Here is a 57289-nt window from a genome sequence, read left to right on the forward strand (position 1 = left end):
TCGTATCTGGTCATGTATGCGCTCAGCGCCATCCCCGGCATGCTGGTGATGGCGATCGCGATGACGGTCGCCGCCCTGCGCCCGGATCGCGATCCCCAACTGATCCAGTGGCTCTACGACTTCGCGTTCCTGTCGTTCAGCGGAACCATGGGCGTGTTCATGATCGGCTCACTGGTGTGGCTGGTGGCGATCCTGCTCGACAAGAACCGGGTGTTTCCGAAGTGGTTCGGCTATCTCGGCCTGTGCAATGCGCTGACGGAGGTTGTCGTCGCGCCCGCCTGGATCTTTCAGCGTGGCGTCCTCGCCTGGAACGGCGCGATCGCGTGGTGGATCAACATGGTGGTCTTCGTCGTCTACACCGCCGCGTTCATCGTGCTGCTGCGCAAGATGATCGAGCGTGAGGATTTCGGCACGGGCCCGCTGCCGGAGGCAGTGCGATGACGAACCCCGCTACGACACGGTCGGTGCCCGGACAGCCGGACATGTGGGTGTTCGTCCTGTTCGAATCACTGCTATTCACCGGATATTTCGGGGTGTACCTGGTGTCCCGCGCGCTGAATCACGAGCTCTTCCTGCAGTCGCAGGCCGACCTGGATCTGCGCTTTGGGGTCTTCAACACCGTCGCCTTGCTGTTGAGCTCATGGGCGATCGCACGTTGCGTACAGGCCTCGCGAGCCGGTGATTTCCGGTCCGCCTTGACCAACGCGCATCTGACGATCTTCTTCGGCCTGCTGTTCCTGACGTCCAAGGTGACGGAGTGGATCAAGGAGATCGCCCTGGGGAACACGTTCACCAGCGACGAGTTCTTCCAGCACTACTACTTCCTGACGTCGATCCACTGCATCCACGTGCTGATCGGCTTCATCGTGCTGGGCGTCGTCGTGTACCAGTTGTGCAGCCCGGCCCGGCGCTCGCAGCAGTTGGTCGAAACGGGCGCAACCTATTGGCACACCGTTGATTTCCTCTGGGTCCTGATTTTCGCGTTGCTCTACGTCGTGAGGTGAGCTGTGAGTGTCCTGGCCGGTAAAAGGCTGCTGATCGTCTGGTTGATCCTGACGGCGATGACGCTCGTCTACGTATGGATGGACGAGGCGGTCGATGAGAACGGGACGCTGCGGGCCAGCACCGTCGTCACCGTCAGCGCCATCGTCATCGCTTTGATCAAGGTGCGGATCATTTTCCGGGAGTTCATGGAAGTACGCCATGCCCCCGTAGTGCTGTGCCGTCTCACCGACGCGTGGGTGGTGCTCATCGGCGTGGGCTTGTTGGGCAGTTACTTCGTCGGCTCCGCTGTCGCCGGCTAAGCCCATGCTCGCGAGGAGGGCGCCCTAGTCGATTGCGTCGAGCGCGGCGGGGGTGTCGAGGTCGACGTACGCGGTCGCATACCGTTTGGCCAGTGCGACAGCGATATCCGGGCGCTGCCACGCTTCACCCGCACTTGCGGTGGCCAGCCACAGCGCGAGGCCGTGCGCCACGGAGGCGCGGTAGCGCAGAAGCACCTCGTCGGCCGACGGCCGCTCGTCCGCCGGCAGCCCAAGGGCATCTCTGTAGACCTCTAGCAGTTCGCGCTCATGGCTGCGTCGATCGGCGACGGTGAGCGCGCCCAGCAGGAAATAGCCGAGGTCAAGTGACCAGTTGCCGCGACGCGCCACCTGCCAATCGAGGAACCCGACTTCGTCATTGGGTAGCACGTAGGTGTTGCCGATGTGCGGGTCGCCGTGCAGCAGCGTTTGCGGGGACTTCGTCAACGTGCGGATGTAGCGCGCCCACAAGCCGTTGAACAGCGATTCGCCTGTCAGCGACGTGATCTCGGGCGTCGCGGCATCGCCGATGGCCGCATATGCCATCTCCAACGGTGCGGCTTCCATTCCGGGCCACGGAACGAATGCCTCCAGCCACGCCAGCGCCGGATCGTCACCGCTGCGCTGCCCCCAGAACCGGCCGTGCATGCGCGCCAGTCCCTGCACCGCGTTTGCGGCCTGCTCGACGGTCAGCGGTCGGGTGGCATCGCGCGGGTCGGCACCGCGCGCCGTCAGATCCTCCATCACCAGGATGAAATCCTCGGCCGGCTCGTCGATCACGGCGGCGTACACCATCGGATGCTCGAGGGGCAGCTCCACGCCGGAGTTGAACAGCCGTGGTTCGTGAAACGGCCCGCTGGTCAACCGGATCAGGTCCCGGTGTGCCGGGTCAACGCCCTTGACGAATACGGTCGCCGGACCGGGGCCCGACGAATAGGTCAACCCCAACCGGGCGCGCCGGTTCGTCCCGTCGTCACGAAGCTGCACCGTCACAGCGTCGACCACCGCGTCGGGATGGTGCCGCGACAGCGCCGCCGTCATCCATTCCGGTGCCAGGCCGTCCCACTCGTTCGGGACCGATAGCTCGAACGTCGTCATCCGTGCACATCCTCTGCTGATTTACCTGCGGCCGCCGCTCCTGCGCGGAAGCCGAATACCATTGCGGGACCAAGAGTTCCACCGGCACCGCCGTAGGCCTTGCCCGTCACGCCGGCCATGGCGTTGCCCGCCGCGAACAATCCCGGAATGACCGAACCCGACACGTGCAGCACCCGGCCGTCGCAGTCGGTGCGCGGCCCGCCCTTGGTGCCCATCGCGCCCACGGTCACCGGCACCGCGTAGTACGGCGGAGTGTCGATGGGACCCAGCGTCTTGCCGGCCTGGGTGGGCGCATTCGCGTCGCCCCAATAGCCGTCATAGGCGCTCGAGCCCCGGCCGAAGTCCGGGTCCTGCTCGTCGGCGACGTTGCGGTTCCACTCGTCGAGCGTGCGCGCCAGGCCGTCGGCATCGATGCCGGTCTTGGCGCCTAACTCGGGCACATCGCGTGACGGCGAGAACCACTCCGGCACAGGGTCACCCGGTGCCACGCCCAGGAACCCGTAGCGCTTGAGGTGGATCGCGTCGAACACGATCCACGCCGGGTCGTTCAGATAGCCGTGGCGTGGGTCGAGATGGTGAAACGGGCCCGCCATCGAGTTGTATTCGCCGGCCTCGTTGAGGAACCGCTTGCCGGCCCGGTTGACGATGATGCTTCGAGGGCGGGTGCGTTCGAGCCGAACGCTACGGCTGCGTGGCTTGCCTCCGAAGGTGTCGCCGGGGATTTGCACGATCGGCACCCACCACGCCTCGCCCATGTTGGCCAGGTCGGCGCCGTGCGCCATCGCCATGCGCAGCCCGTCGCCGGTGTTGTTCGGCGGCGACACCGGACCGTGCATCGGGCCCCGCAGGAACGCCTCGACCAATTTCGGATCCCACTCGAAACCCCCGGTCGCCAGCACCACCCCGCCGCGGGCGTGCACGCGAAACTCCTTGCCTCCCTGGTCGATCCGCACGCCGACGATCCGGCCGGAAGAGGCGATCAATTCGACCGCCCGCGCGTTTGTATGCGGCGTCACGCCCGCGTCCAGCAGGCTCTTGAGCAGCCCGGCGACCAGCGCGGTGCCGGCCACGCAGTAGTCCCCGTCCTCGTCGACGGCGGCGTGAATACGCGCCCGGGTCTCCGCGTCGATGCCGACGTTGCTGAAGTCGGCGGGGAACGACGTGATCTTGCCCCGCCATTCACCCAACCGGGACAGGTCGAAGGGTTTGGCGTTCAGTGATGGCCCCTGGTCGGCCGTCCGCCCGGCAGCTCGGGCTTGTAATCCGGGAATCCCTCGGCGATTTCGAAGCGCAGCTCGCTGTGGGCCTCGACAAAGTCCAGCATCTGCGGGCCGGTGCGCACGAACGTCTCGACGAGCTCGCGGTCCATCGCGCCGAGGGACTGCGCCTCGAGGTACTTCAGCGCATCGGCCTCGGTCAGTTCCCCGTCCGGTGAGCGGTTGTGCGCCGGAATCCACACGATGCCACCGGATACCGCTGTCGTGCCGCCGACGGTCGCTGCTTTCTCGTATATCTCGACGGACGCGCCGTTGACCGCGGCGGTCAGTGCGGCGGTCAGGCCGGCGCCGCCACTGCCCAGCACGACGACATCGACCTCGCGATCGCAATCGGTCACGCCAGTCGCCTCTCGCTAGGTGCGCCGAAACTGAGCTTGTGTTTGAAAAACTGCCGAAATGTCGCACACAAGCTCAGTTTCGACGACGGGAATCTCATCTCCCCACTCCTTTCAGCCGAGAATCGTGGCCAATTCCTTGGCGGCCTTGATGACTGCGTCCTTGCCGCCCATCACGACGTCCTCGCGGTGGGAGATCAGGTTGATGCACGTGGGCGGCGACGGTGGCCGCCGCCGCACCGGCACGGCCAACCCGTAGGTGTTCGGCTCGACCTCGCCGTGCGTGATGACCCAGCCGCGCTCGCGCGTCAGCGGGACCAGATCGCGCTCACCCGGCCGCGGCGGCATGCTCGCCAACAGCGCGATCCCCGCCGCGCCGCGATCCAGCGGATAGCGGCTGCCCTCATGGAAGGACAGCTGATAGAAGACGTGGGTCGGCACGATCACCGCGATCGCCACCTGCTGATCACCCTCGGCGACGAGCAGCGAGACCGTGGTGCCGAGTTCGTCGGCCAGAGCCCGCAGGGTCGGCACGCTCAGTTGGCGCACGTTGTTGTCGAAGGATGCGCCGAGCACCGCCAGGCCGGCGGCCGATCGATAACGTCCGTCCTCGCCCTTGGCGACAAACCGGAACTGGGCCAGCGTGCTGAGCAGGCGGTAGGCAATCGTCCGGTGCACCCCGATGTCATCGGCGACCTGCTGGACCGTGAGTCCCGTTGGTGACGCGGCGACCAATTGCAGCGCAGCCAAACCCCTCGCGAGGGTCTGCGAGCCCGGCGCGCCGTTCGGGGCACCTTTGGCCCTCGCCTCGCTCGCCGGTTCAGACACGACGCCCCCTTCTTGACAGACACACTTAGGAGAGTGATGCTCTGACTATAGTGCACATGGATGTGCGATAAATGAGCAAAGTGCTTACAAAATACGAGAATTCGATTCTCCCCGGCAAGAGAGGTGACGAGTGTCGGATTTTGAGAGCGTGTGGAGCGACCTTCAGGGCGTCCCGTTCTCACAGGGCTACCTCGACGCCGCGGGAGTGCGGACGCGCTACCTGCACGCCGGCGATGCGGCGAAGCCGACCTTGGTCTTCCTGCACGGGTCGGGCGGCCATGCCGAGGCGTACGTCCGCAATCTGGAGGCACACGGCGAGCACTTCTCGACGTGGTCGATCGACATGTTGGGCCACGGCTACACCGACAAGCCGGGCCATCCGTTGGAGGTGCGCCACTACGTCGACCATCTGATGGCCTTCCTGGATGCCATCGGCGCCGAAAAGGCGCACATCAGCGGCGAGTCGCTGGGTGGCTGGGTGGCGGCCCGCGCGGCCATCGACCATCCCGACCGGGTTGATCGTCTGGTGCTCAACACCGCCGGTGGCTCGCAGGCCGATCCGGAGGTGATGAAACGCATCGTCACGCTGTCGATGGCCGCCGCGGAGAACCCGAGCTGGGAGACCGTCCAGGCGCGCATCAAATGGCTGATGGCGGACAAGTCCAAGGATTACGACGACATCGTCGCGAGCCGGCAACGGGTGTACCGTCAGCCGGGTTTCGCCTCGGCGATGAAAGACATTATGGCGCTGCAGGATCCGGAGATTCGCGCGCGCAACCTGCTCGGGCCGGCCGAGTACGGCAGCATCACCGCCCCGACCCTGGTGGTCTGGACCAGCGATGACCCGACCGCCGACGTCGACGAAGGCCGTCGCATCGCGTCGATGATCCCCGGTGCCCGGTTCGAGGTGATGCCCGGCTGCGGTCACTGGCCGCAGTACGAAGACGCCAAGACGTTCAACCGCCTGCACCTCGATTTCCTACTAGGGCGCTGAGCCGTGGCAACCGAGGTCGATGTCGTCATCGTCGGGGCGGGCCCCGTCGGATTGACGTTGGCGAACATCCTGGGCCTGCAGGGTGTTCAGACCATGGTCGTGGAAGAACGCGACACCCTCATCGACTACCCGCGCGGTGTCGGCCTCGACGACGAGGCGTTGCGCACCTTCCAGTCGATCGGCCTGGTCGACCGCATCCTGCCGCACACCGTGCCGAACCAGATCTTGCGGTTCTTCGACGCGAAACGCCGTCTGCTCGCCGAGATGGCGCCGCCCGACGCACGGTTCGGCTGGCCCAAACGCAACGGCTTCGTCCAACCCATGGTCGACGCCGAATTGTTCGGCGGGCTCGATCGATTCGACCACGTCGAAGTGCGGTTCGGTCATCGCATGGAGACCTGCGTCGAAACCGACGACGGGGTCACCGTCGAATTCGCGGACGGCGCCGAGACCGTGACGGCCCGCTATGTGGTCGGCTGCGACGGCGGCCGCAGCGCCACCCGCCGGCTGATGGGTGTGTCATTCGACGGCACCACCTCCTCGACGCGCTGGCTCGTCGTGGACGTCGCGAACGACCCACTGGGACACCCCAACAGCGAAGTCGGCGCGGATCCCAAACGGCCCTATGTGTCGATCTCGATCGCCCACGGGATTCGGCGCTTCGAGTTCATGATTCACGCCGACGAGTCCGACGAGCAGGCCGAGGACCCCGCATTCGTCAGACGCATGCTGGCGCAACGGGTTCCGCACCCGGAGCGCGTCGACATCATCCGGCACCGGGTCTACACACACCATTCGCGCATCGCCGGTTCCTTCCGCAAGGGTCGGCTGATGCTGGCGGGCGACGCCGCGCATCTGATGCCGGTGTGGCAGGGCCAGGGCTACAACAGCGGTATCCGGGATGCGGCCAATCTCGGCTGGAAGCTGGCCGCGGTCGTGACCGGCCAGGCGGACGACAAACTGCTCGACACCTACGACGTCGAGCGGCGCAAGCATGCCCGCGCGATGATCGACCTCTCGACGTTGGTGGGACGGGTGATCTCGCCGACGAACCGGCGCGTTGCGGCCTTGCGCGACCGCGTCATTCACGCCGCGTCGGTGGTGCCCACGCTCAAGCGCTACATCCTGGAGATGCGGTTCAAACCGATGCCGCGATACCACGAGGGCGCCGTGTATCACAGAGAACCGCCCACCGACACCTCACCGGCCGGCACACTGTTCATCCAGCCCCGCGTCGACACGCGGGAAGCGCAGAACGTCATGCTCGACGACATCCTCGGACCGGGTTTCGCCGTGCTGTGCTGGAGCAACAATCTGCGTGCAGTGCTGGGCGAGGAGGCCTTCGATCGCTGGAAAGCATTGGGGGCCAGGTTCGTCGAAGCCCGGCCGATGACCCAGCTGCAGTGGACGGGACACGATGATGCCGACGTCATGATCGTCGGCGATCGCACCGGCGCGCTCAAATCATGGTTCGACGCCCACCGGGAATCCGTGTTGCTCCTGCGGCCCGATCGCTGCATTGCGGGCGCCTGCATCGCGCAGCTCGCGTCCGAGGTGAGCGCGTCACTGTTCGACGTCCTCTGTCTAGTCCAGAGAGGAGGATCGAGTTCTGATGACGAATCTGGCCCTGTGCTGCATGTCGCACAGCCCGCTTCTGAACCTTCCGGGACCGTCGCAGGATCTTCTTGACGACATCGAGTCGGCACTGGCCGAGGCGCGAGAGTTTGTGTCCGACTTCGATCCCGAGTTGGTTGTCATCTTCTCGCCCGACCACTACAACGGGTTCTTCTACCGGCTGATGCCGCCGTTCTGCATCGGCACCGCCGCCGCCGGCGTCGGCGACTTCGGCACCCAGTCGGGCCCGCTCGACGTGCCCGCCGACCTCGCCACCGACCTCGCCACCGCGGTACTGGACGCCGACGTCGACGTCGCCTTCTCGGCAAGCATGGAGGTGGACCACGGCACCGTCCAGCCGCTGCAGAAACTGTTCGGCGACGCGGCTTCCCGTCCGGTGATCCCGATCTTCATCAATTCCGTTGCGACACCGTTGGCGCCGTTGCGCCGGGTGCGCGCGCTCGGTACCGCCGTCGGACAATACCTGTCCACGCTCGACAAGCGGGTTCTGGTGATCGGCTCCGGTGGCCTGTCGCATGATCCGCCGGTGCCGACCCTGGCGACGGCCCCGCCCGCGGCGTTGGAACGAATTGTGCACGCGCGCCCCATGACACCCGAGCAGCGCCAGGCCCGCCAGGCCGCCGTGATCCAGGCCGCGCAGGAGTTCGCCCGAGGGGAAGGCAAACTGCAGCCGCTCAACCCCGAGTGGGATCACCGCTTCCTGCAGATCGTCGACGGCGGACACCTCGAGGACGTCGACGGTTGGGCCACGTCGTGGATCGCACATGAAGCGGGCAACAGCGCGCACGAAATCCGCACCTGGGTAGCCGCTTTCGCCGCACTGGCCGCGGCGGGGCCCTATAAGACCACGGTGCGCTACTACAAGGCGGCGCCCGAGCTCATTGCCGGATTCGCGATCAGAACGGCGGTGCCCAGCACATGACGGATGCGTTCGACCACACCGTGGACGTCTTGGTCGTCGGTTCCGGCGGCGGCGGAATGACGGCGGCGCTGACCGCACACGCGTCGGGACTGGACACGCTCGTCGTCGAGAAGTCGGCGCACTTCGGCGGCTCCACCGCGCTTTCCGGCGGCGGCATCTGGGTGCCCGGCGCACCCGCCCAACGCAAGGAAGGCTACGCACCCGATCCGGACGGCGTGTTCGAGTACCTCAAGCAGATCACCAACGGCGACGTCAGCGACGCGCGGCTGCGGCAGTACGTCGACAAGTCGCCCGAGATGATGGAATTCCTCGAAAAGCTCAGCAGCTGGTTCGAATTCGTCTGGAAGCCCGGCTATGCCGACTATTACCCCGAGCTGCCCGGCGGCTCGGAGCTGGGCAGCACCATCAACGTGCCGGCCATCGACCTGCGCAAGCTCGGCGATGAGGAGCAGAACCTGCTGCAGCCGTTGGCGTTGGCCCCCAAGGGAATCTGGTTCGCTCCCAAGGACCTGCGGCTGTTCTATCAAGTCCGGCAGAACTGGCGCGGCAAGGCTGTGCTGGTCAAATTGATCTGGCGGATGTTCCGCGCGCGGGTGTTCGGGGACCGGATGGCGGCCATCGGGCAGTCGCTGGCCGCGCGGATGCGGCTGGCGATGAAGGAGCACGACATCCCGCTGTGGCTCGACTCGCCGATGACGGAGCTGATCACCGACGCCGACGGAACGGTGATCGGTGCGGCGATTGAACGCAACGGCCAACCGCAACGCATCGCGGCCCGCCGCGGTGTCATCCTGGCCGCGGGCGGATTCGACCATGATATGGCCTGGCGACGGCAGTACCAGCCCGTCCTCGAAAACGACTGGAGTTTCGGCAATCCCGCCAACATGGGCGACGGCATCCGTGCCGGTGAAAAGGTCGGTGGCGCCACCGAACTGCTCGACGAGGCGTGGTGGTTCCCCGCCATCTGCTGGCCCGACGGGCGGCTTCAGTTCATGCTCAACGAGCGCATGATGCCGTCGCAGTTCGTGGTCAACGCAGAGGGCAAGCGTTTCATCAACGAAGCGGCGCCCTACATGGACTTCGCGCACGCGATGATCGAGGGCCAGAAGACCGGGGTCACCCATATCCCGTGCTGGCTCATCACCGACATCCGCTCGTTCCACCGCTATGTGGTGGCCGGACACCTGCCGATCCCCAAGGTTCCGTTCGCGTCGGTCCCCACCGGCTGGAAGGTGCCCGCCGCGTGGCTGGAATCGGGTGTGGTCAAAGAAGCCAACAGCTGGGAGGAGCTCGCGACCAAGCTCGACGTTCCGCCCGCACAACTGCGTGCCACGGCGGAGCGCTTCAACGAGCTGGCACGCAAAGGCCACGACGACGACTTCAACAGGGGTGACAGCGCATACGACAACTACTACGGCGACCCGACCCTGCCCAACCCCAATCTGTACCCGCTGGGCAAGCCGCCGTACTACGCGTTCCAGATCATCCTCGGCGACCTCGGTACGTCGGGCGGGCTGCGCACCGACGAGTACGCGCGGGTGCTGCGCGACGACGGCAGCGCGGTGAAAGGCCTTTATGCCGTGGGTAATACGTCGGCGGCGGTAATGGGCCGAAGCTACGCCGGCGCCGGTGCCACCATCGGCCCTGCCATGACGTTCGGCTACGTCGCGGCCAAGCACATCGCGGACGGGTCCGAGCCCAGCATTTCGAACAATTCGACGGTCAGTTCCAATCGGAGGTAACTATTCATGAAGATCTCGCTGTTCTACGAATTCCCGCTGCCGCGGCCGTGGAGTGAAGACGACGAGCGCCAGCTGTTCCAGGACGGTCTGGACGAGGTGGAGCTCGCCGACAAGGCCGGCTTCTCGACGGTGTGGCTGACCGAGCATCATTTCCTTGAGGAGTACTGCCACTCCACCGCGCCGGAGATCTTCTTATCCGCGGCGAGCCAGCGCACCAAGAACATTCGGCTCGGGTTCGGGATCATGCACCTGCCTCCAGTGGTCAATCACCCAGCTCGCGTCGCCGAGCGCATCGCCACCCTGGATCTCATTTCGAACGGTCGCGTCGAATTCGGCACCGGGGAATCATCGTCCGTCGGCGAGCTCGGCGGTTTCGGCGTAGACCCCGCAGACAAGCGCGCCATGTGGGAAGAGGCGCTGGAGGTTTCGATCCGCTGTATGACCGAAGAGCCGTTCACCGGCTTCAAGGGCCAGCACGTCGAGATGCCGCCGCGCAACGTCGTTCCCAAACCGCTGCAGAAGCCGCACCCGCCGGTGTGGGTGGCGTGTACCCGGCCGGCATCGGTGTCGATGGCGGCACAGAAGGGCCTGGGCGCGTTGAGCTTTGCCTACACCGGTCCCGGCCCGCTGGCCGAACGGGTGAACGGCTACTACAAGGAATTCGAAGAGAACGGCGTGCCCGTCACTCCGAAGATGAACCCGAACATCCTCGCCATCGGCGGCGATCTGTCGATGATGGTGGCGCCCACCGACGAGCAGGCCATCGAGCGGCTCGGGATGGGCGGCGGATTCTTCGCATTCGGCATCATGCACTACTACATGACCGGCATGCACACACCCGGGCGCACCGGTGTCTGGGAGCGACATCTCGAGGAGATCAAGAAGGATCCGAGCATTGTCTACGGCCCCGGCCGCGGGCCGATCGGCAGCCCGGCCACGGTACGGGAATTCCTGCGGGGCTACGAGGAAAGCGGTGTGGACGAACTGATCCTGCTACTCACCCCGCGCAGTCACGAAGCCACGATGGAGTCGATCGAGTTGATGGGCAAGGAGGTTCTGCCCGAATTCATCGAGCGCGACGAGATAGCGGTCGCCGAGAAGGCCAAGCGGTTGGAGCCGGTCATCGAGAAGGTCGAAGCTCGCCGGCCGCCGTCGAATGCGCCGGTGTTCGACGAGACCTACGCGTTCGGCGGTCTGCCTACCGGCCGGGAGAACTACACCGCCAACGAAGTGTCGCTGGCGATGGAGGAGATGAACGCGGGCATCGAGGAGGCAGCAAAGAAGCTCAAGTCGGGCGAAGGGTGGACGAGCCGGAATCCTGCCGCAGACAAGCGATGAGCCAACTCTGGCGTTACGACGGTCGGCGCGTGGTCGTCACGGGCTGCTCGTCGGGCATCGGTGAGCAGGTCGCCCGCCAGGCCGTAGAACTCGGTGCGGAGGTGCTCGGGCTCGACATCCGGCCGCCGGCGGTGAACGTCGATGAGTTCGTCGCACTGGATCTCTCGGATCCGGCATCGATCGACGCCGCCGCACGCTCGATCACCGGTCAGATCGACGCCCTGTTCAACGTCGCGGGCGTGTCGTCGGGCATCGGCGATCCGCTGCGGGTGGTCACCATCAACTTCCTGGGCACCCGGCAGTTCACCGAGGCGCTGGTGCCGGCGATGCCGCCCGGTTCGGCGATCGCCAACGTATCGTCGTTGGCGGCCTCGGCCTATCGGGAAAACGCCGCCGTCACCGCGGGATTGCTGGAAACTACGACGATGGACGAGGGCATCGAGTGGTGCCGGCGCAACCCGAAAGCGGTCGCTGACGGCGGCGGTTACCGGCTGTCCAAGGAAGCGATCATCCTCTACGGGATGGTCAACGTCTCGGCGCTGGGCGCCAAGGGAATCCGCATCAACTGCACCGCACCCGGGGTGACCGACACCCCGATCCTGGACCAGCTGCGACAGGCGTACGGTCAGGAGTTCCTCGACTCATTCCGCACGCCGTTGGGCCGCGCCGCCGAACCCGATGAACAGGCCAGCGTGTTGATCTTCCTCAACAGCCGGGCCGCCAGTTACATCACCGGCCAGGTGATCTGGGTGGACGGCGGCACGATCGGCGACACCGATCTGGCCGCAGCGTTGCCGCGACGATGAACAGAAGAGGCGAATCATGGCCAGTATGAGCGACTTCCGGCGGGTTGCCGACGACGTTCGCAACTGGGGCCGCTGGGGCGAGGCCGATGAACTCGGCACTCTGAATTTCATCACCACCGAAAAGGTCGCCGAGGCGGCCAGTTTGGTCAAACACGGCAAAGTGTTTCCGCTCGGTGTGGATTTCGGTTCGTCGGGGCCGCAGGGCGCGTTTCACTTCCGGCAGAACCCGATGCACGTGATGACGATCGACGGCGGTGACGCTTCGACGCTGCTCGAGTACGGGCCCACGTGGTTGAAGAACCCAGCGGCCGCCCAGCTGAGCGAATACTTCGAAAACGGCCCGATGCGCTTCAACGACGACGTGATCATCATGCCGTTGCAGGCCGCCACCCAATGGGACGCCCTGTCGCACGTGTACTACGAGGATTATCTGTACAACGGGTTTCCCGCCGCTTCGGTGACGAGCATGGGCGCGTTTCACTGCGGCATCGACAAGGTGGACAGCAAAGGCATCACGTCGCGCGGTGTGCTGCTGGACATCGTGCGCCTGCGCGGCGTGGTGACCTTCTGTGCGCTCGGCGACCCGATCACCCCGGCGGAACTTGACGAAGCCGCCCGCTCACAGGGCGTGACCATCCGGCGCGGAGACATCGTGCTCGTCCGGACAGGCTGGTGGGCACGATTTTTGGAGACCGGCAACGGGGGCGAGCCCGGCGCCGGCCTGGACTGGACCTGCGCGTCGTGGCTGCACGATCACGAGGTCGCCGCCGTGGCCGCCGACAACCTGATGGTCGAGGACCCGGTGTCCGGAGTCGAGGGAGCCTTCCTGCCCATGCACATGCTCTGCCTTCGGGATATGGGCCTGATGCTCGGCGAGTACTGGGACCTCACGGAGCTGGCGGCGGACTGCGCCGCCGACGGCGTCTACGAATTTCAGCTCATCGCACCGCCGTTGCGGGTGACCGGCGCGGTGGGATCACCGGTGAATCCGATTGCAATCAAGTAGGTATAGATGACAGTGAGTACAGCGACCGGTGGACGTCCGCTCGTCGTCGGCCTCGGCGGAACATTGCGCGCCAACTCGTCGACCGAACGCGCACTGCGGTACTGCCTGGCAGCGGTGGAACGACAGGGCGGACGCACGCGGATGTTCGCGGGCGAAGACCTCGACCTGCCGATGTACGCGCCGCACCAATTGGAACGCACGCCAAAGGCTCTCGAGTTGGTCGGTGCGCTGCGCGAGGCCGATGCGGTGGTCGTCGGCTCGCCGGGATACCACGGTGCGATATCCGGACTGGTCAAGAACGCCCTCGACTACATCGAGGATCTGCGCGAGGATCCGCGGGTGTACCTGGACAACACACCCTGGGGCTGCATCAGCTGCGCCTACGGGTGGCAGGCGGCAGTGGGCACACTCGGGCAGCTCCGCGTCATCGGCCATGCGTTGCGGGCCTGGCCGACGCCGCTGGGCGTCGCGATCAACTCTGCTGACCAGATCTGGGACAGCTCAGGAGAATTGGCCGACGAGACGATCAAGAACCAACTCGACATGTTGGCCACGCAATTGCTGACCTTCGCCCGGGCGACGTGATGACCGTTCAGCGCAACACCGTCCTGGTGGACGGCCTGGTCACCAGTTATCTCGAAGCGGGACAAGGCGACACCGTCGTCCTGCTCCACGGCGGGGAGTTCGGCGCGAGCGCAGAGCTGGGCTGGGAACGCAATATCGGCGCACTCGCCGAGCGATTCCACGTAGTGGCCCCCGACATGCTCGGGTTCGGCGGCACCGCGAAAGTCATTGACTTCAACGACGGCCGCGGTATGCGGATCCGCCACATCGCCCGGTTCTGCGAGGTGCTCGGGCTCGGCTCGGCCCACTTCGTCGGCAATTCGATGGGCGCGATCAACCTGTTCGTCGACGCCACCTCCGACGCGCCGCTATTGCCGGCGCGCAGCCTGGTCACGATCTGCGGCGGCGGCGAAATCCAGCGCAACGAATACTCGACCGCCCTCTACGACTACGACGCCACTCTGCCCGGGATGCGCCGCATCGTCGAGGCGCTGTTCTACGACGCCTCCTATCCGGCAGACGACGCATACGTGCAGCGACGCTACGAGTCCAGCATCGCGCCCGGCGCGTGGGAGGCGTTGGCGGCCGCCAGGGTTCGCCGCCCCGGGCTGGAACCGCCGCCGCTGCCGTCGAGCGTGCGGCCCTACGACCGCATAACCGTGCCGACGCTCGTCGTCGAAGGCGGGGGCGACAAACTCCTGCCCCCCGGATGGGCCGCAGACATCGCAAACCAGATCCCGCACGGCCATTCGGTGGTGATCGACAACGCCGGCCATTGCCCGCAGATCGAGCAGCCGGCCGCCGTCAACACAGTGCTGCTCGACTTCCTCGACGTCGAGGCTGGGCGAAAGGTGTCCGCCTGATGGCTGACGAACTGGCGGGCAAGGTCGCGATCGTCACCGGCGGCGCGTCGGGGCTGGGTGCCGGGTTGGCGCGCCGCTTCGCCGCCGAAGGCGCGAAGGTCCTCATCGGCGACGTCGACGGCGACAGCGGTAAAGCGCTGGCCGCCGAAATCGGCAGTGACGCCTTGTTCGTCGAAGCCGACGTGTCGGAGCTCGGCCAGGTGAGCGGATTGGTGTCCACGGCCGTCGAACGGTTCGGCGGGCTGCACGTCATGGTCAACAACGCCGGGATCTCGGGCACCATGCACCGCCGCTTCCTCGACGACGACCTCGCCGACTTCGACAAGGTGATGAGAATCAATGTGCGGGCGGTGATGGCGGGAACCCGCGACGCCGCCCGGCATATGAAGGATCACGGCGGCGGGTCGATCATCAACCTCACCTCGATCGGCGGCATCCAGGCCGGCGGCGGCGTCATGACCTATCGCGCCTCCAAGGCCGCGGTCATCCAATTCACGAAGTCCGCGGCAATCGAATTGGCGCACTATGAGATTCGCGTCAACGCCATCGCTCCGGGAAACATTCGCACGGCGATCGTGCGCAAGTCCGCCTCCGGGGAGGACCTCGAGAAGCTGGAACAGTTCGAGGCGAAGATCCGTCAGCAGATGCGCGACGACCGTCCGCTCAAGCGGGAGGGCACCGTCGACGACGTCGCCGAGGCGGCGCTGTACTTCGCCACCGACCGGTCCCGCTATGTCACCGGCACCGTGCTGCCCGTCGACGGCGGCACCGTCGCGGGCAAGGTGACCGCCCGCAAGTCCTGAATCAACCGGACTGCGAGCCGATGGTCACCGTCAGCTGCTGCCGTTCTTCGCCGCGCACGACGACGAGCGGCGCCTGCTGTCCCGGCTCTGTCTGGCGCAGCGCTTCGAGCAGGTCCTCGACGGAGTGCACCTGTTTACCCGCGAGCTCGACGATGACGTCGCCGTGCTGAACGCCGGCCCGGGCGGCCGGAGCGTTCGGATCCACGAACAGCACCACTGCGCCGGAGTCGACGTCGGCGCCGAGCTGCTGCTGAATCGCCGGCGTCAGACGACCGACCGAGACGCCGAGATAGGGGTGCGTTGCCGTGCCGTCGGCGAGCAGTTGCTCGGCAACATCGAGCACCGTCGCCGACGGAATCGCAAACCCGATCGACACCGCCCCGGCCACCGGCGGGATGTAGGCCTCGTTGATGCCGACGACGCGGCCCTGCGCGTCGAGCAGCGCACCCCCGGAATTGCCCGGCGAGATCGAGGCGTCCGTCTGGATCAGGTCGACCAACGACGGCGTCGACGCGGCGGAGCCGGGGATGTCGCGATGCAGTCCGGAGATGATGCCGGCGGTCACGGAGTTCTGGAAGCCCAGCGGGCTGCCGATGGCCACGGCGCGTTCGCCCGGCTTGGGCAGGTCAGTGCGGTACGGCGGAACCGGCAGATTCGTGCGTTCCGTGCGCACCACCGCGACATCGGTCACTTTGTCGGTGCCGACGACCTCGCCGGGGGACCGGACGCCGTCGGCGAAGACGATCGTGACGTCGCGCTGCTGGCCCACCACATGCGCATTGGTGACGATGACGTCGGACCGCAGCACCACGCCGCTGCCCACGCCGGTGTCGGTCTGCACCGTGACGACGCTGGGGCTCACCTGCTCCACGATCTCGACATAGTCGAACGGGTTGGCATCCTGCGCGGTGGGCGACGCCGGCGCGGCGGACGTGGTCGGGCTAGCAGTCGGGCTCGGGTCGGACCCAGATTCGTTGCCCATCGTGCACGCCGATACCACCGCGGCGACGACGAGCGCCGGGGTTGCGTACTTCTTGAAATGCTTGGTCATACTCCATTCCTTCTCAGCGCGCCGGTGACGCGCGGCCAATCTCCTTCCATGTACCCACTGTGCCGCGCAGACATTTAAATCAGTCGCTTGACTTAACAGCTGTGGCGGGGTTCACTGATCTCGTGACGACAGCCAGAGCCGTGCGCGCCGAGCGGGCCAGCAGCACGCAGGAGGCGATTCTCAAGGCGGCCGAACGTCTGTACGCCGAACACGGCATGTTCGCGGTGTCCAACAGGCAGGTCAGTGAGGCCGCCGGACAAGGCAACAATGCCGCCGTCGGCTACCACTTCGGCACCAAGACCGACCTGGTGCGGGCCATTGAGCAGAAACATCGCGCGTCCATCGAACGGCTGCTGGAGCGGATGGTGGCCGAGACCGGCGACTCGACCGAGTTGCGTGACTGGATCGCATGCCTGGTGTGCTCGCTCACCGAACACCTGGCCCAGCTGGGCAACCCCACCTGGTATGCGCGCTTCGCCGCGCAGGCGCTGACGGACCCCGCCTACCACAAGATCGTCATCAAAGACGCGCTCGCCTCGCCGTCGCTGGTGGCCGTGGTCGAGGGCATCACCCGGTGCCTGCCCGATCTGCCGGCCGAGGTTGTCACCGAACGCAACATCATGGCGCGAAACCTGTTGATGCACACCTGCGCCGACTTCGAACGGGCCTTCGCCGAAGGCTCTGCCGTACCCCGAACCAATTGGAGTGGCGTCGGATCCGGCCTCATCGACGCGATCGTTGGCCTCTGGAGGGCACCCGTTACGGAGCGTCCGTGACATGAAAGTGACTGTTGACCAAGACAAATGCGTGTCGTCGGGCCAGTGCGTGCTGAACGCGAGCGACATCTTCGATCAACGTGACGACGACGGCGTCGTCGTCCTGCTCAACGACAGCCCACCCGCCGACAAAGCCGACAACGCCCGCAAGGCAGCCACGGCGTGCCCAGCCCTGGCCATCGACATTGAGGAATGACGTATGTCTGACACCCTGATCGGCACCACTGCGACGGCCGAAGACATCCCGGAGTATCCGATGGACCGGGATCCGCGATGCCCGTTCGCGCCACCACCGAAGGTGCTCGAGATGGGCCAGGCGAAACCACTTTCGCGCGTGCGGATCTGGGATGGCAGCACGCCGTGGCTGATCACTGGTCACGAGGTCGCCCGCGCGTTGTTCGCCGATTCGCGCGTCAGCGTCGACGACCGGCGCGAGGGCTTCCCGCACTGGAATGAACACATGCTGTCCACGGTGCACAAGCGGCCGCGGTCGGTATTCACCTCAGACGCCGAGGAACACACTCGCTTCCGCCGGATGCTGTCCAAGCCCTTCACCTTCAAGCGCGTGGAGGGGCTGCGTCCCGCCATCCAAGAGGTGACCGATGAGTGCATCGACGCGATCCTGGCCGGGCCGCAGCCCGCCGACATCGTCGCCAAGCTCGCGCTGCCGGTGCCCACCCGGGTCATCAGCGAGATGCTCGGTGTCCCTTACGAAGACCACGAGTTCTTCCAGCACCACGCCAACGTCGGGCTGGCCCGTTACGCCACCGCCGAAGACGGGCAGAAGGGCGCGATGAGCCTGCACAAGTACCTCATCGACCTGGTCGAAGCCAAGATGAAGAATCCGTCCGAGGATGCGGTCTCCGACCTCGCCGAGCGCGTCAACGCCGGCGAGATCAGCGTGAAGGAGGCCGCCCAGTTGGGCACTGGCCTATTGATCGCCGGGCACGAGACCACCGCGAACATGATCGGCATCGGCGTGCTGGCCCTGCTCGAAAACCCCGAACAGGCTGCGCTGCTACGTGATTCGGATGATCCGAAGTTCATCGCCAACGCAGTCGAAGAGTTGATGCGCTACCTGTCGATCATCCAGAACGGCCAGCGCCGGGTGGCCATCGAGGACATCGAGATCGCCGGGGAGACCATCCGTGCGGGGGAGGGCATCATCCTCGACCTCGCCCCCGCCAACTGGGATGGGCGCGCCTATCCCGAGCCGGAGAAGCTGGATCTGACGCGCGACGCCGGCCAACAGCTCGGCTTCGGCTACGGCCGCCATCAATGCGTCGGCCAGCAGCTGGCGCGGGCCGAGCTGCAGATCGTGTTCCACACGCTGCTGCGGCGAATTCCCACCCTGCGGTTGGCCATCCCGTTCGACGAGGTGCCGTTCAAGCACGACCGGCTGGCCTACGGCGTCTACGAACTTCCCGTTACCTGGTAACCGACTTCAACCCAGCCGATTGGAGTACGAACAATGGCCCCACCAGTTTCGAGCCCGACAGCGACGCTGTATCCCCCCGAAGGCTGGGGCGCGCCCAAAGAGCGTCGCGGCCACGCCCAGGGCGGCGTCGTCGGCCTGCCTGCGGGCACCGAGGTGTTCTCGGCCGACAACCACATCTCGGTCGCCGACGACATCTTCTTCGAACGCTTCCCCGACGATCTGAAGGGCCAGGCGCCGCGCATCTGGTACGAAGACGGCGCGTACATGGTCGGTATGAAGGGCAAGTCCTGGGTCGGCGGTGACTTCGGCCGGGTCCTGATGCAATACGACGACCTGGCCGGGGCGGCGTCCAACAACATCGAGGCGCGCATTCGTGAACTCGCCGAGGACGGCGTCGATCGGGAGCTGGCCTTCCCCAACGCGGTGCTGGCCCTGTTCCACTACCCGGACAAGGCGATCCGTGAGCGTGTCTTCCGGATCTACAACGAGTACATGGCCGACCTGCAGGAGCGCTCCGACGGCCACTTCTACGGTGTGGGGCTGATCAACTGGTGGGATCCGAAGGGCACCCGCAGCACCCTCGAACAGTTGAAGTCACTGGGGCTCAAGACATTCCTGCTACCGCTGAATCCGGGCAAGGACGACGAGGGCAACATCTACGACTACGGCAGCGCGTCGATGGACGCGGTGTGGGACGAGATCGAAGCAGCCGGTCTACCCGTCACCCACCACATCGGCGAGACCCCGCCGAAGACGCCATGCGAACACAACAGCGTCGTAGTCGGCATGATGGTCAACGTCGACTCGTTCCGTGAGCAGTTCGCCAAGTACATCTTCTCCGGCATCCTCGACCGCCACCCCGGGTTGCGGATCGGCTGGTTCGAGGGCGGCATCGCGTGGGTGCCCACCGCGTTACAGGACGCCGAGCATCTGCTGGCCTCGTACCGGCACATGTTCAACCATCAACTGCAGCACGACATCCGCTACTACTGGAACACCCACATGAGCGCGTCGTTCATGGTGGACCCGCTCGGGTTGCGGCTGATCGACGAGATCGGCATCGACAAGGTTTTCTGGTCATCGGACTACCCGCACAACGAAAGCACATTCGGCTACTCGGAGAAGTCGCTCGCCGCGGTGGTCGACGCGGTGGGACCGGAGAACGCCGCCAAGATCGTCAGCGCCAACATCAAGAAATTCCTGGGTCTTGCGTCATGACAACCTCTTTGACCGCAATCCGTTCGGCCGCCGACATACCGGACGAGCCGGACCGCGCTCGGATGCGCCGGGAAACCAGCGCCCGGCTGCGTGAAGCCATGGCGGAACGGGGCGTCGACGCACTGATCCTGCTGGGCAACGGCAACGTGGTCTACGCCACCGGCGCCAGCTGGCCACTGCTCGACGCCGGCCTGTCGCATGTCGAGCGGCCGGTCGCGATCGTGCTCGCCGACGACGAACACCCGCACCTGTTCATGCCGTTCCGCGAGGGTGCCGCCTTCGAGGCCGATATCCCCGCCGACCATCTGCACGGCCCGCTGTATCTCGAATTCGATGAGGGCGTTGAGCATTTCGCCCGGATCGCGGCGGACCTCATCAAGGCGGGCGCCGCCGTGGCCGTCGACGAGATGACCGGCGCGATGCGCCGGGCCGCAGACCGGGTCTTTCCCTCCGGCCCGCCATCGGACGCCGCTCAGGTGATCGGCCCGGCCAAACTGGTGAAGACCCGTGATCAGATCGCGTGTATCCGACGGGCCTGCCGCATCACCGAAGAAGCCGTCGTGGACGTGCAGAAGTCCTTGGCGCCGGGGGTGCGCCAGATCGACCTGTCCGCGCAGTTCGTGCGCCGAGCCTTCGAGCTGGGCGCGACCGCCAACATGTTGGAGGCCATCTGGCAGGTGATGCCGACCTCCAAGGCGGAGGGAACCTGGACCACCACAGGCGATCTCGCGTTGCCGCTGCTGACGACGGAACGTGAGCTCGCGGCCGGTGACGTGCTGTGGACCGACGTCAGCATCACCTACACCGGCTACTGTTCGGATTTCGGCCGGACCTGGCTGGTCGGTCAGGAGCCCACGCCGCGTCAGCAGGACCAGTTCCACAAGTGGCGCGAGATCCTCGACGCTGTGCTGGCAGTGACCAAGGCGGGTGCAACGTCGGGGGATCTGGCGCGCGCGGCGATCGCGGCCAACGGCGGCCAGAAGCCATGGTTACCGCATTTCTATTTGGGGCACGGCATCGGCACCAACGCCGCCGAGATGCCGATGATCGGAACGGATCTCGGCGAGGAGTTTGACGACAATTTCGTGTTCCCGGCCGGCATGGCGTTGGTGTTGGAGCCGGTGGTCTGGGAGGACGGCACCGGCGGCTATCGAAGCGAGGAGATCGTGGTTATCACCGAGGACGGCTACACGCCGTTGACCGACTACCCCTACACCCCTTATGGCGCTTGAGATCCTGCCCGACGATCGGGCACTGCGGAACGGTCGGCGGGAACGCGCGCTGGCCCAGATGGAAGCCCACGATCTGGACATCTTGGTGCTGGGGCGTCAAGCTAACGTCCGGTATGTGACGGGCGCGCCGCAACTTTGGGTCGCCGGCACCCGGCCGTTCGGCCCGATCTGCGCCGTCATCCGCGGCACCGGTGAGATCCACTTGAACAGCACCTGGGACGAGGGCATCCCCGAGGAGATCCCACACGATCACCTGTACGGCCTGGCGTGGAACCCGATGACGCTCATCAACGTGCTCAAGACCATCTCGGGTGCGGCCACCGCGCGGCGGGTCGGAACCGACGCGCTCACACCGTCTTTCGCACATCTGCTGCCGATGGCCTTTCCCAACGCCGAGCTCGTCGACGCCGAACCCGCGATGCGGGCAGCACGGCGGATCAAGACCGCCGACGAGGTGGCCGCACTGCGCGGCGCGCTGCGGGTGGCCGAGGACGCGCTGGCCGCCGCGGTCGCCGAACTGCGTCCGGGAGCCACGGAGCAGACGCTGGCCGGTGTGCTGCTGCAAGCCGAGGCGGCGGGCGGGGTGAGCACTCCCGCGACGCAGGACGCCGCGTGGGTCACGTCGAAGGAACATCCGTGGCGGCGGGCCCGCAGCCACGGCCGGATCGAGGACGGCGACCTGGTGGCGTTCGCGGCGGGTGTGCTCGCCGACGGGTACGTCGGCGAAGTGGGGCGCACCTGGCCGGTCGGCGATGCCGACCATGGCGCGCTGTACCGACGATGGGATGCGTTGTGGGACAGGCTGTTGACGGCCTGCCGCGCCGGGGCTCCCGCGAGTGATCTGCTCGCCGCGTACGGCGACGAACCCCTGCCGCCGATGCCGGTGGCGCACGGGCTGGGCCTGGGCTTCGATCCGCCGGTGGTGTCACCGCACCTGCGGGCCACCGCGGCCGAGGAGACCCTGGAGTCGGGCATGGTGCTTGCGCTGACCGGGTACGTGTGGCAGCGGGGCGTCGGCGCGGTGTTCAGCCGCGATGCGGTGCTGGTCACCTCCGACGGGCCAGAGGTGTTGACCACGAGTCCGTCGTACAACAGCACGGTGGGGGCGTCCAATGGCTGACAGCAAGCGTCCGTCGGCCGAGGAGATCATCCTCTACGACAAGGATCCGAAGACCAAGATCGCGACGATCACCTTCAACCGCCCGGAGTACCTCAACGCGCCTACGTCCGCTGCGCGGCTGCGGTATGCGGACCTGTGCCGAGCGGCGACCGTCGACAACGACGTCAAGGTCGTCGTGATCCGCGGTGTCGGAGACGATCTGGGCAGCGGCGCTGATCTGCCGGAGTTCATGGAAGGCTACGACAACACGGATCTTCGGCTGGCCGAGCTGCGGCTGGAGGACGAGGGCGTCGGTCAGGTGACCTATCCGCCGTCGGGCACGTTCCGCAGCGGGGCGACCATCAGCGCGTGGTACGCGAACGTGCAAGCGGGTAACCGGCCGCTGCAGGAACTCAAGAAGATCAGCATCGTCGAAGCCAAGGGCTACTGTTACGGCTGGCACTTCTACCAGTGCGCCGACGCCGATTTGGTGATCTCGTCCGACGACGCGTTGTTCGGGCACCCCTCGTTCCGGTACTACGGCTGGGGTCCGCGGATGTGGACGTGGATCCAGATGATGGGGCTGCGCAAGTTCCAGGAGATGGTGTTCACCGGACGCCCGTTCACCGCCGACGAGATGTATGACTGCAACTTCCTGAACAAGGTGGTGCCGCGGGAGGAGCTCGAGGCCGAGGTCGACAAGTACGCAAAGGCCTGCGCCCGGAACCGCCCCGTGGACACCGTCTTTCAGCAGAAGATCTTCTTCGAGGTGTACAAGCAGCATCAGGGCGAGTACATGGGCAGTCTGCTGTCCGCATTCTTCGAGTCGATGGGCAGCGGTGTCGCCAACGACGACACCGACGACCTGGACATGATGGACGCGATCGACAGCGGGCTGGCCGACGCGGTCAACGACAACGACAGCAAGTTCCCGCCCGATTTCCGGCTGAGCAAGTCGAATCGCAAGAAGAAGAAGTAGGGGTAGTGGCCGCACCGCTGGACGGCTATACCGTCGTCGACCTGTCGACGGGCATCGCCGGCGCCTACTGCACGAAGCTGCTGGCCGACGGCGGCGCGCACGTCGTCAAAGTCGAATCACCGGAAGGTGATCCGCTTCGGCGGTGGTCGGCCTCCGGCGCTGCCGTCGAGGGCGACGCTGCGCTGTTCCAATTTCTGGCCGGCGGGAAGCACAGCGTTGTTGCCGATGTCGCCGTCGACGATGACGTCGCGCTGGTCAACGACCTGCTGGCCGGCGCAGATGCGGTGATATGGTCGCGCGGCTCGAAAGTGGCTGAATACCAGCGTTTCACACCCGAGGCGATCCATGCCGCCCATCGGCATTTGACCGTCACTTCGATCACACCGTTCGGGCTGGACGGCCCGTGGAGTGAGCGCCCGGCGACGGAGTTCACCCTGCAGGCATGGTCGGGCGGAATCGTAGGGCTGGGACGCGGATCGGCCGACCGGGCGCCGGTGTTCGTCGGCGGCCAGGTGGGGGAGTACCTCGCAGGCGCATATGCCAGTGCGGCGACGATGGCGGGTAAGCGGCGGGGCACCGGCGAGCTGATCGACTTGTCCATGCTGGAAACCCAAATCCTCGGGCTCACCTACTATCCGGTGACCTACTTCCAGATGCTCGGCCGGCCCTGGCGCGACGCGCGACGGCTCACCATCCCGGGGATCGCGCGGGCGAAGGACGGGCTGGTCGACATCGGTTGCGGCACCGCGCAGCAATGGTTCGACCTGTGCGCGATGACGGGTCACGAGGACTGGATCGACGAGGACTCGCCGCTGTCGATCACCGAACAGGCCAACGAGAAGGCCGAGGAACTCTACGCCTGGGTCGAGAGCCAAACCGTCGACGAGATCCGCGATCTCGCCACGGCGTTCCGGATCCCGAACGCGCCGGTGGCCAACGGCGCCAATGTGGAATCGCTGGATCATTTCGTGGCGCGGGGGTCGTTCGTGTCGAACCCCCACGGGTTTCGCCAGCCCGGCCCGCCGTATCGCGTGCACCCGGTCCAACTGTGCCCGCCGCAACCCGCCCCGCGTTTGGGCGAACACACCGACCACTACCGCCGAAATGGCATTCCTGGTCGTCAAAGCGCGCGCTTGACGACCAGGAATGCCATTTCGCCGCAACTGCCGTTCGACGGGTTGCGCGTGCTCGACATGACGACCTTCTGGGCCGGCCCGTCGTGCACGCACATTTTGGCCCTGCTCGGTGCCGAGGTCATCCACATCGAATCCACGCGCCGGCCCGACGGCACCCGGCTCATCGCCGGAATCGGAGTCACCGAAGAGAACTGGTGGGAGAAATCGCCGATCTTCTCCGGGCTGAACACCAACAAGAAGGGCATCACGCTCGACCTGCAGACCGCCCGCGGGCGCGAACTGCTCAACCGGTTCATCGCGACCGCTGATGTCATCGTCGAGAACTTCACGCCACGAGTACTCGATCAGATCGGCCTGGACTTCGCAGCGGTGCAGGCGATCCGGCCCGATGCGATCATGCTCCGAATGCCCGGCTTCGGACTCGACGGGCCGTGGCGGGACAACCCCGCGTTCGCCTACGTCATCGAGGCGGCAGCCGGATTGAGTTGGCTGACCGGCTATCCGGACCGCAACCCGTACGAGCCCTACTCCGTGGGCGATCCGAACGCCGGCATCCACGCACTCAACGGGCTGCTGCTCGCGCTGGAGCACCGCCGCCGTACGGGCGAAGGGGTGCTGGTCGAAGCGGCGATGGTCGACGCTGCGCTCAATGTCGCCGCCGAGCAGGTCATCGAATACTCCGCCTACGGCGCACTGTTGCAGCGCGACGGCAACCGCGGCCCGACGGCGGCACCGCAGAACCTATACCGCACCAACGAGATCGACGAGTTCGGCCGTGCCGACTGCTGGGTCGCGCTCGCCGTCGCGACCGACGACCAATGGAAGGCCGTATGCGATGCGCTCGGCAACCCGGACTGGGCCGCCGATCCGGCGCTCTTTACCGCGGCGGGGCGGCGGGCACGACACGACGTCATCGACAAGCACCTCGCCGCCTGGTGTGAGAACCGCACGGGCGATGAGATCGTCCAAACCCTCTGGGAAGCAGGCGTTCCGGTGGCCAAGGTGATGCAGCCGCACCGTCAGACCGAGCTACTGCAGCTAGCCCATCGAGGATTCTTCGAAGACGTCGGCCATCCGATCAACGCGCGAACCCCGCACAGCGCCTTACCGTTCCGCCTTTCGGGCGGGCCGCAGCGGTTCCACCGGCATCCGGCGCCGCTGCTCGGCCAGCACAATGAGGAGTTGCTCGGCGAGCTGGGATTGACGGCGGCAGAGATCGCCGAGTTGGAAGCCGACGGCGTCATCGGCCACGCGCCACCCGGTCGCAGTCAGTGACTCCAGCCGTCGGCCGCCTGCTCGTCAAAGGTGCGGTCGATGCGCTCGAACCGTCGTCGGATCGACGCGCGTGACGCCGAATGCGGAAGGATATAAAGCCTATTGGCTAGCATCGCGTCGGCCGTCAGCCGGGCGACGTCGGTGACGTCGAGCACGCTGTCGTCGTGCTTGGCGCTGGGCGATACGAGTTGCGCGGTGTCGGCGGGAGGCGGTGTGCCCGCGCCGTAATCGGCCGCCCGGCTGCGCTCGGAGTTGGCCATGATGTCGGTATCGACGATCATCGGGCAGAGCACCGATACGCCGATCCCCGCCGGCTTCAGCTCCCGCGACAGGCTTTCGGCCAATGCGACAACACCATATTTCGCAACGGAATACGGCCCGAGGCCGACATTGGCGACCAGTCCCGCGAACGACGACGTGAACACCAGATGGCTGGGCTCCTGTTGTTCGAGCAGCCGGGGTAGAAACGCCTCGACGCCGTGAATGGGCCCCCACAGATCGACGTCGATCACCCAGCGCCAGTCGTCGTGGGTCACCTGGGCGATGGGCCCGGCGTGCGCGACGCCGGCGTTGTTGAACACCACATGCACGGCGCCGAACGTGCCAAACGCGTCGTCGGCCAACGCGACGACGTCGTCCAACGTGCGGACATCGCAGCGCACGCCGCGCGCGTCGATGCCCTGATCCTGCAGCTGCGACACCGCGCGCTCCAGCCCGGTCGCATCGACGTCGGCGAGCATGACGCGCGCACCGCGGCGCCCGAATTCCGTTGCGGTGGCGAAACCGATGCCGTTGGCACCGCCCGTGATGACCGCGCAGCGGCCCTCGAAACTGTCCACGCGCGAACCCTACGCGGTCACGGCTGCCGGGGAGCGTCTCTAGCCCACGGAATCCAATGCGGTGTCGCCCAGCCGTGCCCCCAGCATCGCCCACGGATCGGCGTAGCGGCCGGGGGAGTCACGATACGCCGCGCGACGTTTCAGCAGCAGCCGCGCGACGGGCCCGACCAGCCGCATCGGATAGCGCGTCCACCCGGCCTGTTCGCGCATCTCGGCGAGCATGTCCGGCCACGAGTGATTTTGGAACGACAGCGCCTCCTGCGCCCGGGCGGTGTCCATCCAGTCGGTGATGAACCAGTCGTCGTCACTGTCCGGATCACCCGGCCGGCCTTCGGGCAGCACGTCGACCAGCCCGCGGGCCGCGGCCAGCGCGGGGCCGACATCGCCCTGGAGCAGCTTGTGGCTGTCGTCGCCGGCGATCAGCAGAGTCTCGCCGACCACGTCGGCGGTGGTCGCAGCCGCGAACGCGCTGGCGACATCCCGCACGTCGACGGTATGGATCCGCCCGTCGACCGGCAGCGCGCTCTCGAAGTACAACGCATCGGCACTGAACGGCAAGGCTTTCGGATCGACGCTGAGCACGCCGCCCAGCCGCAGCACCACCCACTCGAGGCCTGAGCCGCGCACGTGTCCCTCGGCCTCCAGTTTGTGCCCGCCGTACAGCTCCGTCGGCCGTGGGGGCGTGTCTGCCGTGACCGGGCCGGTGACCCGGTGCGGGTTGCGGGAGCCGTAGACGGCGTTACTGGACGCGAGCACGATTCGCGGGGGAGCGGGCATCGCTTCCGCGGCACGCACCAACGTCGCCACCGCGTCCACGTTGACGCGACGGCCCAGCGCGGGGTTGCGGTAGATCGGCGGCGGGATGAGCGCGGCCAGATGCACGATCGCGACCGGCGAAACCTCGGCGAGCAGAGCTTCGACCGCGGCACGGTCGGTCAGGTCGGCCCAGCGGGCTTCGACCCCGTCGGGCAGCGCCGCGGCCTTCTGGCGGTTGGCCGGAGTGTCCAGATCGGTCGCGACCACCCGCCGGCCGTCGGCGGCCAGTCGCTTGACGGTCGCGGACCCGACCAGGCCGAAGCCACCGGTCACCAGCACGGTTTCGGACATACGTCTCCCACAGATCGGTGGAAATGACATTCTCTCGTGCCGAGAGTACCATATCCGCTGGTGGCAGCCAGAGCTGCCCAGCGATTCAAGGGAAGCCCGTGAGCAACGATCTCGACAACCCCGATCTGCCCGACTGGGACCCCGCCTTCACCAAACAGCTGAAGGACACCGTCGGGGCGTTGGTCAAGCGGTACTTCCGCGCCGAGGTGCGGGGGCTGGACACGTTCCCGCCGACCGGCGGCGCGCTCGTGGTGTCCAACCACTCCGGCGGAATGTTCACCCCGGACGTGTTGGTTCTCGCCCCGGCGTTCTACGACAGGTTCGGTTTCGACCGTCCGCTCTACACGCTGGCGCACTACGGCGTGATGGTCGGACCGGTGGGCAATTGGTTGCGGCGTGCCGGGCTGATCGAGGCCAGCCGCGAGAACGCCGCGACGGCGCTGGGTTCGGGCGCCGTCGTCCTGGTGTTCCCGGGCGGGGATTACGACTCCTACCGGCCGACGTTGCGCGAGAACGTCATCGACTTCAACGGTCGCACCGGCTATGTCACGACGGCGATCGAGGCCGGGGTGCCGATCGTGCCGGCCGTGTCGATCGGCGCGCAAGAGAGCCAGCTGTTCCTGACGCGCGGCAACAACTTGGCAAAGCTGTTGGGGCTCAAGCGGTTACGCACCGAGATCCTGCCGATCAGCTTCGGCTTTCCGTTCGGCCTTTCGGTGTTTGTTCCGCCGAACCTGCCGCTGCCGACAAAGGTCGTCACGCAGGTGCTGGAACCGATCGACGTCGTCGCGGAGTTCGGCAGGGATCCCGATGTCGCCGCGGTGGACGCGCATGTGCGTGCGGTGATGCAGAGCGCGCTCGATGAGCTGGCGCAGCAGCGCCGGTTTCCGATCCTGGGCTAGGTGACCGCGGTGGCCGGGGCCATCGCCGTGCCGACGGCGCTGAGTTCGGGCAGTCCCGCGGCGCGCCGGATCTCGGCGAGGCCGTGGATCATCGCATCCGTCGCCTCGTGCACGTCCTTGAAGGTGCGGTCGTCGGACAGCACCGAGATGTCCACCTGGTCAACGTAACTCCACACCGTCATGTTGAACGCGCTGCCGGGCGAGAGCACGCCGATCGAGTAGATCTCACTCACCGGGGCACCTCCGATGTGGCCGCGCTCCCGCGGGCCCGGCACGCTGGAGACGGCCACGTTCATCAACGGGTTGTGGGCCGCCCGCTCGGACTGCCACCGGAACAACGCCGGCGCCAGCGGAGGCGGCAGGTAGTCCATCAGCCGGCCCTGCAGCGTCGGGCCGAGCAGGTCGTGGTTCTCCTTCGCGCGGGCGGTGGCCACTGCGGTCAACTTGACGCGCTCGATCGGGTCGTCGATGTGCACCGGCAGCGACACCGCCAGGCCGCTGATCTGGTTGCCGGTGATGCGTTCGGTCGATTTGTCGGTGCTGACGGGTACCGACGCCATCAACGGTTGGTCGGCGCGCCCGTCGTAGCGCAACAGGAGTTCGCGCAGCCCGCCCGCTGCCATCGCCAGCACGATGTCGTTGAACGTGACGCCGAGATGCTTTGCGGTTTCCTTGAGTTCGGCCAGCGACACCGATGCCGTCGCAAAGGTCCGAACGGGTGAGACGACGTGGTTGAGGAAGGTCGGCGGCGTCTTGAACATCTTGGCCATGCCGGGTTGGTGGTTGCGCTGTTTGATACGTCGCCGCAGCCGGATGGCGCCCCGGGCGGCGTCTCGCATCAGTCCGGGCAACGCGGCGATCTGGTGGAAGTGGTCGAGCTGGGCCTCCCACAGCAGCTGTGGCTTCGACGGCAGCACGGACGGCGTCGTATCCAAGTTCCGCGGCGGTCCCGCGAGATCCATCAGCCGCGCAAGGAGATTCGCCGACGCGACACCGTCGGCCAGCGTGTGGTGCACCTTGCCGATGAGGGCGAAGCGGTCGTCGGCCATCCCCTCGGCGAAGTGGAACTCCCACAGCGGACGACTGCGATCCAGCGGTGTGCTGGCGATCTCACCGATGACCTGATCGAGCTCGCGTCGGCCACCGGGCGGCGGAACCTGCACGCGACGCAGGTGATAGTCGAGGTCGACGTCGCAGTTCTCCAGCCACATCGGATGGTGCCAGCGCAACGGGATGTCGACGAGCCGGTAGCGCAAAGGCGCGAGCAGGTGCAACCGCTGCGCGACCGTCTGCCGGAAGACGTCGAACGTGAACTCGCCGGCGTAGTCGGCGGCGTGGATGATCGCCACCTTCAGCGTGTGCGTGTGCAGGTTGGGCGTCTCGCTGTACAACAGCATGGCGTCCATGCCGCCCAGGCGCCTCATAGCCCACTATCGAACCACCGAGGCCGCGACGGCCGGACGCTTTCGGCGATGCTAGGCCGGTCTACTTCAGGCAGCTGCCGCCGTCGACAGGAAGCGTCACGCCGGTGATGTAGCGCGCCTCATCGGACGCCAGGAACAGCACCGCGTTGGCGACGTCTTCGGGCTCCACCCAGCCGATCGGCAGCGTGTGCATGAGCTGACCGACGACCTTCATGTCGTCGGGACCCGGGTTCTCCAGGTCGGGACGGAACAGCTTCATCGTGGGTTCGTTCATGAACAGCGGCGTGTTCACGTTGGTCGGGTGCACGGAGTTGACGCGGATGTTCTGCGCGCCGAGCTCGACGGCGAACGTCCGCATGAGTCCGACGACGCCGTGCTTGGCGGCGACATAGTGGCCGGTGTGGGGGTAGGCCTTGAGCCCGCCGACCGAGCTGGTCAGGATGATCGAGCCGCCGCGGCCGCCGGCGAGGATGTGCGGCACGCCGGCCTTGACCGTCTTCCACACACCGGCGAGGTTGACGTCGATCATGTCGGTCCAGTCGCCCTCACTGGTCTTGTCCAGCGTCTCACCGCCGTTGCCGATGCCGGCGTTGGCGACGATGATGTCGAGGCGGCCCATCTGCTCGACGCCGGCGTCGACTGCGGCCTTGAGCGCGTCGTAGTCACGGACGTCGACCTCGGCGGTGTAGATGCGCCGGTTGAGCCCCTTGACCAGATCCGCCGTCTCGGCCAGATCCTCCGGAGTCGCGAGCGGGATCCGCACGCTGTCGATCTGCTTACAGATGTCGACGGCGATGATGTCGGCGCCCTCTTGGGCCATCCGCACCGCATGCGCGCGGCCCTGCCCGCGCGCCGCACCGGTGATGAATGCGACCTTGCCTTCAACGCGTCCAGTCATGGTTTCCTCAATTCGTCGTTGGTGGAAGAGATTTCACGGTAGAACGGCGGGCATCGACTCCCAGCCGCGAACGGTCGACGTCGGCGACAGCGTCGCGTTGGTCATGTCGACATCCCACTCGGGGAACCGCTTGAGGACCTCCTCGAGCGCGATGCGCCCTTCGAGTCGGGCCAGCGCGGAACCGAGGCAGTAGTGTGTGCCCACGCTGAACGCCAGGTGTTGGCGTTGTTCGCGGTGGATGTCGAAAACGTCGCCGTCGGGCGGGAATTGGCGATGGTCGCGCACCGCGGCGCCGATCAGCATCATCATCACGCTGCCCTCGGGCACGGTCTGGCCGTAATAGTCCACGTCGCGGGTCACATACCGCGCAACGTGCGGTGCGGGCGGCTCGAAGCGCAGCAACTCTTCGACCGCCTGGGGGATGAGCGCCGGGTTCTCGACGAGCTCGCGGCGCTGGTCCGGATGCTCGGCCAACACCTTGCCCGCCCATCCGATCAACCGTGTGGTGGTCTCATTGCCCGCGCCGGCGACCACGTTGAGGTAGGTCAGCAGCTCCTGACGGGTGAGCTTGCGGGTGGTGCCCTGCTCGTCGACGAACTCCGCGTTGAGCAGCTCGGTCATGATGTCGTCGGACGGGTGGTCGACGCGCCAGTCGATGTAGGCCTCGAACAGTTCGCCGGTGACGAAGCCGTCGGCCCTCATCGGCTGGCCCGCCTCGGTGCGCATCTGCGCGTTGGCGTGGTCGCGGATCATCTCCTGGTCGTCCTCGGGGATGCCCAGCAGCGCGCTGATCACCCTCATCGGCATCTGCGCGCCGAGATCGGCGACGAAGTCGAACCGCTTCTGCCCGATCAACGGGTCCAGGCTCTGCGCGCAATACTCGCGGATGATGGGTTCCAGCGCGTTGATCTTGCGTGGCGTGAACATCCGGGCCAGCAGCTTGCGGTGGATGTCGTGGATCGGCGGATCCTCGAAAATCACTGTGCCGGGCGGAATGTCAATGTTGGCCTTGATCAGTTCCACGATCGCGCCACGTGCGGAGCTGAACGTCTCGTGGTCGACCAGCGCCTTGTTGACATCCGCGAAGCGGCTGAGCGCGTAGAAGTCGTGCTGGGCGTTGTAGTAGAGCGGGGCCTCTTCGCGCAGCCGGCGAAACATCGGGTACGGATCCGCGTTGAGTTCGATGTCGTAGGGATCGAAGTACACATCGCTGGCCGCGCTGACTGTCACGGTCTGCTCACTCCTGGAATCTGCGATGGGCTCGTCGGCGTTGGGCGCTTGCTCAGCACTCTGTCACCGGCACTGGGCTGTGTCAATGACGCATTCACATTTTGCAAATTAAGCTCTTTGCCTAGTAGAACGCCATTCTCATGCGGTTGTGGTCGAGCGCATGCAAGCCGGATTCTCGAAATCCGAGAGCGGGGTTCTTGGCTAGCTGGCGGCCGCGGCGAAACCGTGGGCGCAGAAGTCCCACACCTCGTCGGCGGTGATCGGATGGGCGGTCCCGTCGCCGGCATCTCCGCTGGACTGGGCGACGAACATCACGGTCTGCATGGCCATCGCCGCCATCCGCTTCGGGTTGATGCCGGGGCGCAACTCACCCGCTTCGGCCGCGTCCTCCATCAACTCGGTGAGCAGGGCAAGCAGAGGTGCGTGCGCGACTTTGACCTCGGACGGATGCGACACCAGCAGCCGGGGAGCGAAGTCGGTGAACAGCGGGCGCTTGGCGGTCGGATCGGGACGGGACGACTCGAAAAGCAATTGGATGGCGACCTTTAGCCGCTCGAGCGGGTCGGTGTGGCTGGCCGTCGCGGCGCGGATCTGGTCGGCCGATCGACTCAGCGCATCTTCGAACAAGGCCAACAGCAGTTCATGCTTACCGTCGAACTGCAGGTAGAAGCTTCGCAGCGACTGCCGCGAGCGGTCGACGACCTCTTGGACCGTGAAGTCGGTGCTGCCCTTTTCGATGATGATCGCCTGGGCGGCGTCCAGGAATCGCTGAACGCGCTGGGCGGCCCGCAGCTTCGCTGTCTTGATGGAACGCTCGACGGCGCGCTGCTTCCAGGCCGGCTCTTCGCTGGGAGTGCTCACTAGCGGCTCGGATGCTTGCCGATTTGGGAGAACATGAATGAACTGTACCGGAGAACGCCTTGCCATCGCGGTGCCAGACCCCCTCGCGGCCAACGTGTCGGAGATTGTAACTTTCTCACGATGAGAATAGTATTCTCATCCACGCAATTAGAGAAGCCTTTTCATAAGAACGTTTGGCGAGGTTGGTGGGTATAGCGAGAGTGACGTGCAGCTGACGTTCGACGCCGATGTCGAGGCGTTCCGTGCGGAGTTCATCGCGTTTCTCGACGCGAATCTGCCGGCGGAGGCGGAGGCGTCGGAGCGGTCCGGCTCCAGCAGCCATGTCCCCGAGTGGGCGCGGCGCTGGCAGCGGCTGATGTTCGACAACGGCTGGCTGTTGCCGGGCAACCCACCCGAGTTCGGTGGACGAAATGCGACGATCCTGCAGCAGTACGTGCACCAGGAGGAGTTGGCGCGTCGGCGCGTCTACCTGAGCTTCAACCCGCAAGGCGTGGGAATCATCGCCGCGTCGCTGATCTCGTTCGGAACGCCCGAGCAACAGCAGAAGTGGGCCGTGCCGATTCTGCGCGGCGACATCACCGCGTCGTTGGGGATGAGCGAGCCGGGCGCCGGGTCGGATCTGGCGTCGCTGCGCACCAGGGCAGTGCTCGACGACGGCGTCTTCGTGGTGAACGGACAGAAGGTGTGGACCTCCGGCGCGCACGACGCCGACGTGCTGCTGACGTTCGTGCGCACCGATCCCGACGCGCCCAAGCACAAAGGCATCAGCGTGCTGCTGATCCCCACCGACCTTCCCGGGGTGGTGCGACGGCCGTTCGCATCCGCCTGTGATCAAGGCGATCTCGACTTCAACGAGGTCTTCTTCAACGATGTGCGGGTGCCTGCCGAGAACCTCGTCGGCGCCCTGAACGACGGATGGCGGGTGGCCAACGGCTCGCTTGGTCACGAACGCAACATGTTGTGGCTCAGCTACGCCGACCGGCTGGCGGACCTGGTCGAGGATCTCGATGTCCGTACCGCGCTGGATCGCGACCGCTACGCCACGCTGGTGATGGACAACCAGGCGCTGCGTCTGCTCGGCTCGGCGGCGCTGGCCCGCGCCGCCCGTGGCGAGGAGGATGTGCCGGCGCTGTCGGTGCTCAAGCTGTTGGGATCCGAAGCCGTGCAGATCGCAACCGAACACGCGGTGACGGCGGCCGGAGTCGACGCGCTGGCGCATCCGAGTCTTGCGGGCCGGTACACGTCGCGCAACCTCGATGCGTACATGGGCGGCTGGTTCGACCGCTACTTCCGATCGTTCGCAGGCACCATCGCCGGCGGAACCTCTGAGATTCAACGCAACATCATCGCTCGGCGGCTGCTGGGCCTACCCCGATAGGACCGATATGTACATCGATTACGAGGTATCCGACCGGATCGCGACGATCACGCTGAACCGGCCCGAGGCGGCCAACGCGCAGAACCCGGAGCTGCTCGACGAACTCGACGGTGCCTGGACGCGTGCTGCCGAGGACCCGGAGGTCGCGGTGATTGTGTTGCGCGCCAATGGAAAACATTTCTCGGCGGGCCACGACCTACGCGGCGGCGGGCCGGTGCCCGACAAGATCACGCTGGAGTTCATCATCCAGCACGAGGCCAAGCGCTATCTGGAGTACACGCTGCGCTGGCGCAACGTGCCCAAACCGTCGATCGCCGCCGTACAGGGCCGCTGCATCTCCGGCGGGCTGCTGCTGTGCTGGCCGTGTGACCTCATCGTGGCCGCCGACGACGCGCAGTTCTCCGACCCGGTCGTGCTGATGGGCATCGGTGGCGTCGAATATCACGGCCACACTTGGGAAATGGGTCCGCGCAAGGCGAAGGAGATCCTGTTCACGGGCCGGGCGATGACCGCCGAGGAGGCGCAGAGCACCGGGATGGTCAATCGCGTGGTGCCCCGCGACGAGCTCGATGCGCAGACGCGTGAGCTGGCCGGGCAGATCGCCAAGATGCCGCCGTTCGCGCTGCGTCAGGCCAAACGGGCGGTGAATCAGACGCTGGACGTGCAGGGCTTCTACGCGGCGATCCAGTCGGTGTTCGACATCCACCAGACCGGCCACGGCAACGCGCTGAGCGTCGGCGGGTGGCCGGTGCTGGTGAACCTCGACGAGATGAAGGCCAACATCAAGTAGCGCTATAGGTCGGCGAGGCGGGGGGCCGAGCCGCGGGCGCGCAAGCCCGCGCCCGCCTTGCGCGTGAGTTCCCTTGAGCTGCCCAGCAATCCGTCGAGCACCAGCACTCTCTTCACGTGGTGCTGCAGGTCGTGCTCGGCGGTGAAGCCGATGCCGCCGAGCACCTGCTGGCAGTGTTTGGCCGCGGTCAGCGCGGCCTTGCCCGCGGCGGCCTTGGCCAGTAGCGCCGTCAGGTCGGGGTTGTCCGCACCGGGCAGGTCCAGCGTCGCCTCGGCGCCCTCGATGGCCACCAGCGTCTCGGCCAGCCGGTGCCGGACCGCCTGGAACGACGCGATCGGCCGGCCGAACTGGACCCGGTCCAACGCATGCTGGCGGGCCAGGCTCAGCATGGCGCGGGCCGCACCGATCAGCCACCAGCTCGCTGCCCGGCGGGCCTCTGCGACGCGAATCGGATAGCCTTCGTCCTCGCGTCGCAGCGGCAACCCGCCAAGCGTCGACCCGCTCGCCCCAGAGCGGTCCCACACCACCCAGGTGTTGCCGGCGTACGGCAGCGGCAGCTCCACCGGGTTGCCGATGGCGTTACCCGTGGCATGCAGCACCACGTCGACGAGAACCGAAGCGTGCGAACCCGTTTCGCCGAGCAGCCGAAACACCAGCGGCACCGCCACGTCGGGCATGTCGGTTAGCATGTCGGCCCAGCCGAGCTCCATCAGCGCGGCGTCGAGCTCGGGGCCCGACGCCGACAGCATCGTCTTGCGCAGCGTGCCTTCGAGCAGCTCGAGTGACTCTGTGTCCATGTCGGGCGCCATGGTCACTCCTTCCCCAGGTCCAGCAGGCGGCGCGCGATGATGTTGCGCTGCACCTCGGCGGTCCCGCCGTAGATGGTGGCCGCGCGTGAGTACAGGTATTCGGTGCGCCAGTCGGTGTCATCGAGTTCGACCACGCCCGGCTGCAGATCGCGTGCGGTGTCGTAGAGCCGCTGTTCCGCGCCGGCCAGCAGCACCTTGTCGATCGACGTCTCCGGGCCCAGTTTGTGCCCGTCGGCCAGCCGGTGCTGGGTGGCGCGGGATCGGCAACGCAACGTGTGCAACGCCAGATACGTTTCGCCCAGGTCGGAGTCGACGGCTTGGCCGTCGGCCCTGACTTCGGTGATCAACGCGTCGAACCGTGAGTACAGGTAGGCGATGCGCTGCCAGAAGCACGTGGAGCGTTCATACGGCAGCAGGTCCATCGCCAACTGCCAGCCGTCGCCTGGCTTGCCCAGCATCCGGCTCGAGTCGACGGCCACGTCGTCGAAGTACACCTCGCAGAACTCGTCGACATCGTGCATGGTGCGCAGCGGGCGCACGGTGATGCCCGGGGTGTCGAGGTCGACGAAGAACGCGGTGATGGCCTGGTGGTTGGGGGTGTCGGCGTCGCCGGTGCGGGTGAGCAAAATGCAGCGGTGCGAGTACTGCGCGAAACTGGTCCAGACCTTCTGGCCGTTGATGATCCACTGGTCGCTGCGCTGGGTGGCCTTCGTCGTCAACGACGCCAGATCACTGCCTGAGCCCGGCTCGGAAAAGCCTTGGCACCATTGTTCTTCGCCGCGCAGCAGCTTCGGCACCATCTCGGCGGCCAGCTCGGAAGATGCGTAGTCGATCATCGTCGGCGCCAGCACTTCGAGCATCGAGTACGGCCCGGGCTCGGCCAGCCGCCGACCGACCACCTCCTCGCCGACGATGGCCCGCAGCATCGCCGGCCCGCCGAGCCCGCCGGCACGTTCGGGCCAGCCGTAGCGACTCCAGCCCGCGTCGTAGAGCGCCCGCATCACACGGGCGAACTGGCGCATGTGCCCTTCGAGCGAATGGTCGCCGGGCGGGGTCAGGTCATTCTCGTCGAGCCAGTTCCGAAGCGCCGCACGGAAGGTGGCGGGATCGTGCAGATCCGTCATCCGGCTTCTGGCCTTCCGATCGCATGCGGGCGGCCGGAGTCGTGGGCTCCGCTGCGCCGAATGAACGTCATGGCACGGGTTTTCAGTCGCCAGCCGTCGCCAGTGCGCAGGTAGGTGTCGTTGTAGTAGCCGATGCGCATGTCATGGGTGGAGTGCTCGATGAAGCACAACGGTTGGGTGCCGGTGGCTTTGTCGGGATCGTTCGCGTCCAGGTTCACCAGCGATGTGCCCGTCATGAACAGCCCCTTGGGCGCCGCGTCGACGAGTTCGGGGAAGCGGGCGAGAGTGTAGGTGGAGCCGAACGCGCTGTAGGTGCCGTCCGGCGTGAACACCGAGATCAGTCCGTCGATGTCCCCCTGGGTGATGGTGACCGCGTACTTCGCGAGCAGCTGCTGAATCTCGACCAGGTCGTCAGTGCGCGTCGGGCCGGCCGTAGGCCGTCCAATTGAGTCAGTCATTTCGGAAGACCCTTCCGCCCTTCATTACAAAAGTCACGTTCTTTGTAACACTGATGTCGGCGAGCGGATCACCCGGCACCGCGATGATGTCGGCGAGGTAGCCCTCCGCGACGCGGCCGAGATCGGGTTTGTCGATCAGGTCCGCAGCGACGACGGTGGCCGCCCGCAGCACTGCGGCCGGCGGCATGCCCCATTCGACAAGCGTGACGAGCTCCTCGGCGTTGCGGCCGTGGGGGATCGCCGGCGCGTCGGTGCCGACCGCGATCTTGACACCGGCTTCATAGGCGGCCTTGATCGACGTCTCGGCCTTGGGGAACATCTCGGCGGCCTTGTCCTGCAATTCCTTTGGCGCCTTGGACACGTCCATCGCCTGGGCCAGCCGACGGGTGGTCACCAGGAATCGGTCATTGTCGACCAGCATCTTGATCGCCTCGTCGTCCATCAGGAAGCCGTGCTCGATGCAGTCGATGCCGCACTCCACGGCGTGCTTGACAGCCTCGGCGCCGTGGGTGTGCGCGGCTACCTTCAACCCCCGACGGTGCGCCTCGTCGACGATGACGCGCAACTCTTCGTCCGAATAGTGTTGTGCCCCAGCTTCTCCGGTCAGCGACATGACGCCGCCCGAACAGCACACCTTGATCAGCTGCGCACCGTGCTTGATCTGGTAGCGCACCGCCTTGCGAATCTCGTCGACGCCGTTGGCGATGCCCTCTTCGATCGTCAGCTCCAACACCCCGGGCATGAACGCGGCGAACATCGTCGGGTCCAGATGGCCGCCCGTCGGCGTGATCGCATGGCCCGCCGGAATGACGCGCGGGCCCTCGATCCAGCCGGCATCGATGGCTTTGCCGAGCGCGACGTCGAGCAGATAACCGCTTGTCTTGACGAACAATCCGAGGTTGCGCACCGTGGTGAAGCCCGCACGCAGTGTGCGGCGCGCGTTGCCGACCGCACGCAGCATCCTGGTCGGCGGATCGTCCTGCACCTGGGACAGCCCGGGATTCTCCCCGCGGCCGCCCATCAAAAGGTTGACCTCCATGTCCATCAACCCGGGCAGCAGGATGGCCTCACCCAGGTCGATTACGTCACCTTCGACGTCACCGCCTATACCGACGATCCGATCGCCGTCGACGCGAACGATTCCGGGCCGGACGATCTCGCCGGCGTCGACGTCAAGGAGGCCTGCTGCCCGCAGTGTGAGCACGTTCAGACCACCGGCTCCTTGATGCAGGTGATGTAGGTGGCCCCGCTGTCGAGCACGCGCGGCTGCTTCCACACCTCGATCGGGAACGACACGTTGACCAATGACTGCATCATGTGGATGAGAGCCTTTGCGTCATCGGGCATTCCGTCCAGCGGGAACCGGGCGTCGCAGTACTCCATGACGGCCTCGAGCCGGGGGAACGCGGCGTCGTAGAACTCCTGCATCTCGGCCATCGTAGAGTTCAGTCGCTTTTGGTAGCGCTCTTCCTCGGTGGGCAGGCACCAATCGGTGAACCGTTCCAGGTCGGCGAATTCTTCCGGCAACTTCGACGGAGTCGAATCAGACAGGTTCTGTGGCATTGATGGCGTCCTTCTGGCTGGCAGTCGAGCTGGTTTGACCGTTGGCATCACCGTTTTGGATGCCCTTTTCCTTCTTATAGGCGTTCACGTAGTCCCACGCCGTCTTGTGCAGATGTCGCAGCAGCACCTCCTGGTCGCACAGCGGGAAGTCGGTGACCACCCTGGTGCCGATCTGGGTTTGGGTGGCTTCGAGCGTGTTGGCGTCCTGGAACGCGTACTCCTTGAAGGTCACCGCCGCGAGTTCGTGGGCGAGCCGCTCACGGGTGTTGGTGGCCGGCACGAAGTACAGGGTGCACTCGAAGATGTGCTTGTCCACGTCGGTGGGCCAGTAGTGGTAGGTCAGGTACCAGCCCGGCGCCCAGATCAGCAGCGTGAAGTTCGGGAAGAACTCGAACGAGTCCTGACCCCAGGCGTGGTGACGCGACGGGTTGACCGCGGGCGGCAGCTCGTCGGGCTGAATTCCCTTGATCTTCGGCCGATCCCACGGACCGAACAGACCGCTGTGCAGCACCCGCTCGATGGGCTTGACCATGCTCTCGTCCTTGGGCGGGCTCATGCCGCCCCACGAGGAGACCATCGAGTGCCTGCCCTTGATGTCGTAGGCCAGCGCCTCGAAACCGTACTGGGCGAGCTTTTCGGCCTCCTCCTTGACCGCCTGCTTCATGTGCAGGATCGGTGCGTGGTAGAACTCCACGAACGCGTCGATGAACAGCTTCCAGTTCGAATTGACTTCCGCGCGATAGGAATACGTTTCCGTCATCTCATGGAAGGGATAGCCCTCCAGGCCCTTCGCGAACTCACCGAGGTAATCGACCAACGGCTCTGCATCCTTGTCGAAGTTGATGAAGATGAAGCCTTCCCACACCTCGCAGCGGATCGGGACGAGGCCGTAGTCGGACTTGTCGACGTCGAAGAACTCGCCCTCCTGCTGGATGAACGTCAGATCACCCTTGAGGTTGTAGCGCCACGCGTGGTACTTGCAGGTGAACTGGCGGCACGTGCCCGAGACCTCTTCGTTCGGATAGTCATTCCACACCAACTTGTTTCCGCGGTGGCGGCACATGTTGTAGAACGCGCGGATCTTGTCCTCGCCGTTCTCCACGTCCTTGACGATGATCACCGACGTGCCCTTGCCGGCCGACGGCATCTCGCGGGTGAAGTAGCTGCCCTTCTTGGGGAGCCGCTCGACCCGACCGACGTTGAGCCAGCACTTCTTGAAGATCGCCTCTTGCTCGAGCTTCCACTGCTCGGGGTCGATCGAATCCTCGTAATTGACCGGCGCGGTGCCGAGTTCCGGCCAGTGTTCGGTCCAGCTGCCCTCGGCTGGTTTCGGGAAAAAAGCCATGGTGTATGCCTCTCTAGTCGGGTTCTACGCCAAAGGTGTTGATGGCCATGGCAAGTGCGCCATAGCAGCCGATTGTGAAGACGAGGTCCATGCGCTGGCGCTCGTCGAGGTGCTCGCGCAGCACGGTCCAGGTCCCGTCCGAGATGACCGACTTGGCTGTGCACTCGTCGACGGCTTCGATGACGGCACGATCGAGCTCGTCGACGGCCTCGCCACGCTGGATGCCGTCGATGTCATCGTCGGTCAGGCCGACGTCGCGGCCCATGACGACGTGGGCCTCCCACTCGTACGCGGCGTTGTGCAGATGGGCCACCCGTAGTACGGCCACTTCACGCAGTCGCGGCGGCAACGTCGAACCGAACAGCAGGTGGACGTTGAAGCGCAGGAACGCCTTGGTCAACTTGGGATGGCGTACCAGCGTCGCGAGGAGATTGCCGGCCCCCTCGGGGTTGCGGCGCTCTTCGGGCAGCATGACGGCGAGGGCGCTGAGCACATCGTCGTCCCACTGCTCGGCCGGCAACGGCGGCACGCGCACAGCCTTCTCCTCTCGGTGTCCTCTCAGTGATGAGAATCAGGTTCTCATATTTCGCCAATAGATTTCCACGTTTTGTTCGCGCGGTCAATGGCAAGGTCCTGAAGAGGGCTTTCGGCAAGCCCGCCTGGAGGCCGAAACGACGCGGTCAGCGAACGCCGACACGGCTTCGGATGTTGATTCTCGCAGTATGAGAAGCTAGTTTCCTTAGATAGAGAACACATAGCAGAGAACAGCCGAAAACCGAGGTCTTGGCTCGAAAGGAACGGCCGTGAACAAAGACGACATGATCCTGGTCAGCGTCGACGACCACATCGTCGAACCACCCGACATGTTCAAGAACCACCTGCCGAAGAAGTACCTGGACGAGGCGCCTCGGCTGGTGCACAACCCGGACGGGTCGGACACCTGGCAGTTCCGGGACGTGGTGATCCCCAACGTCGCGCTGAACGCGGTGGCCGGGCGCCCCAAGGAGGAATACGGCCTGGAGCCGCAGGGCCTCGATGAGATCCGCCCCGGCTGTTACAACGTCGACGAGCGCATCAAGGACATGAACGCCGGCGGCATCTTGGGGTCGATCTGCTTCCCGTCGTTCCCCGGCTTCGCCGGCCGGCTGTTCGCCACCGAGGACCCTGAGTTCTCGCTGGCATTGCTGCAGGCCTACAACGATTGGCACGTCGAGGAGTGGTGCGGCGCCTATCCGGCCCGGTTCATCCCGATGTGCCTGCCGGTGATCTGGGACGCGGAGGCCTGCGCGAAGGAGGTTCGGCGCAACGCCAAGCGCGGTGTGCATGCGCTGACCTTCACCGAGAACCCGGCCGCCATGGGTTATCCGAGCTTCCACGACGACTACTGGACGCCGCTGTGGGAGGCGTTGGTGGACACCGACACGGTGATGAACGTGCACATCGGCTCGTCGGGCCGGTTGGCGATCACCGCCCCCGACGCGCCGATGGACGTGATGATCACGCTGCAGCCGATGAACATCGTGCAGGCCGCCGCGGATCTGTTGTGGTCCAAGCCGATCAAGAAGTACCCCGACCTCAAGATCGCTCTCTCGGAGGGCGGCACCGGGTGGATTCCCTACTTCCTCGAGCGCGCCGACCGGACGTATGACATGCACTCGACGTGGACGGGTCAGGACTTCAAGGGCAAGCTGCCCAGTGAGGTGTTCCGCGAGCACTTCCTGACCTGCTTCATCTCCGACCCGGTCGGGGTGGCGCTGCGCAACCAGATCGGCATCGACAACATCTGCTGGGAGGCCGACTACCCGCACAGCGACTCGATGTGGCCCGGCGCGCCCGAGGAGCTGTGGGCGGTGCTGTCGGAGAACAATGTGCCCGACGACGAGATCAACAAGATGACCTACGAGAACGCCATGCGGTGGTATCACTACGACCCGTTCAGCCACATGTCGAAGGAACAGGCCACCGTCGGCGCGCTGCGCAAGGCCGCCGAAGGGCATGACGTGTCGATCCGGGCGCTGTCCAAGCACGACCACGGGGGCGCCGACCTCGCGTCCTTCGCCGCGAACGCCAAGGAGCTGACCGGCAACAAGGACTAGACGACTGGCGATTTCGGCGTGCTCAGTTGCGCTCAGCGCAACCGGGCGCGCCGAAATCGCATGCGACGAGAAGGAGATACGACATGCCGGGCGGGATGAGTTTTGAACTGACCGAGGATCAGGAGCTGATCCGCAAATCCGTGGCCGAACTCGCCAGCAGGTTCGACGACCACTACTGGATGGAAAAAGATCTCGCCCACGAGTTCCCGCAGGAGTTCTACGACGCGATCGCCAAGGGCGGCTGGCTCGGCATGACCATCCCCGAGGAGTACGGCGGGCACGGGCTCGGCATCACCGAGGCCACGCTGCTGCTCGAGGAGATTGCGCGCTCCGGTGCGGCGATGAACGGCGCCAGCGCCATCCACCTGTCGATCTTCGGGATGCAGCCCGTCGTCAAGCACGGTTCCGAGGAGCTCAAGAAGGCGACGTTGCCCCGGATCGTCAACGGCGACCTGCATGTCTGCTTCGGTGTCACCGAACCCGGTGCGGGGCTGGACACCTCGCGCATCACGACATTCGCCAAGCGGGAAGGCGACCACTACCGCATCAATGGCCGCAAGGTGTGGATCTCCAAGGCGCAGGAGTCGGAGAAGATCCTGCTGCTGACCCGGACCACCCCGTATGACGAAGTCACCAAGAAGACCGACGGGATGACGCTGTTCCTCACCGACCTGAACCGCGATCACGTCGACATCCGGCCGATCCGCAAGATGGGTCGCAACGCCGTGAGCTCCAATGAGCTGTTCATCGACGATCTGGTCGTGCCGGTCTCCGACCGGGTCGGCGAGGAGGGCAAGGGCTTCAAGTACATCCTCGACGGGCTCAATCCCGAGCGGATGCTGATCGCCGCCGAGGCGCTGGGCATCGGGCGGGTCGCGCTGGAGAAGGCCGTGAAGTACGGCAACGAGCGGCACGTGTTCAACCGGCCGATCGGCATGAACCAGGGCCTGCAGTTCCCGCTGGCCGATTCACTGGCACGGCTGGACGCGGCCGAACTGGTGCTGCGCAAGGCAACCTGGCTGTACGACAACGGCAAACCGTGTGGGCGCGAAGCGAATACGGCCAAGTACCTGTGCGCCGACGCCGGTTTCGGCGCTGCCGACCGGGCGCTGCAACTGCACGGCGGGATGGGCTACTCCGAGGAGTATCACGTGTCGCGGTACTTCCGTGAATCCCGTCTGATGAAGATCGCGCCGGTCAGCCAGGAGATGATCCTGAATTTCTTGGGCGAGCATGTGCTCGGCCTGCCGAGGAGCTACTGATGAAGTATTTCGACCTGACGGGACGTTCGGCGCTGGTCACCGGCGCCGCAGGAGGCATCGGCTCCGCGGTTGCCGAAGCGTTGGCCGGCGCCGGTGCGGCGGTCCTCGTCACCGACGTCGACAAGGACGCGGCGGCCGCTGTGGCGCAACGTATTTCGGCTTCCGGCGGGCGAGCGCAGTCCGCGGCGTTGGACGTCTCAGACCGCGACTCCGCCGATGCGGCCGCGGAACAGGCCGCCGCGCTGGCCGACGGCGCGCTGCACATCGTCATCAACAACGCGGGTGTGACCAAGCCGGCCATGTTCGAGAAGACCACGCAGGAGTCGATGCGGCTGCTGTTCGACATCCACGTGCTGGGCGCGTTCAACGTCACCCAGGCGGCGCTGCCGCACATTCCGACCGACGGCACCGGCCGGATCGTCAACGTGACGTCGGCAGCCGGCCTGACGGGAACGCTCGGCCAAGTCAACTACTCGGCGGCCAAGGCCGGCATCATCGGCTTCACCAAGTCGTTGGCCCGCGAGCTGGCCACCAAGAACATCTCGGTCAACGCGCTGGCTCCGCTGGCCGCGACGCCGATGACCGAAACCATTCGCACCAATGAGAAATTCGCGGCCAACATGATGAACCGTATCCCGATGAAGAGGTGGGCGGAGCCGTCGGAGGTCGCGGGTGCGTTCGTGTTCATGGCATCCGACGCGGCGTCCTACATCACCGGGCAGGTGCTGCCGGTCGACGGCGGCATGGTGATGTGATGCCCACACCCGCGCCGCTGGCGGGCATCACCGTCGTCACGCTGGAACAGGCGGTGTCCGCGCCGATGTGCACGCGCACACTGGCCGACTTCGGCGCGCGCGTGATCAAGATAGAGAACCCGCGCGGCGGCGATTTCGCCCGCCACTACGACGACGTCGTGAACGGTCTTGCCGCGCATTTCGTCTGGGCGAACCGCGGCAAGGAATCGGTGGCACTCGACCTGAAAACCACTGAAGGGCTGGACATCCTGCACCGGCTGCTGGACCGGGCCGACGTCCTGGTTTCCAACCTCGCGCCGGGATCCACCGCGCGGCTGGGCATCTCGCCACCGGATCTGTCCGACCGACACCCTGACGTCATTCCCGTCGAGATCGACGGCTACGGATCCGGCGGTCCGTTGTCGCACAAACGGGCCTATGACCTTCTGGCACAAGCGGAGTCAGGTGCGTGCGCGGTGACCGGCTATCCCGGCATGCCGGCCAAACCCGGGCCGCCGATGGCGGATATCTCCACCGGCCTGTACGCAGCGCTGTCGATCCTGGCGTTGCTGTACTCGCGCGGCCGCCGCGACGGGGCTGCGCCGGCGGTCACCGTCAGCCTGTTCGACACGATGACCGACATCATGGGCTATCCGCTGACCTACACCCAGCATTCGGGCATCGACCAGCAGCCGCTCGGCATGAGCTCACCGGCCGTCGCCCCGTACGGCGCGTACCGCACCGCCGACGATCAGACCGTCGTGCTGGGCACCACCAACGATGCCGAATGGCAACGGCTCGCCCGCGACATCATCGGGCGGCCCGACCTCGCTGACGACGCCCGGTTCTCGACCAACTCCGGGCGGGTCGCACATCGCGAGATCCTCGACGAGGCGATCGGATCATGGTGCGCACAATACGATCTCGCACATGTGCAGAAGACCGCGGACGCGGCCGGTATCGGCAACGCCCGATACAACCTGCCCAGCGAGGTGCTCGAGCACCCGCAATTGAGTGCCCGGGACCGGTGGCGTCGTATCGATACCCCGGCAGGACCTATTCCGTCCTTGCTGCCGCCACCCGTCATCGCGGGTTTTGACCCGCCCATGGGAGCCGTGCCCGGGCTGGGGGAGCACACTGAAACGGTGCTCACCGAGATCGGTCTCACCGAGGACGAGATCGCGGTGCTGCGCGGACGTGGTGTGGTAGGACCGGCAGAGTCCTGAGATCGATCGGAGTTGTGACATGCGTGAAGCCGTAATCGTCGAGGCGGTGCGGACACCGGTGGGCAAGCGCAACGGCGGGCTGTCCGACATGCACGCCGCCGACCTGTCCGGCCTGATCCTCAACGCCCTGGCCGAACGCGCGGGCATCGACCCGGAGATCGTCGACGACGTGGTGTGGGGGTGTGTGTCACAGGTCGGCGACCAGTCCAGCAACATCGGCCGGTACTCCGTGCTCGCCGCTGGGTGGCCGGAACACATTCCCGGCACCACCGTCAACCGGGCGTGCGGATCGAGTCAGCAGGCCCTCGACTTCGCCGTGCACGCCGTCATGTCGGGGCAGCAGGATGTGGTGGTGGCCGGCGGGGTCGAGGTGATGAGCCGGGTGCCGCTCGGCTCCGCCCGCGCCACCGGCATGCCCTACGGACCGAAAGTGCTTGCACGGTACGGCGATTTCTCATTCAACCAGGGCATCTCGGCCGAACTGATCGCGCAGAAGTGGGGCTTTTCCCGGACCCGGCTCGACGAATATTCGGTGATGAGCCACGAGCGGGCCGCCGCCGCCCAGGACAGTGGCGCGTTCGAAGATCAGATGATCCCGATCTTCACCGACGGCGAACCGGTGGTCGCCGACGAAGGCGTGCGGCGGGGCACCACCGTGGAGAAGCTTGCCGGTCTCAAGCCGGCGTTCAAGGACGACGGCGTGATCCATGCGGGCAACTCCTCGCAGATCTCCGACGGCGCCGCCGCGCTGCTGGTGATGGCCGAGGAGAACGCCGTCGCCATGGGCCTCACGCCGATCGTGCGCTACCGCGCCGGCGCGGTCACCGGCGCCGACCCGGTGCTGATGCTGACCGGTCCAATTCCGGCCACCGAGAAGGTGTTACACAAGGCCGGCGTCGGCATCGACGAGGTGGGCGTCTTCGAGGTCAACGAGGCCTTCGCGCCGGTGCCGCTGGCCTGGCTGGCCGAAACCGGCGCCGACGAGAAGCGGCTCAATCCGCTGGGCGGCGCGATCGCCCTCGGTCACCCGCTCGGCGCGTCCGGCGCCGTGCTGATGACGCGCATGATCTACCACATGCGCGACAACGGAATTCGGTTCGGCCTGCAAACCATGTGTGAAGGCGGCGGGACTGCCAACGCCACCCTGGTCGAACTCATCGCGTAGACAGGAGATCACGTGCGCCGGGAGCTGTTCACCGACGACCACGAGGCATTCCGCCAGCTGGCCCGCGACTTCGTCGAGAAGGAAGTGGTGCCGCACTATCCCGAATGGGAGAAGGCCGGCCGGATGCCGCGCGACGTGTTCAAGCAGATGGGTGCGCTGGGCATGCTGGGCATGGCGATCCCCGAGGAGTTCGGCGGCGCCGGCATCAACGACTACCGCTACAACGTCGTGCTCCAGGAGGAGGCGGCGCGCGCGCTGGTGACGCTGTCGACAGTGCGCACGCAGCTCGAGGTCATCCTGCCGTACTTCCTGCACTACGCGAACGAGGAGCAGCGGCGACGCTGGTTCCCCGGCCTCGCGGCGGGCACCCTGTTGACCGCCGTCGCGATGACCGAGCCCGGCACCGGTTCTGACCTCGCAGGGGTACGCACCACGGCGGTGCGTGACGGCGACGACTATGTGCTCAACGGCGCCAAGACGTTCATCACCGGCGGGATCCAGGCCGACTTGGTGATCGTCGTCGCCCGCACGTCGACCGACCCCGACAACCGGCGCCGCGGCCTGTCACTGCTCGTCGTCGAGGACGGCATGCCCGGTTTCACCCGGGGGCGTGAATTGGAGAAGATGGGCTGCAAGGTGCAGGACACTGCCGAGCTCTCCTTCTCCGATGTGCGGGTGCCCGCGGCGAACCTGCTGGGCGAGGAGGGCGAGGCGTTTGGCTACCTGGGCCACAACCTGCCGCAGGAGAGGCTCACGGTCGCAGTGGGTTCGGTGGCGCAAGCGCGCTCGGCGATTGAGGTGGCCATCGATTACACCAAGAACCGCAAGGCATTTGGGACGCCGGTGGCGTCGTTCCAGAACACCAAGTTCGAGCTGGCGGCATGCTCGACGGAAGTGGAGGCCGCGCAGGCGATGCTGGACAGGGCGGTGGCTCTGCATGTCGAGGGCGAGCTTTCACCGGCAGACGCTGCGCGGGTGAAGTTGTTCTGCACCGAGATGCAGGCCCGGGTCGTGGACCGGTGTCTGCAGCTGTTCGGCGGATACGGCTACATGATGGAGTATCCGATCGCGCGGCTGTACACCGATGCGCGGGTGGCCCGCATCTATGCGGGCACCAGCGAGGTGATGAAGGTGATCATCGCCAAGTCGCTTGGCTTGTAGCGATTTCGGCGTAGTTGGTCGCGCTCAGCGCGACCCAGCGCGCCGAAATCGCCACTTGTGAACGGAGGATAGAGACCATCACGGGCCCACTTCTCAAGTCCCTGGACGCCGACGAATGGGGCGATGACGAATATGCCGCCGTCGGTGCGCTTTTCGGCATATCCGGCGACGACGTCCCGCGGGCCGGGTCCGGACACCCGAGGGACCCGCTGAAGTTCGACATCCTCGGCGTGCTGGCCCGCCATCCGGCGATGGCCCGAGACTTCCTGACGTACAACGGGTTTCTGCTGACCCGCGGTGAGTTGCCGTTGCGCCTACGCGAGCTCGCGGTGCTTCGTCTCTCGCACGCCCGTCGGTCGGCGTTCTTCTGGGGCGAACACGTGCGGATCGCCAAGGCCGGCGGACTGTCGGACGACTACATCGACCGGCTCATCCGTGGCAATGACGAGTTTGACGGCGCGGAGCGGCTGGTGCTCGAGGCCACCGACCAGATGCTCGCCGCGGGCCGGGCGGACCCCCAGACGTGGCAGCGCCTCGTCGACGAACTCGGCACGCGTCAGGCGATGGAACTCATTTTCGTCGTCGGCACCTACGCCATGTTGGCGATGGCCTGTGACACCTGGGCGCTCGTGCCGCCACCAGGCAGCGCGCTCCTGCCGAGCACTTAATTTGCGGTAGGGAGCCCGCCACCTTGCACAAAATCCGAGGTGAGACAGGCGTCAAAAAATTCCTTCGGTGAGACCCTTGTCACAAGTGCCAAACCTACCTACTGTGTGTTCACTAGGTTGGTTGACCGAAGGGGTTCGGTGTCCGAAGACGTGTCCGCACTTGACGCGAGCGCTCAGCGCCGCCCCTACGACACGCTGCTCGCCAAGGGTGAGGACCGCAGGCAGCGCATTCTCGCGGTGGCCGAACGGTTGGTCGCGCGCAACGGGTGGCGCAACACGTCACTGGCCCAGATCGCCAAGGAGGCCGGGGTGACCCCCGCGGGCCTTCTGCACCACTTCGAATCCAAAGAACAGCTGCTCAACGCGGTGCTCGACGCCCGCGACGCCGACGACGACGCGCACGCGGACCGGTCGGGCGACCTAATCACCGAGATCGGGCGGGTGGCCGAGCGGTTCAATCGGGCACCCGAATTGGTGGGCACCTTCACCGTGCTGCTGGTGGAGAACATCGCGCCCGACGCCCCGCTGCACGACCGGTTGCTCAATCGGCAACGCGCGGCGGTGGAGATCGTCGCCGACCTCATCCGACGCGGTCAGCAGGCCGGCCGCTACCGCACAGACCTCGACGCGGCCACCAAGGCCGTGGAGATTCTCGCCTTCGTCAACGGAATGGAGACCTCATGGCTGCTCGACCCTTCGATACCACTGACCGAGGTGTTCAAGGGGTACGCCGAAATGCTCGCCCGCGACTTCGCTCCGGGAGCGAGCGCGTGATGGCGACCGAGCTCGACATGAGGTATCGGCTCGACGTCGTCGCCCCGAGCGTGCTCGACGTGGTCAGATACGCCGGCGGCTTGATGTACGACCGGTCGATGGCCGGCTGGGATGTCACCGTGCTGATCGGCCAGGACGTGGACGTGCGGCCGCTGCAGATCCTCGGGGTGGCGACCTCGGACTTGGAGGATGCGCTCCAGTTGTGGGCGCAGCGTCCGCATCCGCACACCGTCGCGGTCGCCTCCGAACTGTTGTCCGTCGACGAGCGGGTGCGCCACGGCGTGCTCGGCGCGCTCGATCAGGGTCTGACCGAGGTGACGCTGTGGGGGGAGCAGTGGCCGGCCGACCTCGACCGCAATGTCGACGACGTGCAGCATCGGCTGAGCGCGGCGGCCCGCGCGTTCAAGGCGCAGGCACTGGCGGCGCTGGGCGATCCGGAGGCCGACTTCGTCGGCGGTAGTGAAACATTCCGCTGTGGGGTGATGGCGCGCCCGTCGGTGGCAGCGGACCTGATTCCGGCGTCGTAGCGGTCGCGAGATTGCGGCCCGGCAGCGAAAGATCGAGTACGGGCCTGCGGGAATGCAATCTCGCGGAGGTTTGGTCAGGTGAGGTCGATCAAGACCTTGCCGATGGCCTTGCCGTCGGCGACATGGCGTAGCGCAGCGGCCGTTTCGGCCAGCGGGTAGACAGCGCCGATGTGGGGGAGCACCCGTCGAGTGGCCAACAATTCGGCGAGTTCGGTTTCGTTGCGCGCGAATTCGTCCGGCGGCACATCCTGGAACTGGAAGCCGAGCACGTGCACACCTTTGACGAGTACCAGGTTGAGCGGGATGCGGGGGATGACGCCGGAGGCGTAGCCGACTGTGACGAACCGTCCGCCATGGCGCAGCGATCGCAATGCCGGCTCCGACAGCTCACCGCCGACGGGGTCGACGACGGCTGCCGCGCCTTCCGGTAACGCCTCTTTCAACTGCTGACGAAGGTCATCCGAGCGATAGTTGATGCGATGTCGTGCGCCGTAAGACGCTGCGACATCGAGCTTTTCGTTCGATGACGCTACCGCGATGATCGCAGCGCTGAGCTGCACGCCGAGCTGCACAGCCGCCAGGCCCACGCCGCCGCCGGCGCCGAGCACGACGACGTCGTCGCCCGACTGCACCTTCGCGACAGAGCGCAGCGTGTGATAGGCCGTGCGGTACGCGACGCCGAAGGCCGCCGCCGTGTGATCGTCGACGCCATCCGGTATCCGGGCGAGGCCCGCGGCGTCCACCACCACTTCTTCTGCGAAGGCGCCGTAGAGGCCCGTGTCGGTCACACGGTCACCGACTGCGAAGTCGTCGACGCCTGGGCCGAGTTCTATGATCTCGCCGGCGAATTCGCTACCGGGTATGAACGGTGGCGGCACGCTGATCTGGTATTGATTGGCGACGAGCAAGACATCGGGATAGTTGACCGCCGCCGCGCCGACCCGTATCCGCACCTGCCCTTCACCGACGCCCGGCGATGGAAGGTCTTCGATGCGAACAACTTCCGGCGGGCCATAGGCCGGGCAGACGGCGGCTAGCACCGGTAATCGCTGGATTCGGCCAGTTCGGCCGCCGACCGCATCAAGTCCACGATGATGGGGCCATACGCCAGCAACTTCTCGTTGTCGCCGGCACGCTGGTAGCCCTGCTCCAGCACAATCGCAAGTTTCCACTTGGCCAGCACCAGGTAGTAGTCCAGGTCGTCGACCTGCCGACCGGACACCTCGGCGTAATGCGCGACGACGTCTGAGCGCGAGGGCATTCCGCGCATGTCCACGTAGTTCATGCCCGACGGGGCGCTCGTGTCTTCTGGCCAGCTCTGCACCATCCAGCCGAGGTCCAGCTTCGGATCGCCGACCGTGCCCATCTCCCAGTCGACGATCGCCGCCAACCGAGCGGGTGCGCCGTGGTGATACATCACGTTCGCGAACTGGTAGTCACCGTGCATCAGGCCGGGGATGTAGTCCAGCGGCCGGTGCGTGCGCAGCCATTCGGTGGCCACATCGAGCCCTTCGAGTTCGCGGCCATTGATGCGCTCGAAAAAGCCGATCCAGCGGTCGACTTGGCGTTCGTGGAAACCGTCGGGACGGCCGAAGTCACCCAATCCCTTGGCGCGCCAATCCACCTTGGACAGCAGCGCGATGCCTTCGGCCAATTGATAGGCCAGGCCCGCGCGGGCATCGTCGTCGGTGTCGAACGGTGCCGGCCATTGCCCGTCGTCCAGGTCCATCGGCGACCAGCCGTCGACGAAACCCATGAGATAGAACGGGCGCCCGAGCACCGACGGGTCATCGCACACGCCGACCGCGGCGGTGTGGGGGACCTCGGTGCCATCCAAGGCTTCGATGATGCGCCACTCGCGCAGGATGCCCTTGTCGCGATCCGGCGGCGCCTCCGGCGGCGGCATGCGAAGGACACAGCGCTCCTCGCCGCGACGGATCTCGTAGATCACGTTCTGAGTGCCGCCGGACAGGTAGCGCGTCTGTATCGGCTCACCCGTACCAGGTAGGCCGGCCTCGTCCATCCAATCGGCAAGGCGTGCAACGTCGATCTCGCTCATAGATTGCCCACCTCGTGCTCGAGGAAGTCGGCGTACTTCGCCTGGGCTGCTTCGCGTTTGCGCGGTATCCACTCGCTGGGCCAGGTGTCTTCGGTGGGCTGGTAGTCGCGCAGCACCTGCTTGGCCACTGTCGCTTTGTGCACTTCGGTGGGGCCGTCGGCCAGGCCCATCACGGCCGCACCGGTGACCATGCCCATGAACGGCATCTCGTTGGTGACACCGAGTGCGCCGTGTACTTGCATTGCCCGCCAGGCGATATCGTGCAGCACCGTCGGCATCACGACCTTGACCGCGGCGATGTCCTTGCGCACCTTCTTGTAGTCGTTGTACTTGTCGATCTCCCACGCGGTGTAAAGCACCATCAGCCGGAACTGCAGCAACTGGGCATACGAATCGGCGATATAGCCCTGCACGAACTGCTTTTCCGACAGCCGGCTTCCTTGCGTCTCGCGGGACAGCGCGCGCTCGCACATCATGTCCAGCGCCTTGCGGGACAGGCCGATGGTGCGCATGGCGTGGTGGATGCGACCGCCGCCGAGACGGGTCTGCGCGATGACGAACGCTTGGCCTTCACCGCCGAGCAGCGCGTCGCCCGGCACCCGGACGTTGTCGTAGTGGATCAGCGCGTGCGAGCCCTCGTCGTCACGCTCGCCGTACAGCCCGACATTGCGGACGATCTTCACGCCCGGTGTGTCCGTGGGCACCAGGAACATCGACATCCCTTGGTACGGGCTGACATCGGGATTGGTCACCACCATGACGATGAGGAACGCGGCGGTCTTGGCGTTGGAGGAGAAGAACTTGTAGCCGTTGATCACCCAGTCGTCGCCGTCGCGCACGGCGCGGGTCTTGAACAGCGTCGGGTCCGCGCCGGCGTGCGGCTCGGTCATCGAATAGCAGGAGAAGAGCTCGCCGTCGAGCAGCGGGCGCAGATAGCGCCGCTTCTGCTCCTCGGTGCCGTAGTGCGCGATGATCTCGGCGTTACCGGTGTCGGGTGCCTGACAGCCGAACACGATGGGCGCCCATTGCGATCGGCCGAGGATCTCGTTGAGCAGAGCCAGTTTCAGCTGTCCGTAGCCCTGCCCGCCGAGCTCCGGGCCGAGGTGCGTCGCCCACAACCCCGTGCGCCGCACCTCCTCCTTGAGCGGGTCGATGACCTTGCGCCTGTTCTCGTCGAGCGGCACGAACTGCTGATGCGGGAAGGCCAGATCGAGCGGTTCGACCTCCTCGCGGACGAATTCGTCGGCCCAGTCGAGCAGCTTCTGATACTCGGGGTCGGTTTCGAAATCCCACGCCATTGGGGTACTCCTTCGATTTGTCGGTCACTGGGCCATCGATTGCAGAAATCCCGGCCAGTCGGGGAACAGTGCGCGGTCGACGATCTCGATGCGGGTGCTCGTCGCGTCGACGTGGTAGGCGAAGCTCTGATGCTGATCGGCGCAGGGAGCGACTTCACGGGCGAAGCCCGCTTGCTCCAATTGCAGTGAGGCCGTGGCGATGTCGTCGGTCCAATATCCGAGGTGATGGGTAGCCCGCCCCGGTACCGCCGTCCACGGCGTGCCCGGCACTGCTTGCACTAGTTCGAGATGCGGGGCCTGCACCGAGTAGCTCATGCGAAACGGAACCTCGTATCCGCCGTCGGCGGTTACCACCGGCACGATGTATTCCATCGGCTTTGTCCAGTGGTATCCCGCGACGGCGGTCAAGTGCGCAGCCGCCTCGTCAAGATCGGGTACCACGATGCCGGTGTGGTAGAAGTCTGTTGGCGATAGCGGCGCATTCATGCCGTGCCTTTCGCACGCAGGTTGAAGCCGGCGATCAGCGCCGCGACGTCTTCGGTGACGACCTCGGCAAAGGAACGATTGCCGAAAGCGCCACCTGCCCAGTGCCGTACGCCTTCGCTAACGTGCATCTGGGCCAGATGGGACAGGTGGGCGATGTCGACGTGCTCGGCCAGCTTGCCGTCGGCTTGCGCCTTGGCGAACAACTCGCCGAACATATCGGCGTCGTTGTCATCGGCAAGCTCACCCGCGAGGATCCGTTGCTCATGGCGATATCCCTCGAGGATCGTCTCGACGATCAACTCGCGGGGATTGCGGGCCATCGAACGTTCCAGGCTGCGCAGCGCCTCGCCGATCACCGCTTCGACGTCGTAGTCGGTGTCGAGCAACGCCCGGACGATCGTTTGCGCAGCGCGGGTCGAGAGCAGCCCGACCTCGAACAGCACGTCCTCTTTCGCCGGGAAATAGAAATAAAACAACGCCCGCGAAACGCCCGCCGCCCGGCAGATATCGGCGACGGTCGTGTTGGCGTAGCCGTTGGTCCGCCATAGCGCCATCGCCGCCTGCACCAGCGCACGCTTGGTCTCATGCGAGCGCGCCCGCTGATACGAGGCCCGGCGCTGACCACCGTCAGCAACTACTGACGTGCTGTTCCTGGCCACAATTGCACTGTAACAGCGAAATTGATGCTTGCAAATAGTTGACGTCTGTCTAACTATCTAGGGGTGACATCAACCCAGCTGCACCACGTCGTCATGCGAAGCCATTCGGCGTCGACGTTCATCACCTTCCTGACCGACGTGGTCGGGATGACGGTCCAGTTCACGATGCATGTGCCCGGCGAAATCCTCGAGAAAACCTTGGGCTGGCCGCTGTCCGACGGTGCGCAGGTGACGATGCTGGGCACCGGCGAGGCGGGCCTGATCGAGGTGCTCGATGTGCCGGAGCGCCTCCGTGACGTGGCACCTGAAGGACTCGCTGCGTTGTCGTTTCTGACAAACGACTTCGACGCGGTCCGCGAGAAGGCCAAGACGTTCGCCAGTGACGTGACGATGCTCGACACCGGCGTGCCCGGCGTCCAGCTGTTCTTCTGCACGATGGGCGGGGTGCCGATCGAGTTCGTGGGAGCCTATGCCCCAGAAGCGAACTCCGCGACCAGCGATGCGACGAACTCCTGAGTGCGCCGCCGCGATGCGCGGCGTTCGTCGGCGTCGTCGCCCAGCGGCACCACCCGCACGGCCAGATCGGTGACGCCGGCGTCTCGGTACCGGCGCACCCGGGCGAGAACAGTCGCTTCGTCACCCGCCGCCATGGTGTCGCCGACGTCCTCGGCGTCGCCATGTTCGAGCAGCCGCACATAGTTGGGGGAGAAGTCGGCATGGCCCAGCACCTCGCTGGCGTAGGTGCGGGCGGCGTCGACTTCGCTGTTTGAGCAGAGTGCGACGGGAACGCCCGCCACGACGCGTATTCCGCTGCGGCCCAACGCCTCTGCCGCCTTTGTGATGCGCGGAACCACGTAGTCACCGATCGCCCGCTCGTCGGCCATCCACAGGATGGTTCCGCCGGTGCGCTCACCGGCGATGCGTAGCATCGTGGGCCCGAGGGCAGCGATCAGCACAGGCATCTCACACGCGTCCGTGACGTCGACGGGACTGTGCACGCGGTAGCTGTCGTTGTCGACGTCCACCGAACCCGGTCCCGCGAACGCCGCGTCGAGCACGTCGAGATAGTCGCGCAATAGCGATGCCGGTCGGTCGTAGGGCAACCCGAGTTGGTCCGCGATGATCCAGTGGTGCGACGGGCCGATACCCAGCGTGAAGCGGCCAGCGCACGCGACCTGGGTAGTCAGCGCCTGCTGCGCCATGATGAGCGGATGGCGGGTCTGGATAGGCACGACCGCGGTGCCTATTTCAATGTGTGACGTGGCCTGCCCGAGTAGGGCGACGGCCGCCATCGCATCCAGGTAGCCAGGCACCTGCGGCATCCAGAACGACGCGAAACCCTGTGCCTCGGCGGCCTTTCCGTCATCGAGCAGGCCGGCCAGCCGGTCTGCCCGGGATCGCTCCTTGTCGGAGCCGACCATCAACCCGATTCTCATCCATACTCCCTACGGCACATACCGGTCCCATTCGTGCGGGACGACAGGGTGAAACGGCGCCGCGAACAGCGGTTCGACGCCGTCGCCCCACCGCTTTGCGAGTGGCGCCCGCAGACGCGCACCCGTGCTGACGGGGTCGTCGTCGAGAAAGAGATACGAGAGTGTCTGCCCCGCAGGAGCATTCGCCAGTTCTGTGTGTGCGGAATGCGACGTGGCCGACCAGATCCCAGCCACCCCGTCGACGTCGATCAGGTCGTTGTGTGCCGGCGCGTTCGTCTCGAGCACCACGTAGACACCCCGCGCCGGCCACCACGGCAGCACATCACCGCCGATCTTGATTCGGGGCGCTGCCATCTTGGTGGCGACGGTGTACACCCCGCGTTGCACCGGCGGCAGCAGCGGCAATTTGCGGCCCGCGTCGCCCAGTGCCGTGGACAGCTCGTTGAATCCCTTCAGGCCGCGACGGTCGGCGAAGAAGTACGTCATCACATGATCGATGGCGTCGAAGCGCTCGTCGGTGCAGGCCCGCGCGGCCCGGCATGCCGGCGTCGACACCAGTCGCAAGGACGCCCGCACGGCGGACAAGCGGTGTTGCTCGGGCCGGTGGTCCAAGGTGTGCCAGCGCAGGTACTCGGCATCCAGTCCGTCCGGATGCCGCCGCGCCATCGAGACGAACATGGTGGTGATATCGCCGCGGCCCGCGGCAAGGACGTCGGCGACCTCGTCCGACGGTGTACCGGGTAGCTGCATCACGCTCCTGTCGTCGAATTGCGCTCGGCCAGAGGGATTTCGGGATGACGTGCCTCGATCATCCGCCGGAAGCCCTCGCGCCAGGGCACTTTCGTCCGCCCCAGCACCGCATGCATGCGGGTGACATCAGGCCACAACGGCGTGTGCGCGTCGGGGGTGTACTCGAATACCGGGTCAACACCGACCAGTTCGCCCAAATAGCTGCAGTACTCCTCGGCGCTGACGGTCTCGCTGCCGGCCCAGTTCACCACGACCGGCGGCGTCGCAGCCACCTCCATGGCCCTGATGCCGAGTTCGACATAGTCGTCCTCGTAGATGGGGTTGTAGTTGTTGGGCTTGTCCGGATGCAGCCGGATCGGCTTGCGCGCCAAGATCATGTCCAGGCGGTCGGCCGGCGCACCGCCTTCGGGCCCGTACGTCGAACAGATCCGGATGATCGTCAGCGGTATGCCGTTTTGCGTGGCGATCCAGGTGCACACCGCCTCGGCGGCCACCTTCGAGAAGCTGTAGTTCGGGCGCAGCGGCACTCCCGGCGGGTCGTCTT

General features: G+C 66.0%; 57 protein-coding genes and 2 pseudogenes (2 of these 59 only partly in view). 34 read left to right on the forward strand and 25 right to left on the reverse strand.

All coding sequences use genetic code 11. The annotated features are described in order from the left end of the window. The 3 genes in view from CWS39_RS06355 to CWS39_RS06365 are tightly spaced (at most 3 nt apart) and all read left to right on the forward strand, a layout consistent with a single transcriptional unit that may run on beyond the window. Positions 1-441, forward strand: the 3' portion of a protein-coding gene (locus tag CWS39_RS06355) for a hypothetical protein (RefSeq protein WP_431306090.1). 348 nt of this gene lie to the left of the window's left edge; the window shows 441 of its 789 coding nt (coding positions 349-789); the start codon falls outside the window, past its left edge; the stop codon is at positions 439-441. Further along, positions 438-1004 (forward strand): cytochrome c oxidase subunit 3, encoded by a 567-nt coding sequence (locus tag CWS39_RS06360; protein WP_102142051.1) that lies wholly within the window; start codon positions 438-440, stop codon positions 1002-1004. Before CWS39_RS06355 ends, CWS39_RS06360 begins: the two co-directional genes overlap by 4 nt. A gap of 3 nt (positions 1005-1007) precedes the next feature. Beyond that, entirely contained in the window at positions 1008-1304 is a 297-nt protein-coding gene (locus CWS39_RS06365) for a cytochrome C oxidase subunit IV family protein (RefSeq protein ID WP_199177987.1), read from the forward strand. Positions 1305-1328: 24 nt separating this feature from the next. On the opposite strand, the gene CWS39_RS06370 is transcribed toward CWS39_RS06365, so the two are convergent. The 3 genes and pseudogenes from CWS39_RS06370 to CWS39_RS06380 form a co-directional block, all read right to left on the reverse strand. Continuing rightward, positions 1329-2399 (reverse strand): phosphotransferase, encoded by a 1071-nt coding sequence (locus tag CWS39_RS06370; RefSeq protein WP_102142052.1) that lies wholly within the window; start codon positions 2397-2399, stop codon positions 1329-1331. Continuing rightward, positions 2396-4014, reverse strand: a pseudogene (locus CWS39_RS06375) (FAD-dependent oxidoreductase). Before CWS39_RS06375 ends, CWS39_RS06370 begins: the two are co-directional and overlap by 4 nt. Positions 4015-4125: 111 nt before the next feature. Beyond that, on the reverse strand, positions 4126-4839 hold the full coding sequence (locus tag CWS39_RS06380; protein ID WP_102142053.1) for an IclR family transcriptional regulator: 714 nt from the start codon (positions 4837-4839) through the stop codon (positions 4126-4128). A 130-nt stretch (positions 4840-4969) separates the two neighbouring features. Between CWS39_RS06380 and CWS39_RS06385 the strand changes: the two genes are divergently transcribed. From CWS39_RS06385 to CWS39_RS06430, 10 genes are read left to right on the forward strand one after another with little or no spacing between them, the layout of a single operon-like run. Beyond that, a complete protein-coding gene (locus tag CWS39_RS06385; protein WP_102142054.1) occupies positions 4970-5833 on the forward strand; it encodes an alpha/beta fold hydrolase in 864 nt (287 codons plus the stop codon). 3 nt (positions 5834-5836) lie between these two features. Beyond that, positions 5837-7522, forward strand: coding sequence for a bifunctional 3-(3-hydroxy-phenyl)propionate/3-hydroxycinnamic acid hydroxylase (locus CWS39_RS06390; protein WP_102142055.1), 1686 nt, complete (start codon positions 5837-5839; stop codon positions 7520-7522). Then, on the forward strand, positions 7446-8390 hold the full coding sequence (locus tag CWS39_RS06395) for a 3-carboxyethylcatechol 2,3-dioxygenase (protein WP_102142056.1): 945 nt from the start codon (positions 7446-7448) through the stop codon (positions 8388-8390). The genes CWS39_RS06390 and CWS39_RS06395 overlap by 77 nt, the downstream gene beginning before the upstream one ends. Further along, positions 8387-10132: an FAD-binding protein gene (locus CWS39_RS06400; RefSeq protein WP_102142057.1), complete on the forward strand. Its 1746-nt coding sequence runs from the start codon at positions 8387-8389 to the stop codon at positions 10130-10132. Before CWS39_RS06395 ends, CWS39_RS06400 begins: the two co-directional genes overlap by 4 nt. A gap of 6 nt (positions 10133-10138) precedes the next feature. Further along, on the forward strand, positions 10139-11470 hold the full coding sequence (locus CWS39_RS06405; protein ID WP_102142058.1) for an LLM class flavin-dependent oxidoreductase: 1332 nt from the start codon (positions 10139-10141) through the stop codon (positions 11468-11470). After that, the gene (locus CWS39_RS06410) at positions 11467-12276 is read left to right on the forward strand and encodes a coniferyl-alcohol dehydrogenase (protein WP_102142059.1); all 810 of its coding nucleotides are present in this window, start codon (positions 11467-11469) and stop codon (positions 12274-12276) included. Before CWS39_RS06405 ends, CWS39_RS06410 begins: the two co-directional genes overlap by 4 nt. 16 nt (positions 12277-12292) lie before the next feature. Beyond that, positions 12293-13282 carry a cyclase family protein gene (locus CWS39_RS06415; protein WP_199177988.1) on the forward strand — a complete coding sequence of 330 codons (990 nt, stop codon included), beginning with the start codon at positions 12293-12295 and terminating at the stop codon, positions 13280-13282. 6 nt (positions 13283-13288) lie between these two features. Beyond that, entirely contained in the window at positions 13289-13867 is a 579-nt protein-coding gene (locus CWS39_RS06420; RefSeq protein WP_102142061.1) for an NADPH-dependent FMN reductase, read from the forward strand. After that, positions 13867-14709, forward strand: a complete 843-nt coding sequence (locus CWS39_RS06425) for an alpha/beta fold hydrolase (RefSeq protein WP_102142062.1) — start codon at positions 13867-13869, stop codon at positions 14707-14709. The genes CWS39_RS06420 and CWS39_RS06425 overlap by 1 nt, the downstream gene beginning before the upstream one ends. Beyond that, complete coding sequence (locus tag CWS39_RS06430) at positions 14709-15512, forward strand: SDR family NAD(P)-dependent oxidoreductase (RefSeq protein WP_102142063.1); 804 nt, start codon at positions 14709-14711, stop codon at positions 15510-15512. Before CWS39_RS06425 ends, CWS39_RS06430 begins: the two co-directional genes overlap by 1 nt. 1 nt (position 15513) lies before the next feature. On the opposite strand, the gene CWS39_RS06435 is transcribed toward CWS39_RS06430, so the two are convergent. Beyond that, positions 15514-16563, reverse strand: a complete 1050-nt coding sequence (locus CWS39_RS06435; RefSeq protein WP_199177989.1) for a S1C family serine protease — start codon at positions 16561-16563, stop codon at positions 15514-15516. Positions 16564-16664: 101 nt separating this feature from the next. On the opposite strand from CWS39_RS06435, the gene CWS39_RS06440 reads away from it, so the two are divergent. From CWS39_RS06440 to CWS39_RS06475, 8 genes are read left to right on the forward strand one after another with little or no spacing between them, the layout of a single operon-like run. Further along, positions 16665-17339, forward strand: a complete 675-nt coding sequence (locus CWS39_RS06440) for a TetR/AcrR family transcriptional regulator (RefSeq protein ID WP_102142064.1) — start codon at positions 16665-16667, stop codon at positions 17337-17339. A gap of 1 nt (position 17340) precedes the next feature. After that, complete coding sequence (locus CWS39_RS06445) at positions 17341-17535, forward strand: ferredoxin (protein WP_102142065.1); 195 nt, start codon at positions 17341-17343, stop codon at positions 17533-17535. A gap of 3 nt (positions 17536-17538) precedes the next feature. Continuing rightward, positions 17539-18777, forward strand: a complete 1239-nt coding sequence (locus CWS39_RS06450; protein ID WP_102142066.1) for a cytochrome P450 — start codon at positions 17539-17541, stop codon at positions 18775-18777. Positions 18778-18810: 33 nt separating this feature from the next. Beyond that, complete coding sequence (locus CWS39_RS06455; protein ID WP_102142067.1) at positions 18811-19995, forward strand: amidohydrolase family protein; 1185 nt, start codon at positions 18811-18813, stop codon at positions 19993-19995. Then, positions 19992-21227: a M24 family metallopeptidase gene (locus CWS39_RS06460; protein WP_102142068.1), complete on the forward strand. Its 1236-nt coding sequence runs from the start codon at positions 19992-19994 to the stop codon at positions 21225-21227. Before CWS39_RS06455 ends, CWS39_RS06460 begins: the two co-directional genes overlap by 4 nt. Then, the gene (locus CWS39_RS06465; protein WP_102142069.1) at positions 21217-22347 is read left to right on the forward strand and encodes a M24 family metallopeptidase; all 1131 of its coding nucleotides are present in this window, start codon (positions 21217-21219) and stop codon (positions 22345-22347) included. The genes CWS39_RS06460 and CWS39_RS06465 overlap by 11 nt, the downstream gene beginning before the upstream one ends. Continuing rightward, a complete protein-coding gene (locus tag CWS39_RS06470) occupies positions 22340-23305 on the forward strand; it encodes an enoyl-CoA hydratase/isomerase family protein (protein ID WP_102142070.1) in 966 nt (321 codons plus the stop codon). The genes CWS39_RS06465 and CWS39_RS06470 overlap by 8 nt, the downstream gene beginning before the upstream one ends. 5 nt (positions 23306-23310) lie before the next feature. After that, a complete protein-coding gene (locus CWS39_RS06475; protein WP_102142071.1) occupies positions 23311-25716 on the forward strand; it encodes a CaiB/BaiF CoA-transferase family protein in 2406 nt (801 codons plus the stop codon). Here CWS39_RS06475 and CWS39_RS06480 read toward each other — a convergent pair. Together CWS39_RS06480 and CWS39_RS06485 are read right to left on the reverse strand one after the other, a co-directional pair. After that, positions 25710-26555, reverse strand: a complete 846-nt coding sequence (locus tag CWS39_RS06480) for an SDR family NAD(P)-dependent oxidoreductase (RefSeq protein ID WP_102142072.1) — start codon at positions 26553-26555, stop codon at positions 25710-25712. The two genes, CWS39_RS06475 and CWS39_RS06480, sit on opposite strands and share 7 nt — an antisense overlap. Before the next feature lie 39 nt (positions 26556-26594). Then, positions 26595-27662 (reverse strand): NAD-dependent epimerase/dehydratase family protein, encoded by a 1068-nt coding sequence (locus CWS39_RS06485; RefSeq protein WP_102142073.1) that lies wholly within the window; start codon positions 27660-27662, stop codon positions 26595-26597. Between the two features lie 98 nt (positions 27663-27760). On the opposite strand from CWS39_RS06485, the gene CWS39_RS06490 reads away from it, so the two are divergent. Then, positions 27761-28564 (forward strand): lysophospholipid acyltransferase family protein, encoded by an 804-nt coding sequence (locus CWS39_RS06490; RefSeq protein WP_431306091.1) that lies wholly within the window; start codon positions 27761-27763, stop codon positions 28562-28564. Here CWS39_RS06490 and CWS39_RS06495 read toward each other — a convergent pair. The 4 genes from CWS39_RS06495 to CWS39_RS06510 form a co-directional block, all read right to left on the reverse strand. Next, on the reverse strand, positions 28561-29988 hold the full coding sequence (locus CWS39_RS06495) for a WS/DGAT/MGAT family O-acyltransferase (RefSeq protein WP_102142075.1): 1428 nt from the start codon (positions 29986-29988) through the stop codon (positions 28561-28563). The genes CWS39_RS06490 and CWS39_RS06495 overlap by 4 nt on opposite strands. Positions 29989-30049: 61 nt before the next feature. Beyond that, positions 30050-30886, reverse strand: a complete 837-nt coding sequence (locus tag CWS39_RS06500; protein WP_102142076.1) for a mycofactocin-coupled SDR family oxidoreductase — start codon at positions 30884-30886, stop codon at positions 30050-30052. Positions 30887-30919: 33 nt separating this feature from the next. After that, positions 30920-32116 carry a cytochrome P450 gene (locus CWS39_RS06505; protein WP_102142077.1) on the reverse strand — a complete coding sequence of 399 codons (1197 nt, stop codon included), beginning with the start codon at positions 32114-32116 and terminating at the stop codon, positions 30920-30922. Positions 32117-32317: 201 nt separating this feature from the next. Beyond that, complete coding sequence (locus tag CWS39_RS06510) at positions 32318-33043, reverse strand: TetR/AcrR family transcriptional regulator (protein WP_102142078.1); 726 nt, start codon at positions 33041-33043, stop codon at positions 32318-32320. A gap of 139 nt (positions 33044-33182) precedes the next feature. On the opposite strand from CWS39_RS06510, the gene CWS39_RS06515 reads away from it, so the two are divergent. Continuing rightward, on the forward strand, positions 33183-34355 hold the full coding sequence (locus CWS39_RS06515) for an acyl-CoA dehydrogenase family protein (RefSeq protein ID WP_102142079.1): 1173 nt from the start codon (positions 33183-33185) through the stop codon (positions 34353-34355). Positions 34356-34362: 7 nt separating this feature from the next. Next, a complete protein-coding gene (locus tag CWS39_RS06520; protein ID WP_102142080.1) occupies positions 34363-35145 on the forward strand; it encodes an enoyl-CoA hydratase in 783 nt (260 codons plus the stop codon). A 2-nt stretch (positions 35146-35147) separates the two neighbouring features. On the opposite strand, the gene CWS39_RS06525 is transcribed toward CWS39_RS06520, so the two are convergent. The 7 genes from CWS39_RS06525 to CWS39_RS06555 are packed head-to-tail and all read right to left on the reverse strand — an operon-like array spanning position 35148 to position 40979. Next, positions 35148-35942, reverse strand: a complete 795-nt coding sequence (locus CWS39_RS06525) for an acyl-CoA dehydrogenase family protein (protein WP_102142157.1) — start codon at positions 35940-35942, stop codon at positions 35148-35150. A gap of 14 nt (positions 35943-35956) precedes the next feature. Then, positions 35957-37078 (reverse strand): acyl-CoA dehydrogenase family protein, encoded by a 1122-nt coding sequence (locus CWS39_RS06530; protein ID WP_102142081.1) that lies wholly within the window; start codon positions 37076-37078, stop codon positions 35957-35959. Next, on the reverse strand, positions 37075-37536 hold the full coding sequence (locus CWS39_RS06535; RefSeq protein ID WP_102142082.1) for a nuclear transport factor 2 family protein: 462 nt from the start codon (positions 37534-37536) through the stop codon (positions 37075-37077). The genes CWS39_RS06530 and CWS39_RS06535 overlap by 4 nt, the downstream gene beginning before the upstream one ends. Then, positions 37529-38740 (reverse strand): metal-dependent hydrolase family protein, encoded by a 1212-nt coding sequence (locus CWS39_RS06540; protein ID WP_102142083.1) that lies wholly within the window; start codon positions 38738-38740, stop codon positions 37529-37531. Before CWS39_RS06540 ends, CWS39_RS06535 begins: the two co-directional genes overlap by 8 nt. 2 nt (positions 38741-38742) lie before the next feature. After that, entirely contained in the window at positions 38743-39099 is a 357-nt protein-coding gene (locus tag CWS39_RS06545; RefSeq protein ID WP_102142084.1) for a hypothetical protein, read from the reverse strand. Then, positions 39080-40444 (reverse strand): aromatic ring-hydroxylating oxygenase subunit alpha, encoded by a 1365-nt coding sequence (locus CWS39_RS06550; protein ID WP_102142085.1) that lies wholly within the window; start codon positions 40442-40444, stop codon positions 39080-39082. Before CWS39_RS06550 ends, CWS39_RS06545 begins: the two co-directional genes overlap by 20 nt. A gap of 13 nt (positions 40445-40457) precedes the next feature. After that, positions 40458-40979, reverse strand: coding sequence for a carboxymuconolactone decarboxylase family protein (locus CWS39_RS06555; RefSeq protein WP_102142086.1), 522 nt, complete (start codon positions 40977-40979; stop codon positions 40458-40460). A gap of 268 nt (positions 40980-41247) precedes the next feature. Between CWS39_RS06555 and CWS39_RS06560 the strand changes: the two genes are divergently transcribed. The 9 genes from CWS39_RS06560 to CWS39_RS06600 all read left to right on the forward strand — a co-directional run bounded on the left by CWS39_RS06560 (position 41248) and on the right by CWS39_RS06600 (position 50057). Next, on the forward strand, positions 41248-42540 hold the full coding sequence (locus CWS39_RS06560; RefSeq protein WP_102142087.1) for an amidohydrolase family protein: 1293 nt from the start codon (positions 41248-41250) through the stop codon (positions 42538-42540). Between the two features lie 83 nt (positions 42541-42623). After that, entirely contained in the window at positions 42624-43802 is a 1179-nt protein-coding gene (locus CWS39_RS06565) for an acyl-CoA dehydrogenase family protein (RefSeq protein ID WP_199177990.1), read from the forward strand. After that, entirely contained in the window at positions 43799-44557 is a 759-nt protein-coding gene (locus CWS39_RS06570; RefSeq protein WP_102142089.1) for an SDR family oxidoreductase, read from the forward strand. Before CWS39_RS06565 ends, CWS39_RS06570 begins: the two co-directional genes overlap by 4 nt. Further along, complete coding sequence (locus tag CWS39_RS06575; RefSeq protein ID WP_102142090.1) at positions 44557-45762, forward strand: CaiB/BaiF CoA transferase family protein; 1206 nt, start codon at positions 44557-44559, stop codon at positions 45760-45762. Before CWS39_RS06570 ends, CWS39_RS06575 begins: the two co-directional genes overlap by 1 nt. A 19-nt stretch (positions 45763-45781) precedes the next feature. Next, a complete protein-coding gene (locus CWS39_RS06580) occupies positions 45782-46927 on the forward strand; it encodes a thiolase family protein (protein WP_102142091.1) in 1146 nt (381 codons plus the stop codon). Positions 46928-46939: 12 nt separating this feature from the next. Continuing rightward, on the forward strand, positions 46940-48088 hold the full coding sequence (locus CWS39_RS06585; RefSeq protein WP_102142092.1) for an acyl-CoA dehydrogenase family protein: 1149 nt from the start codon (positions 46940-46942) through the stop codon (positions 48086-48088). A 68-nt stretch (positions 48089-48156) separates the two neighbouring features. Further along, positions 48157-48756 (forward strand): carboxymuconolactone decarboxylase family protein, encoded by a 600-nt coding sequence (locus CWS39_RS06590; protein ID WP_102142158.1) that lies wholly within the window; start codon positions 48157-48159, stop codon positions 48754-48756. A 150-nt stretch (positions 48757-48906) separates the two neighbouring features. Next, the gene (locus tag CWS39_RS06595) at positions 48907-49530 is read left to right on the forward strand and encodes a TetR/AcrR family transcriptional regulator (protein WP_102142159.1); all 624 of its coding nucleotides are present in this window, start codon (positions 48907-48909) and stop codon (positions 49528-49530) included. Between the two features lie 17 nt (positions 49531-49547). Then, the gene (locus CWS39_RS06600) at positions 49548-50057 is read left to right on the forward strand and encodes a hypothetical protein (RefSeq protein ID WP_102142160.1); all 510 of its coding nucleotides are present in this window, start codon (positions 49548-49550) and stop codon (positions 50055-50057) included. A 74-nt stretch (positions 50058-50131) separates the two neighbouring features. Here the strand turns inward: CWS39_RS06600 and CWS39_RS06605 are convergent, their stop codons facing one another. The 5 genes from CWS39_RS06605 to CWS39_RS06625 are packed head-to-tail and all read right to left on the reverse strand — an operon-like array spanning position 50132 to position 54466. Next, entirely contained in the window at positions 50132-51097 is a 966-nt protein-coding gene (locus tag CWS39_RS06605; RefSeq protein ID WP_102142093.1) for an NADPH:quinone oxidoreductase family protein, read from the reverse strand. Continuing rightward, the gene (locus tag CWS39_RS06610) at positions 51091-52116 is read right to left on the reverse strand and encodes a phosphotransferase family protein (RefSeq protein ID WP_102142094.1); all 1026 of its coding nucleotides are present in this window, start codon (positions 52114-52116) and stop codon (positions 51091-51093) included. Before CWS39_RS06610 ends, CWS39_RS06605 begins: the two co-directional genes overlap by 7 nt. After that, positions 52113-53414, reverse strand: a complete 1302-nt coding sequence (locus CWS39_RS06615; protein ID WP_102142095.1) for an acyl-CoA dehydrogenase family protein — start codon at positions 53412-53414, stop codon at positions 52113-52115. The genes CWS39_RS06610 and CWS39_RS06615 overlap by 4 nt, the downstream gene beginning before the upstream one ends. A gap of 24 nt (positions 53415-53438) precedes the next feature. Next, positions 53439-53900: a VOC family protein gene (locus tag CWS39_RS06620; RefSeq protein WP_102142096.1), complete on the reverse strand. Its 462-nt coding sequence runs from the start codon at positions 53898-53900 to the stop codon at positions 53439-53441. After that, positions 53897-54466 carry a TetR/AcrR family transcriptional regulator gene (locus CWS39_RS06625; RefSeq protein WP_102142097.1) on the reverse strand — a complete coding sequence of 190 codons (570 nt, stop codon included), beginning with the start codon at positions 54464-54466 and terminating at the stop codon, positions 53897-53899. The genes CWS39_RS06620 and CWS39_RS06625 overlap by 4 nt, the downstream gene beginning before the upstream one ends. Positions 54467-54622: 156 nt before the next feature. Here CWS39_RS06625 and CWS39_RS06630 point away from each other — a divergent pair, with 156 nt between their 5' ends. After that, positions 54623-55075 (forward strand): VOC family protein, encoded by a 453-nt coding sequence (locus CWS39_RS06630; RefSeq protein WP_233213382.1) that lies wholly within the window; start codon positions 54623-54625, stop codon positions 55073-55075. Here the strand turns inward: CWS39_RS06630 and CWS39_RS06635 are convergent. From CWS39_RS06635 to CWS39_RS30015, 3 genes and pseudogenes are all read right to left on the reverse strand, one after another. Next, the gene (locus CWS39_RS06635; RefSeq protein ID WP_102142098.1) at positions 55027-55995 is read right to left on the reverse strand and encodes an LLM class F420-dependent oxidoreductase; all 969 of its coding nucleotides are present in this window, start codon (positions 55993-55995) and stop codon (positions 55027-55029) included. The two genes, CWS39_RS06630 and CWS39_RS06635, sit on opposite strands and share 49 nt — an antisense overlap. A gap of 9 nt (positions 55996-56004) precedes the next feature. Beyond that, positions 56005-56745, reverse strand: a complete 741-nt coding sequence (locus CWS39_RS06640; protein WP_102142099.1) for a hypothetical protein — start codon at positions 56743-56745, stop codon at positions 56005-56007. Further along, a pseudogene (locus CWS39_RS30015) lies at positions 56745-57289 on the reverse strand (NAD-dependent epimerase/dehydratase family protein) (it continues 380 nt past the right edge of the window). Before CWS39_RS30015 ends, CWS39_RS06640 begins: the two are co-directional and overlap by 1 nt.

The organism is Mycobacterium hubeiense, assembly GCF_002838065.1.
Classification (GTDB): Bacteria; Actinomycetota; Actinomycetes; order Mycobacteriales; family Mycobacteriaceae; genus Mycobacterium; species Mycobacterium hubeiense.

Coding starts and splice junctions, on each gene's coding strand:
- CWS39_RS06360 (WP_102142051.1), top strand. CDS start 438: ATGACGAACCCCGCTACGACACGGTCGGTGCCCGGACAGCCGGACATG.
- CWS39_RS06370 (WP_102142052.1), bottom strand. CDS start 2,399: ATGACGACGTTCGAGCTATCGGTCCCGAACGAGTGGGACGGCCTGGCA.
- CWS39_RS06395 (WP_102142056.1), top strand. CDS start 7,446: ATGACGAATCTGGCCCTGTGCTGCATGTCGCACAGCCCGCTTCTGAAC.
- CWS39_RS06400 (WP_102142057.1), top strand. CDS start 8,387: ATGACGGATGCGTTCGACCACACCGTGGACGTCTTGGTCGTCGGTTCC.
- CWS39_RS06405 (WP_102142058.1), top strand. CDS start 10,139: ATGAAGATCTCGCTGTTCTACGAATTCCCGCTGCCGCGGCCGTGGAGT.
- CWS39_RS06410 (WP_102142059.1), top strand. CDS start 11,467: ATGAGCCAACTCTGGCGTTACGACGGTCGGCGCGTGGTCGTCACGGGC.
- CWS39_RS06415 (WP_199177988.1), top strand. CDS start 12,293: ATGGCCAGTATGAGCGACTTCCGGCGGGTTGCCGACGACGTTCGCAAC.
- CWS39_RS06420 (WP_102142061.1), top strand. CDS start 13,289: ATGACAGTGAGTACAGCGACCGGTGGACGTCCGCTCGTCGTCGGCCTC.
- CWS39_RS06425 (WP_102142062.1), top strand. CDS start 13,867: ATGACCGTTCAGCGCAACACCGTCCTGGTGGACGGCCTGGTCACCAGT.
- CWS39_RS06430 (WP_102142063.1), top strand. CDS start 14,709: ATGGCTGACGAACTGGCGGGCAAGGTCGCGATCGTCACCGGCGGCGCG.
- CWS39_RS06435 (WP_199177989.1), bottom strand. CDS start 16,563: ATGACCAAGCATTTCAAGAAGTACGCAACCCCGGCGCTCGTCGTCGCC.
- CWS39_RS06445 (WP_102142065.1), top strand. CDS start 17,341: ATGAAAGTGACTGTTGACCAAGACAAATGCGTGTCGTCGGGCCAGTGC.
- CWS39_RS06450 (WP_102142066.1), top strand. CDS start 17,539: ATGTCTGACACCCTGATCGGCACCACTGCGACGGCCGAAGACATCCCG.
- CWS39_RS06455 (WP_102142067.1), top strand. CDS start 18,811: ATGGCCCCACCAGTTTCGAGCCCGACAGCGACGCTGTATCCCCCCGAA.
- CWS39_RS06460 (WP_102142068.1), top strand. CDS start 19,992: ATGACAACCTCTTTGACCGCAATCCGTTCGGCCGCCGACATACCGGAC.
- CWS39_RS06465 (WP_102142069.1), top strand. CDS start 21,217: ATGGCGCTTGAGATCCTGCCCGACGATCGGGCACTGCGGAACGGTCGG.
- CWS39_RS06470 (WP_102142070.1), top strand. CDS start 22,340: ATGGCTGACAGCAAGCGTCCGTCGGCCGAGGAGATCATCCTCTACGAC.
- CWS39_RS06485 (WP_102142073.1), bottom strand. CDS start 27,662: ATGTCCGAAACCGTGCTGGTGACCGGTGGCTTCGGCCTGGTCGGGTCC.
- CWS39_RS06495 (WP_102142075.1), bottom strand. CDS start 29,988: ATGAGGCGCCTGGGCGGCATGGACGCCATGCTGTTGTACAGCGAGACG.
- CWS39_RS06500 (WP_102142076.1), bottom strand. CDS start 30,886: ATGACTGGACGCGTTGAAGGCAAGGTCGCATTCATCACCGGTGCGGCG.
- CWS39_RS06510 (WP_102142078.1), bottom strand. CDS start 33,043: ATGGCAAGGCGTTCTCCGGTACAGTTCATTCATGTTCTCCCAAATCGG.
- CWS39_RS06520 (WP_102142080.1), top strand. CDS start 34,363: ATGTACATCGATTACGAGGTATCCGACCGGATCGCGACGATCACGCTG.
- CWS39_RS06525 (WP_102142157.1), bottom strand. CDS start 35,942: ATGGACACAGAGTCACTCGAGCTGCTCGAAGGCACGCTGCGCAAGACG.
- CWS39_RS06530 (WP_102142081.1), bottom strand. CDS start 37,078: ATGACGGATCTGCACGATCCCGCCACCTTCCGTGCGGCGCTTCGGAAC.
- CWS39_RS06535 (WP_102142082.1), bottom strand. CDS start 37,536: ATGACTGACTCAATTGGACGGCCTACGGCCGGCCCGACGCGCACTGAC.
- CWS39_RS06545 (WP_102142084.1), bottom strand. CDS start 39,099: ATGCCACAGAACCTGTCTGATTCGACTCCGTCGAAGTTGCCGGAAGAA.
- CWS39_RS06550 (WP_102142085.1), bottom strand. CDS start 40,444: ATGGCTTTTTTCCCGAAACCAGCCGAGGGCAGCTGGACCGAACACTGG.
- CWS39_RS06565 (WP_199177990.1), top strand. CDS start 42,624: ATGCCGGGCGGGATGAGTTTTGAACTGACCGAGGATCAGGAGCTGATC.
- CWS39_RS06575 (WP_102142090.1), top strand. CDS start 44,557: ATGCCCACACCCGCGCCGCTGGCGGGCATCACCGTCGTCACGCTGGAA.
- CWS39_RS06580 (WP_102142091.1), top strand. CDS start 45,782: ATGCGTGAAGCCGTAATCGTCGAGGCGGTGCGGACACCGGTGGGCAAG.
- CWS39_RS06600 (WP_102142160.1), top strand. CDS start 49,548: ATGAGGTATCGGCTCGACGTCGTCGCCCCGAGCGTGCTCGACGTGGTC.
- CWS39_RS06610 (WP_102142094.1), bottom strand. CDS start 52,116: ATGAGCGAGATCGACGTTGCACGCCTTGCCGATTGGATGGACGAGGCC.
- CWS39_RS06615 (WP_102142095.1), bottom strand. CDS start 53,414: ATGGCGTGGGATTTCGAAACCGACCCCGAGTATCAGAAGCTGCTCGAC.
- CWS39_RS06620 (WP_102142096.1), bottom strand. CDS start 53,900: ATGAATGCGCCGCTATCGCCAACAGACTTCTACCACACCGGCATCGTG.
- CWS39_RS06635 (WP_102142098.1), bottom strand. CDS start 55,995: ATGAGAATCGGGTTGATGGTCGGCTCCGACAAGGAGCGATCCCGGGCA.
- CWS39_RS06640 (WP_102142099.1), bottom strand. CDS start 56,745: ATGCAGCTACCCGGTACACCGTCGGACGAGGTCGCCGACGTCCTTGCC.